Source organism: Kitasatospora purpeofusca (assembly GCF_034043715.1).
GTDB lineage: Bacteria > Actinomycetota > Actinomycetes > Streptomycetales > Streptomycetaceae > Kitasatospora > Kitasatospora purpeofusca_A.
In genome coordinates, this window is record NZ_JAXCLC010000047.1 from 1 (window position 1) to 57,671 (window position 57,671).

The following is a 57,671-nucleotide window of genomic DNA, read 5'->3' on the forward strand; positions in this document are numbered from 1 at the left end:
TCCCTGGTGGCTGCGAGCGGACCGCGAGTCCAGCACGGCCGCCGAGGGCTGCGGGCCACGGCCGTCCGCCACCCGGACCCGATCGCGCAGCGTGTCGTGGACCCGGTCCCGGGTGCCGTCCGCCGACCATGAACGGAACCACCGGTAGGCCGCGTCCCCCGGGGCGAGGCCGCCGCCGGGGCGGGGCCGTGAGTGGATTGCACGGGGCGGGGGTGTGCGCCGGTGCTGTGTTCCGGCCGCTGACCGAACGGCAGGCGCGGGGGCGGGCCGGGGGCGCTGCTGGAATCGCTGCTCACGACCGCGGCCGGAGCGGCCCCGGCGACCGTGGGCGTGCTGGTGGGCGGACCGGTGACCCGACGAGGTCAGGACCGTCAGTGGTCGCGGGACGAGCAACTGCTCGCCTACCGGGAACTCCGGATCGCACGCCGACCCGGGAGACCACGGAGCGCTCTGGTCCCGGACGGCTGTTGTCCCGGACCGGGTCAGCCGGGGGCGCCGTCGACCACGCCCAACGGGCGGGTCAGCTGGGTCCCGGAGTCGAAGCTGCGGGCGGCCGTGAAGGTTCCGGTGAGGTCCGGGTGGCGGCCGAGGGCGGTGTGGGCGAGGGACACGTCCTCCGGGGTGAGGCGGCGGGTGAGGCCGAGGTGCGGGGACCAGCGGCCGGGGATGTAGTGGGGGGACGGTTCCCCGGCGCCGTCCAGGACCTCCCAGACGCGTTGGTGGAACTGCACCAGTTCGACCGTGGGGACGACGGCCCAGCTGAGCACCCGGCGCCGGCTGCGGGCCGCGAAGGACAGCAGGCCGGTCAGTCGGACGGTCAACGGCAGGGCTTCGGCGAGGAGCTCGTCGAGCCGCTCGGGGGCGCCGGTGGGCATCCGGGCGCAGGCGGCCAGGGTGAGATGCGGGCGGTGGCCCGGATGGGGGTTGTCGGCGAGGCTGTCCACCCCGGCGTCCGCCAGCCGCTGCCACACGGTGCGCACGGCGCGGTCGAACGGCGGGTCGCAGAGCAGCTCAACCGTCTGCACGGCCCCCGCCCGGCCGCTGCTGCGGTGCGAGGTCCTTGCCGTACCAGACCTCGGCGTACGGGCTGTTGCCGTAGGCCGGGATCTCGCGGTAGCCGTGCCGGGTGTAGAGCGCGCGGGCCTCGACCAGGTCGAGCCGGGTGTCCAGGACGATCCGCCGGGCGCCGAGGGAGCGTGCCGCCTCCTCGACGGCGGCGAGCAGCCGGGTGCCGCCGCCGGTGCCGCGTCGGGACGGCCGGACGTAGACCCGGGTCAGTTCGACGGTCGTGGCGTCGAGCACCCGCAGGCCGGCGCAGGAGTCGGCCCCGCCCGCGTACCGGCCGAGCAGGAAGACCCCGGCGGGCGGGGCGAGGTGGTCGCTGGGAGTGTCGGCGAGGCCGGTCTCGATCTCCTCAGCCGTGCCGTCCCGGTCGAAGTGGAGCCGGTAGTAGCGGTTGGCGACGTCGATGAAGTACTCGCGCAGCAGCGCCAGGGACTCGGCGGATCCGACATCGGCGGGCGCGACCGCCCAGGCGTCTCCGGTGCTGTGCCGCGTACTCGTCGTGCTCGTCGTCATGGGCGCATTATCGGGCGCCCTCCGCGCCCCGCGCCAACCCTTTTCGATCGTCGACCGGACCGTAGCCGCAGGTCGGGGACGTGGTCCGGGGTGGGCCGGGCGGGTGACGGGGGGATTGGGTGCCCGGCGTGGCGGGGGAGCAGTGGGGTTATGCACAGACCATCAGATAATCGCATTAATTGGGGTTTAGCTGGACCCCGGCGCAGGCGGGGGCGGGGCGGGCTGGTCGCGGCGGTGTGCCTGGTGGCCGCCGTCGCGGGGTGCGGCGGCGGCTCGGCCGGCGGCGGCGCGGTGCCGTCGACGGCGCGGGCCGGGGCGAGTGCGGCGACCGACCGCAGCGGACCCCGACCCCCGGCCGCCCCGGCTGCCCTGGCCGTTCCGGCGGTGCTCCCGGGGCCGGCCAGGGCGGAGGAGGAGACCAGCGGCGAGGCGGTGGCCCGTCGGGCCGAGGCCGCCCGCGCGGCGCTGGAGACCGCCCGGCGCTGGGGCCTGGCCCGGCTGCCGCTGCCGGCCCCGCAGCCCCCGGCGGGCCGGCCCGAGCTGCGCGCCGCGCAGGGCGTCAAGCTCGCGGACGGGCTGCCGCCGGTGGTCTACCGGGTGCCCACCGAGCAGCCGATCGTCTTCCTGACGGTGGACGACGGCGCCGAGAAGGACCCGGAGTTCAGCCGGATGGCGGCCGAGCTCGGCATCCCGCTGTCCACCTTCGTCGCCGACTACCTGGCCCGCTCCGACTACGGCTACTTCCGCGGGCTGGCCGGGCAGGGCGACGCGGTGAACAACCACACCATCAACCACCGCAACCTCAAGGTCCTCGACTACGCGACCCAGCGCGACGAGATCTGCCGCCAGCAGGACCAGCTGGAGGGCCAGATCGGCAGCCGCCCCCGGCTCTTCCGGCCGCCCTACGGCGAGTACAACGAGGACACCCTGCGGGCCGCCGGCTCCTGCGGCATCGAGGCGGTGCCGCTGTGGAACGAGGAGGCGTTCCCGGACCGGATGGAGTACCGCTACGAGGACCAGCGGCTCCACCCGGGCGACATCATCCTGACCCACTTCCGCGGCACCGACCTGTGGCCGGGGACCATGCCCGACCTGCTGCGCAAGGTGGTCGACGAGGTCACCGCCCAGGGCTTCGCCCTGGCCCGGCTGGACGACTACCTGTAGTCGGGTGCACGGGTGCACGGGTGCACGAATGCACAGGTGACGGTGCACGCGCGGGCGGTCCTCCGGGGCCGCCCGCCCCCGCCCGCCCCGGGCCCCCGGGCCCCCGGGCCCCCGGGCCGAGCGGCCCGCCTCAGTCGAGCGAGAGCGCGTCCAGGTACACCCAGGCACCCTCGTGCCGCACGAACCGACTGTGCTCGGTGAGGACGCCGTCCTCCCGCCCCTCCGTGAAGTGCGCGCGGAACGCCACCGTGCCCTCGCCGTGGAACGCCCCGCCCTCGGCACTGGAGAGCACCTCCAGCCGCACCCAGCGCAGCCCCGGGTCGAAGTCCACGCTCTCCGGCCGGGTGCTCGGGTGCCAGGTGCGCAGCAGATAGGCCTCGTCGCGGGCGGCGAAGGCGCTGTAGCGCGAGCGCATCAGCGCCTCGGCGGTGGCCGCGGCGACCTGGCCCCGGTGCAGTCGGCCGCAGCACTCGGCGTAGCTGCCGGGCAGGCCGCAGGGACAGGGGGAGGAGGGGAGCAGGCGCGGCGCGGGCGTACTGGCGCCGGGCGCGGAACGACGTCGGGACATGCGGTCCATTCTGGCCCCTCCGGCGCGGCGCCCGCGGCGCGGACCCGGCGATCGGGCGCGGACCCGGCGTTCGTGGGCGGACCGCTGATCGGGCGCGGAACCGGGCAAAGTCCGCGATATCGCCTCTGACCTGTACCGATGCGGAGAACGAAGTGGCGGGTCGGCCCGACGGGGCCCTAGAGTCGGCCCGCTCGCGGCCGGCCCGTGGCGGCGGCGGGGCGGGCGAGGGCCGGTCCCGGTGCGATCTTCTTGTCTGGGGAGCGGTTCCAGTGGTGTGTGTGGTCTGCGGGGCTCGGCCGGTGCTGGGGAACGGCGGGCGCTGCTACGCCTGTGCGGAGGCCGCCCCGCACTGGCCGAGGGACTTCCGATCGCCCAAGGCCGCCGCGGTGGTGGCCGTCGTGCTGCTGGTGCTGAGCGGTCTGCTGGCGTTGGCCGTGCTGGTGAGCGACCTCTTCGGGGTGCGGGCGATCGGCCTGGTGCTGGCGGACGCGGACGACGCGGAGGGGCTCGACCTGCTGGACTCGCTGGCCGCGCTGGAGAGCGCGGTGAACGGTCTGTCGGCGTTCGCGGTGGTGGCGACGGCCGTGTCCTTCGTCGTCTGGTTCCATCGGATCCGGGTGAACGCCGAGCTGTTCGTGCCGAACGGGCACCGGCTCGCGTCCGGCTGGGCGATCGGGGCGTGGTTCACGCCCGTGGTCGGGCTCTGGTTCCCGTGGCAGCTGGTGGTGGACTGCTGGCAGGCCAGTGCCCCGGTCGATCCGGACGGCCGGAGGCGGATCGTGCCGCAGTGGCTGGTGTCGGCTTGGTGGACGGCCTGGATCGGCTCGCTCGTGGCCCCGCGGATCGCCCGCGCCCTGGTCCGGGCGGATTCGGGGATCGGGGCGGAGGGCGAGCAGCTCGAAGGAATGCGGACCGCGTTGCAGGTCGAGGTCGCCGGGAACGCGCTGCGGGTGGCGGCGGCCGTGCTGGCGGTCCTGGTGGTCCGGCGGCTGACGGAGATGCAGATCGCGAGGGCGGCCGTGGCGCTGCGCCCGGCGGCCCGGCCCGGTCCGCCCCAGGGCCCGTTCGGACCGCAGGCCGTGCCGGGCCCGCAGGCCGTGCCGGGTGCGCAGGCCGTGCCGGGCCCGTGGCCCGTGCCGGGTGCGCAGGCCGTTCCCGGTTCGCAGGGCCGGACCGCGTCCGCCGCGGTGGGGGATTCGGCGGCGTCGGGCGCCGCGACCTGATCGTTTCGTCCTCCTCTTCGTGCGCCGGGTCCGGAGGTGTCCACCGACACCTCCGGACCCGGCGTTCGTGCGTCCCGGTGTGCCTTTCGGCGGGTCCTGCGGCTGGGGCCGGGGTGTGACCGGGGGCCCGGGCGTCCGGGGCGGCGGGTGGCGGGGCGGGGGTGGGAGCCCGGTGCGGGCCGGGTGGTCGAGGCTTTCGTGGAGCGCCCGGAGTCCGCCGTGAATGCACACCGTTTGCACACAGATCTGTGGTCGGTCCGGCCGCGTCCGCCGCCTCCGGGGTTGCTGTCCGGGCGGGCCGGGGGGTCGTGTCGGACAGGTGGGTGGCGGTGGGGGCGAGGGTCGTACTATCGGCCAGATCTTGACTGCCCTCGGACAATATTGAGTCCGGAAATCTGCTTGCGGTGCCAGTAGGACACAAGTGTGCGCCAACTGACGAACCGTCGGGCAAACGCTATCGGTACGGACCGGCGCTGCCAAGGGGGTTGCCAATCCGGGTGAAATCGCCGACGAACCGTCAGATCGGCGCGCCGCTGACCAGGGCGGGAGAGGTGATCTTTCCGGCATATCGAACGAGTGACGGAAATGTGCTGGTGATTCGTAGATCTTTACCCCACCATCTCCCAGGGCACACCGCCCATTTCTCGCCGACCACAAGTCGATGCAGCAACACCTCGGGAGAGAGCGATGAGTTCGACGGGACTTACTCCACTGGATCCGGCAGCACCGCTGGCCGAACTGGTGGCCGCGCAGGTCAGACGAACCCCGGACGCCACGGCCGTGATCGACGGCACACGCCGGCTGACCTACCGTGAACTGGACGCCGCGACCGCCGCGGTGGCGGGCCGGCTGGCCGCCGCCGGAGTCCGGGCCGAGACCCTGGTCGGCGTATGCCTGCCACGAACGGCCGACCTCGTGGTCGGCCTGCTGGCGGTGCTACGGGCCGGCGGAGCCTACGTGCCGCTCGATCCGGCCTATCCGCGTGACCGCCTCGAACTGGTCGTCGGTGACGCGCAGGCCCCCGTCGTGCTCACCGACAGCGCCCACGAGCACCTGCTGAACGGTTCGGGCGCCACCCTCCTGCACATCGACGGCGACGGCCCCGCCGCCCCGCTCGACCCCGCCGCCGCGCGCCCCAGCACCGGCGACGCGGCCACCGACGCCCTGGCCTACGTGCTCTACACCTCCGGCTCCACCGGCCGCCCCAAGGGCGTCTCGGTCACCCAGCGCGGCGTCAACGCGATGCTCCGCTGGGCCGCCGACACCTACACCGCCGCCGACCTCACCGGTGTGCTGTTCGGCACCTCCGTGTGCTTCGACATCTCGGTGTACGAGCTGTTCTTCCCGCTCTCCGTCGGCGGCACGATCGTGGTCGCCGAGAACGTCCTCGCCCTCCCCGAGCTGCCCGCCCGGGACGAGGTCACCCTGGTCAACACCGTGCCCAGCGCGATGGCCGCGCTGCTGCGCGCCGACGACCTCCCGGGCGACCACCCGCCCGGCGGCGGCGGACTGCCGGCCGGTGTGCGCGTGGTCAACCTGGCCGGCGAGGCGCTGCCCCGCCACCTCGCGGACAAGGTCCACGCCCGGACCGGCGTCCAGCGCCTCTACAACCTGTACGGGCCCACCGAGGACACCGTCTACTCCACCTGGGCGCTGATCGCCCACGGCGGGACCGGCGAGCCGGTCATCGGCCGACCGCTCCCCGGCACCCTCGACCACATCCTCGACGAGCACCGGATACCCGTGCCGGACGGCGGCATCGGCGAGCTGTACCTCTCCGGCGAGGGCCTGGCCCGCGGCTACCACGGCCGCCCCGACCTCACCGAGGAGCGCTTCGTCCACGTCGACGGCCTGCGCTGCTACCGCACCGGGGACCTGGTCCGCCGGCTGCCCGACGGCGACCTGGAGTACCACGGGCGGGTCGACCACCAGGTGAAGGTCCGCGGCTTCCGGGTCGAACTCGGCGAGATCGAGGCGGTGCTCGCCACCCACCCCGCGGTCGAGGCCGCCGCCGCCGTCGTCCAGCGCGACGAGGCCGGCGACTACCTGGCCGCCTTCGTCCAGCCCGCCCCCGGCTCCGCCGAACCGACACCCGCCGAACTGCGCGCCCACTGCGCCGCCGCGCTGCCCGGCTACATGGTGCCGCTGGCCGTCGCCGTGCTGGCGGAACTGCCGCTCACCCCCAACGGCAAGACCGACCGCAAGGCGCTGCCCCCCGTCGCCCGCAGCCGGGGCGGGCACGAGCTGTTCGTCGCCCCCCGCACCCCCGCCGAGATTCGGATCGCCGAACTCTGGCAGTCCCTGCTCGGCGTCCCCGAGGTCGGCGTGCACGACGTCTTCCTCGACCTCGGCGGCCATTCCCTGCTCGCGGTCGGCCTGCTGGCCCGGGTCGAGCGCGAGTTCGGCACCCGGGTGCCGCTCGCCGAGTTCTTCGCCGCCCCGACCGTCGCCGCGCTGGCCGTCCGCGCCGCCAACGGCGGCGGTGGCCGGGCCTCCGTGGAGCCGCCGCGGCGGGAGGCCCACCTGCCCGCCCGCGCCACCGAGTTCCAGCGCGAACTCTGGCTGCACGAGGCCGTGCAGCCCGGCAGCCCGCTCTACAACGTGCCGGTGCGGATCCGCGCCGAGGGCACCCTCGACCGCGAGGCCCTCGGCCGCGCGCTCAGCGAGGTCGTCCGCCGCCACGAGTCGCTGCGCACCGCCCTGTACGGCGACCCGAACCCGAGCGAGCTCGACGACGCCGTCGCCGACGTCCGCCCGCCGTACCCGGTCGAGGTGCCGCTGCTCGACCTGGTCGGCCCCCACGGTCAGGTGGCCGACGAGGAGGCGATCGACGACGCGCTGCGCGCCGAGGCCGCCCGCCCGCTCGACCTCGCCGGCGGCCGGCTGCTGCGCGCCCTGGCCGTGCGGACCGGCACGGACCGGCACGAGCTGCTGCTCACCGTGCACCACGCCGCGGCCGACGGCTGGGCCGCCGGGCTGCTGCTCACCGAGGTCGCCCGCGCCCTGCGGGACGGTGAACTGCCCGAGCCCGAGGTCCAGCTGTCGGACGTCGCCCGCTGGGAGCTGCGCGACGTCGAGGCCGGCCGCGAGGGCGCCGAGCGCTGGGCCGAGTGGCTGCGCGGCGTCGAGGGCGACCAGCACCTGCCCGGCGACCGCACGCGCCCCAACCCGCAGGACGTCGCCGGCCGCCGGCTCGCCCGAAGGCTGGACGGCGGGTTCGTCGAGGGCATCGAGAAGTGGGCCGCGGGGGAGGGCGCCAGCCTCTACACGGTGGTGCTCGCCGCACTCGGCGGAGTGCTGCACCGCTACACCGGCCGGACCGACGTCGCCGTGATCAGCCCCTTCGCCGTCCGCCCGGTGCCCGAGCTGGAGACCGTGATCGGCTCCCTGATCAACACCGTCGCGCTGCGCTTCGACGTGGCCGGCGCCGACACCTTCCGCGAACTGGTCGCCCGGGTCCGCCCCGTCGTCCTGGCGGCCGCCGACCACAGCGGTCACCCCTTCGTCGACCACGCCCGGCGCTACGGCGGCTCTCCCGGCGTCACCGCCTCGCCGATCTCGCAGGTGCTGCTGGCCGTCCAGAACCACCCGGTGGCCGGCGTCGAACTGCCCGGACTGAAGCTCACCTTCGTCGCCGAGGTGTGCAACGGCACCGCCAAGACGGACCTCTCGCTGTTCCTGGAGTTCCCGGCCGACGGCCCGCTGCTGTCCGCCGAGTACCGCACCTCCCGCTACGAGGAGCGGTCCGTGCGCGCCGCGCTCGACCACCTGGTCGCGCTGCTCGCCGCCGCCGTCGCCGAACCCGACCGCCCGCTCGGCGAGCTGGCCATGCTCTCCGCCGCCGAACTCGCGGTGGAGGAGCCGGTCAACCGCACCGAGACGCCGATCCCCGACGCCCCGCTGCACCGGCTGGTCGCCGACCGGGCCGCCCGCACCCCGGACGCGCCCGCCGTGTCCGCCGCCGACGGCACCCTCGACTACGCCGGACTCCTCGACACCGCCGACCGGCTGGCCCACCTGCTGGGCGCCCGCGGCGTCGGCCCCGGCCACCTGGTCGCGGTCGCCGTCCGGCGCGGCCGGCTGCTGCCCGCCGCCCTGCTCGGCGTGCTCCGCAGCGGCGCCGCCTACCTGCCGCTCGACATCGACCAGCCGCTCGCCCGCAACCGGGCCGTGCTCGACGACGCCGGCGTCACCGTGGTGGTCGCCGAGGGCGCGACCGCCGGGGACGAACTGCTGCACGGCCGGGAGGCCGTCCTCGTGGACGGCCCCGAGCATGCCGCCGCCCCCGCCCAGGCGCCGGACGTCACGGTCGGCCCGGAGGACCCGGCCTACCTGATGTACACCTCCGGCTCCACCGGCAGCCCCAAGGGCGTCGCCGTGCCGCACCGGGCGATCGTCAACTTCCTCACCTCGATGGGCCGCGAACCCGGCCTCACCGCGCGGGACGTGATGGCCGCCGTCACCACCGTGACCTTCGACATCGCCGGCCTGGAACTGTGGCTGCCACTGGTCACCGGAGCCCGGGTGGAGATCGCCGACCGGGCCACCGCCACCGACGGGGCCGCCCTCGGCGCCTGGGTGGAGAAGCAGGGCGTCACCCACCTCCAGGCCACCCCCGCCACCTGGCGGATGCTGCTGGAGGCCGACTGGGCCGGCCGCCCGGGACTGACCGCGCTGTGCGGCGGCGAGGCGCTCACCGCCGACCTCGCCCGCGCCCTGCTCGGCCGGGTCGGCTCCCTGTGGAACCTCTACGGCCCGACCGAGACCACCGTCTGGTCCACCGTCCAGCGGGTCACCCCCGAACTCGCGGCCCTCGGCGGCGTGGTGGCCCTCGGCGCGCCCATCGCCAACACCCGGCTGCACCTGCTCGACAGCTCCGGCCAGCCGGTCCCGGTCAACGGCATCGGCGAGCTGTGCATCGCCGGCGCGGGCGTCGCGCTCGGCTACCACGGCCGGCCCGAGCTGACCGCCGAACGCTTCACCGCCGAACCGGGCCGCACCGACGGCGCGTTGATGTACCGCACCGGCGACCTCGCCAGCCGCCGCGCCGACGGCCGGCTGGAGTACCACGGCCGTGCCGACGCCCAGGTCAAGCTGCGCGGCTTCCGGATCGAGCTGGGCGAGATCGAGGCCGCGATCACCGCGCTCCCGGGGGTCGCCGCGGGCGCCGCCCGGCTCGTCGAGACCCCGGCCGGACCGGCCCTGGCCGGTTACGCCGTCGCCCCGGGCCTGACCGAGGACGCGTTGCGCACCGCGCTGACCGAGCGGCTGCCCGACTACATGGTGCCCGCCGGGCTCGTCCTGCTCGACGCGCTGCCGCTGACCGCCGGCGGCAAGGTCGACCGGGCCGCGCTGCCGGTGCCGCAGCTCGGCGGGGCCGGCGCCCCGCCCGAGGGCGACTGCGAGGAACTGCTCGCGGACCTGTGGATCGAGGTCCTCAAGGTCGAGCGGGTCTCCCGGCACGACGACTTCTTCTCCCTCGGCGGGCACTCGCTGCTCGCCACCCGGCTGCTGGCGCGGATCCGGGACACCTTCGAGACCGAACTGCCCCTGCGCGTGGTCTTCGAGGACCGCACCCTGGCCGCCCTGGCCCGCCGGGTCGAGGAGCGCCTGCTGGCGGAGATCGACGACCTCGAGGACCTCGGGGACCTGAACGACCTCGGGGACGTGAACGACCTGGGTGACCCGAACGACTTCGGGCACCTGAACGACCTCGGTGACCTGAACAGCCTCGACGACCTGAACCTGACGGGGGAGACCGCATGACCGAGCACAGCACCACCGGGCCGACCCCGGACCGGCAACCGGACCGGCAACCGGCCCAGCAGCCCGACCAGGCCGCCCGCCGGCAGGAACTCCTGCGCCGCCGCCTCGCCAAGGCCAAGGCCGCCAAGGCGGCCGCCGCGGCCGGCGGCGCCGAGCACCGCACCATCACCCCGCGCCCCGAGGGCACGGCGCCCCCGCTGTCCTCGGCCCAGCGCCGGATGTGGTTCCTCGCCCAGTACGAACCGGACAGCGCCGCCTACCACATCCCGCTCGCCCTGCACCTCGACGGCGAGCCCGACGAGGCCGCCCTCGCCGCCGCGCTCACCGACGTCCTCGCCCGGCACGAGGTGCTCCGCACCGTCTACCCGACCGTCGACGGCGAGGTGAGCCCCGTACCGAGACCCGCCGAGGGCTTCGCCCTCACCACCGCCGACGTCCCCGCCGACCGGATCGACGACTGGCTGGCGGCCGAGGCCCGCCGACCCTTCGACCTGGCCGCCGACCTGCCGCTGCGGGCCGCCCTGCTGCGCACCGACGAGGGCGCCGTCCTCAGCCTGGTGCTGCACCACATCGCGGCCGACGGCTGGTCGATCGGCGTCCTGTTCGGCGACCTCGCCACCGCCTACGGCGCCCGCCGCGCCGGGCGGGCCCCGGCCTTCGAGCCGCTGCCCGTCCAGTACGCGGACGTCGCGCACTGGCAGCGCACCGAACTCGCCGCCGAACTCGACCGGCAGCAGGCCTGGTGGCAGGAGCGCCTGCGCGGCGCCGCCACCACCGTCACCGTGCCCGCCGACCGGCCCCGGCCGGCCGTCGCCGGCACCGAGGGCGCCCGGTTCACCGAGGCGCTCGGCGACGGGCGCACCCGCCGGATCCGCGCCCTCGCCGAACAGACCGGCAGCACCGTCTACATGGTGCTGCTGGCCGCCCTGCAGACCGTCCTCGGCCGGTACACCGGCAGCGAGGACGTCACCGTCGGCACCCCGATCGCCGGGCGCACCCGCAGCGAGACCGAGCCGCTGGTCGGCTGCTTCGTCAACACCCTGGCGATGCGCACCGACCTCTCCGGCGACCCGACGGTCCGCGAACTCCTGGAACGGGTCAAGGACGCCACCCTCGGCGCCTACGGCCACCAGGACCTGCCGTTCGAGCGGCTGATCGACGCGCTCGGCCTGGAGCGCGAACTCGCCCACACCCCGCTGTTCCAGGTCCTGCTGAACGTCCACAACCAGGCCGAGGCCCGCCCCGAGCTGCCCGGCCACACCGTCCACTGGCGGCCGATCGGCACCGACACCGCCAAGTTCGACCTCTCGGTGGCCGTCGTCGACAACGGCGGCGAACTCGCCGCCGACCTGATCTGGCGCACCGAGCTGTACGACGAGCCCACCGTCCGCCGCTTCCTCGGCCACCTCACCACCACCCTCGACGCGATGGTCGCCGACCCCGACCGCCCGCTCGCCGGACTTCCCCTGCTCACCCCGTCCGAGCAGCGGCAACTGGCCGAGTGGGACGACGAGGCCCCGCGCGGCTGGGACCTCGGCGGCACCCTGCACGGCCTGGTCGAGGAGCAGGCCCGCCGCACCCCCGACGCGCCCGCCGTGCGCGGCGCCGACGGCGTCCTCGGCTACGCCGAACTCGACCGGCGCGCCAACGCGCTGGCCCACCGGCTGCGCGCCCAGGGCGTCGGCCCGGACCGCCCGGTCGGCCTGCTGGTCGAGCGCTCCGCCGCCCTGGTCGTCGGCATGCTCGCCATCCTCAAGGCCGGCGGCGCCTACCTGCCGCTCGACCCGGTCTACCCGGACGGCCGGATCAACGCCCTGCTCGACGCCGCCGGCGTCGCGGCCGTCGTCACCACCGAGGACCAGCGCGGACGCCTCACCGGCGGCCACCCGGTGGTCGTCCCGGACGGCGCCGAACGGCCCGACGCGCCCGAGGTGGACGTCCGCCCCGAGCACCTCTGCTACCTGCTCTTCACCTCCGGCTCCACCGGCACCCCGAAGGGCGTCGCGGTCGAGCACCGCAACTACCGCAACTACCTTCACGGCCTGCGCGAGCGCGTCGGTGGCGACCAGACGGGCTGGAACTGGGCCCTGGTCTCCACCTTCGCCGCCGACCTCGGCACCACCAACGTGTTCGGCGCGCTCACCGGCGGCGGCTGCCTGCACCTGCTGACCCGCGACCAGGCCACCGACCCGGAGGCGTTCGCCGCCTACACGGCCGAGCACCGGATCGACGCCGCCAAGCTCGTCCCCAGCCACCTGGAGGGCCTGGCCGCGCACGGCGCCGGCCTCGACGCCGTCCTCCCGGCCCGGCTGCTGATCTGCGCCGGCGAGGCGCTGCGGCCCGACCTGGTGGCCCGGATCCGCGCCGCCCGGCCCGACCTGGCGCTGCACAACCACTACGGGCCCACCGAGACCACTGTCTCGATGCTCGGCGCGCCCGTCCCCGCCGACCTCGGCGACGCGGTCACCGCACCGCTCGGCCGTCCGTTCGGCAACGTCACCGCGCACCTGCTGGACGCCCGCCGCCGCCCCGTCCCGGTCGGCGTCCCCGGCGAGCTGTACGTCTCCGGCGGCGGCGTCGCCCGCGGCTACCTCGGCCGCGAGGACCTCACCGCGGAACGCTTCCTGGAGGTGGACGGCCGCCGCTGCTACCGCACCGGCGACCTGGTCCGCCGCCGCCCCGGCGGCGCGATCGAGTTCCTCGGCCGGATCGACCAGCAGGTCAAGATCCGCGGCTTCCGGGTCGAGATCGGCGAGGTCGAGGCCGAGCTGACCGCCCGGCCCGAGGTCCGCGAGGCCGTGGTGGTCGCCCGGGGCGAGGGCGCCACCGGCTCCCTGGTCGGCTACCTGGTGCCCGCCGACCCGGCCGCCGCGCCCGACCCGGGCGAGCTGCGCGCCGCGCTGCGCACCCGACTGCCCGACTACATGGTCCCGGCCGCCCTGGTCGTCCTGGACGCCCTGCCGCTGAACGCCAACGGCAAGGTCGACCGGGCCGCCCTGCCCGAGCCGGCCGCCGTCCAGCCCGCCGCCGGCGGCGGCGAACTCACCACGGAGACCGAGCACGCCGTGGCCGCCGCCTACCTCAAGGTCCTGGCGACCGAGGAGATCGGCGCCGCCGACGACTTCTTCGCCCTCGGCGGCGACTCCTTCTCCGCCGTGCACGCCGTCCGGCTGATCGGCAACGGCCTGTCGGTGATCGACCTGTTCCAGCACCCCACCGTCCGCGAACTCGCCGCGCTGATCGACGCCCGGGCCGGCGGCACCGCCGACGAGGGACCGCGCACGCTGCTGCACAAGCTCACCCGGGGCAACACGCCGGCCCGGATGAACGTCGTCTGCGTCCCCTACGGCGGCGGCAGCCCGATCACCTTCCAGCCGCTCGCCGACGCGCTGCCGCCCGACCACCGGCTCTACGCCGTCGAGCTGCCCGGCCACGACCCGAGCCGCCCCGACGACGAACTCGCCGAACTCGACACCCTCGCCGACACCCTGACCGCCCAGGTGCTGGAGCGGATCGACGGCCCGGTGCTGCTCTACGGCCACTGCCTCGGCGGGGCGCTCGCCACCGCCCTCGGCTCCCGGCTGGAGGCGGCCGGTGTCGACCTGCGCGGCCTCGCCCTCGGCGGCACCTTCCCCGCCGCCCGGCTGCCCGGCCGCTTCGCCGAGTGGATGGCCCGGCGGATGCCCGGCGACCGGGCGCTGTCCAACCGCGGCTACCTCGAGTTCCTGCGCGCGATGGGCGGCTTCACCGACGTCTACGACCAGGCCGAACAGGACTTCCTGGTCCGGGCGCTGCGCCACGACGTCCGGCAGGCCGAGGAGTTCTACACCCGCGCCTACGGCGACGAACGGCCGGAGCGGATCGACGCCCCGATTCTCTGCGTGGTCGGCGAGAAGGACCGCGCCACCCTGCTCTACCAGGAGCGGTACACCGAGTGGGAGCACTTCGGGGACACCGTGGACCTCGCGGTCGTCCCGCGCGCCGGGCACTACTTCCTCAAGCACCAGGCCGGTGAACTCGCCCGGGTGCTGGCCGGGTTCGCCGCCACCGGCGAGGTGACCGAGCAGGTCGCCGAGAAGCGCCCGGCCGCCAGGGCCGAACTGGGCACCTTCGCCAAGGTCGCGATCGGCCAGTTCGTGTCGATGATCGGCACCAGCCTCTCCACCTTCGCCCTCGGCGTCTGGGTCTACCAGCAGACCGGCTCGGCCTTCGACTTCGCGATGATCTCGTTCATCGCGGTGCTGCCGGCCGTCCTGCTGCTGCCGATCGCCGGCGCGATCGCCGACCGGGTCGACCGGCGCAAGATCATGATCGTCACGGACACCGTGGCCGCCGCCGGCATGCTCGGCCTCGGCGTACTGCTCTGGACCGACCTCCTGGAGGTCTGGCACATCTACATCGTGGCCTGTGTCGGCTCCACCTGCGGAGCCTTCCAACGGCCCGCCTACCTCGCCGCGATCACCCAGCTGGTGCCCAAGCGCTACCTCGGCCAGGCCAACGGGCTCGCCCAACTCGGCACCGGCGCAGGCGACATGATGGCCATCCTGGCCGGCGGCGTGCTGGTCTCCCTGGTCGGTCTGCACGGCGTCGTGCTGTTCGACATGGCGACCTTCCTCACCGGGGTCACCTGCCTGCTGCTGGTCCGCTTCCCGAACGCGATGTTCGACAAGCAGGAGGAGCCGCTCTGGCGGGAGGTCGTCACCGGCTGGCGGTACATCGCGCGCCGGCACAGCCTGGTCGCCATGGTGGTCTTCTTCGTGGTGTTCAACTACCTGTTCGCCGTCGCCACCGTGCTGATCACCCCGATGGTGCTGGCCACCGGCACGCCCTTCCAGCTCAGCGTGGTCACCGCCCTCGGCGGCCTCGGCGCGATGGTCGGCGCCCTGGTCATGGGGCTCTGGGGCGGCACCCGCCGCCGCTCCGTCGGCATGATCGGCTTCACCTCGGTGGTCGGCCTCGCCGCCGTCCTCACCGGCAGCCGCCCCGAGACCGCCTTCACCGCCTGCGGGCTCTTCCTGCTCTGGGGATCGATGATGATCCTCAACTCGCACTGGATGTCGCTGATCCAGACCAAGGTCGGGATGGAGCTCCAGGGCCGGGTGCTGGCCACCAACCAGATGCTCGCCATGTCGATGATGCCGCTCGGCTTCCTCACCGCGGGCCCGCTCTCCGACCACGTCTTCGAGCCGCTGATGCGCCCCGGCGGCGCGCTCGCCGACTCCGTCGGCCTGGTCATCGGCACCGGACCGGGCCGCGGCGCCGGACTGCTGCTCGTCGTCGTCGGACTGCTGCTCGGGGTCTGGGGCCTGCTCGGCCTCGCCTACCGGCCGCTGCGCCTGCTGGAGGACATCCTCCCGGACGCGCTGCCGGACGCCGAGATCGGCGACAAGGACGCCATCCAGGCCGAGGCCGACCGGCAGCTCGCCCTCGCCGAGGCGGCCCGCGCCGCCGGCCGGCGCGGACGCGGCGCCCGGGCCGGGGACGCGGACCGGCCGCCGTCCGGCACCGTCCGGGTGCCAGGCCCGGCCGGCACCCCGGAACCGGTCGAGGACGACCCGGCCGACCGGGTGCACGCCGCCACCGGCCGCCGGTAGCCGGCGACCGCACGAAGACGCGCCCCCGTCCCCCTCGGTAGGGGGCGGGGGCGCGTCCGTGCCGGTTGCTCCAGCCCGGGGCTACTTCGCGCGCTTGAAGGAGTAGTTGAACTCCGCCGTGCCGAAGGCCCGCATCAGCCGGATCCAGAACGGCATCATCATCTCCATCGCCCGGGCGCCCGTGATGTCGCCCAGGTCGATCACCGACTCCGCCGGCCAGCCGAAGGTGCCCAGCAGCGCCACCGTCCGCGCCTTGGCCTCCTCGTCGTCGCCGGCCAGGAACACGTTGTGCTCGCCGTCGAGCCGGGACGGGTCCACCATCACCGGGGCGGTCACCGTGTTGAGCGTCTTCACCACCAGCGCCCGCGGGAACTCCCGCTGGATCCGCTCACCGACACTGTCGGTGTTCACCGGGTCGAGGGTCAGCTCGCCCTCGGGCGAGAAGACCAGCGGGTTGGAGAGGTCGATCAGGAGCTTGCCCGCCAGCCGCTCCGGGCCCGCCGCCCGCAGCGCGTCCAGGGCGACCGTCCCCGGGGTGGCGTTCAGGACGACCTCGGCGAACTCCGCCGCCTCCGCGAAGGTGCCGTGGTGGCCGGTCGGCCCGGCCTGCTCGGCCCAGGCCGCCGCCGTCTCGTTGTCCTTGCTGCGCGACCCCAGGGTCACGTCGTGTCCGAGTGCCACCAGCTTGTCCGCGATCGTCCGCGCGACTCCACCCGTGCCGATGATTCCGTACCGCACCGCTGTTCTCCCCGTTCGTCGTTCGACCTGCCGGGACGACGATAGATCAACTTCGGGCCGGCGTCCGCCGAACGCCGCGAACGGGCGCCCGCCGACTGGACCACCTCCGCTGGTGGACCCGCCCGGCCCGCCGAACCATGGCGCCATGAACCGCACCACCCCCGGCCCCCGCCCGGCCGCCCGGACCCGCCCGAGCCGCCGCCTGCCGCGCGCCGCCGCGCTCCTCACCGGCCTCGCCCTGCTCGCCCCGCTCGCCGCCGGCACCGCCCGCGCCGACGTCACCACCATCTCCTTCGGCAACGACCGCACCGCCTGGGACCGCGACGAACCGCTGCTCGGCCCCACCGAGGTCGACCGGTCCGACTTCGGCGTCCGCTTCGCCACCCAGCTCGACGGCCAGGTCTTCGCCCAGCCCCTGGTGATCGGCGACACCGTCGTCGTCGCCACCGAGACCAACCACGTCTACGGCGTGAACGCCAGGACCGGGAAGATCACCTGGCACCGCCAGACCGGCCCGGCCTGGGCCTCCGCCGCCATCGGCTGCTCCGACCCCGGCCCCAACGTCGGCACCACCTCCACCCCGGTCTACGACCCCGCCACCGGCACCGTCTACCTCACCAGCAAGGTCGACGACGGCCCCGACGACCACCACCCGCACCACTACGTGCACGCGCTCGACGCCCGGACCGGCGCCGAACGCAGCGGCTGGCCCGTCACCGTCCAGGGCGACCCGGTGAACGCGCCCGGCAAGCCGTTCAACGCCTACCGCTCGCTCCAGCGCCCCGGGCTGCTGCTGCTCGACGGCCGGCTCTACTTCGGCTTCGGCTCGCTCTGCGGCATCGGCGACTACATCGGCACGGTGGCCGGCCTCGACACCCGCACCCGCCGGCTCACCCTGTTCTCCACCGTCGCCGGCTCCGACACCCAGCGCGCCTCCGTCTGGATGTCCGGCAGCGGCCTGGTCTCCGACGGCCCCGGCCGGTTCTTCCTCACCACCGCCAACGGCCAGGGCGCCGGCGCCTCGCCCGCCCCCGGCCCCGGCAACCGCCCGCCCGGCGGCCTCGGCGAGTCCGTGATCCGCTTCGCCGTCGACGCGAACGGCGGCTTCGCCCCCGCCGACTTCTTCAGCCCGACCAACAACGCCACCCTCGACAAGAAGGACACCGACCTCGGCTCCGGCGGCCCGGTCGCCCTCCCGTCCGGCTTCGGCACCGCCGCCCACCCCCACCTCATGGTCCAGGTCGGCAAGGACGGCCGGATCTTCCTGCTCGACCGCGACGACCTCGGCGGCACGGGCCAGGGCCCGAACGGCACCGACAAGGTCGTCGGCCTCACCGGGCCCTACGGCGGCGTGTGGGGCCACCCCGCGGTCTGGGGCGGTGACGGCGGCTACGTCTACACCGTGGAGAACTACGGCAAGCTGCGCGCCCTCAAGTACGGGGTGACCGCCGCCGGCGTCCCGAAGCTGAGCAACGCCGGCACCAGCGCCGAGGACTTCCTCAAGATGTCCGGCTCACCCGTCGTCACCTCCGACGGCACCCGCACCGGTTCCGCCCTGGTCTGGGTGGTCTGGTCCGGCACCGGGAAGTACGGCGAGGGCGGCGAACTGCGGGCGTACGACCCCGTACCGGTCGACGGCACGCTCAAGCTGCGCCGTTCCGTCCCGATCGGCACGGTGAGCAAGTTCTCGGTGCCCGCCACCGACAAGGGGCGCATCTTCATCGGGACCAAGGACCACCGCCTGGTCGCCCTCGGCCGCCCCGGCGCCTTCGCCTGAGCCACCCCGGTCCTCGGCCCCGACGGGCCGCCCGCGTGCGGGCGGCCCGTCGCGCGCGCCGGGGCTCAGCCGCCGTCACCGAGGCGGGCGGTCACCGTCTTGGGGCGCTGGTACTCGTGCAGGGCGAGGGTGGACAGGTCGACGCCCTGGCCGGAGGCGCCCCGGCCGCTGTGCGGGAGTTCGGCGCTCTGGGCGAGGTGGCAGTTGATCCAGGTCTCGCCCGCGTCCAGCCGGGCGGTCAGGTCGAGGGCGGTCGACAGGTCGGCGGTCCAGACGCTGGCGGCGAGGGCCTGCGGCACCCCGTTGGCGAGCGCGAGCGCGGCCTCGACGGTGGGGGCGTGCTGGACGGTCAGCAGCGGGCCGAACACCTCCTCCAGCACCGCCGGGTCGTCGTCCGGCAGGTCGGCGAGCAGCCGGGCGGGACGCCAGAGGCCGTCGCCGCGGCCGGGCCCGGGCAGTGAGCGCCCGGCCGTGGAGGCGGCGAGCAGCCGGTCGTACCGGGCGGCCTGGTCGGGGTTGTTGAGCGGGCCGAAGTCGCGGCCCGCCGCCCGGGCGCCGAGGGCGGCGGCGAGGGCGGTGACGGTCCGCTCGTAGTTCCCGGTGAGGGTGATCACCCGGGCGGGCGCGGCGCAGCTCTGGCCGGCGTTGTAGGTGCACGCGGCGGCGAGCGCGGACCAGGTGTGGCCGGGCGCGTCGGGCAGGACGAGGACCGGGCTGTTGCCGCCGAGTTCCAGGCTGACCCGGCGGTGGCCGGCCCGGGCGGCGATGTCGGCGCCGGCGGCCGCGCTGCCGGTGAAGGCGATCAGGTCCACCTCGGCGGCGACCAGCAGCCGGCCGCTCTCGCGGTCGCCGGCCAGGGTGCTGAGCACGTCCTCGCCGAGTGCCTCGGCGGCGTGGGCGGCGAGCAGTGCCGCCGAGTCGGGGGTGGTCTCGGCGGGCTTGACCACCACGGTGTTCCCGGCGGCGAGGGCCGGGGCGCAGCGCCAGGCCGCCATCAGCAGCGGGTAGTTCCACGGGACGACGGCCGCGACCACGCCGACTGGCTCCCAGCGCACCCAGCTCTCGTGCCCCGGCAGGTAGCGGCCGGCGGCGGGGGCGGTGCCGGTCCGGGCGGCCCCCGCGTAGAAGCGGAACAGGTCGGCGACCTCGCGGACTTCGGCGGCGGCCTCGGCCTCGGGCTTCCCGGTGCCCGCCTGCTCCAGCACCGTGTACTCGGTGAGGTGCCGCTCGATCAGGTCGGCCAGCGCGTCGAGGCGGCGTTCGCGCTCGCGCGGGGTGAGCGCGCGCCAGCGCGGTCCGGCGGCCCGGGCCCGGGCCACGGTCTCGGCGACCTGCGCGGAGCGCGCCGGGACGAGGGTGCCCCGGGTGTGGCCGGTGCGCGGGTCGGTCAGGTGGAGTTCGGGGGCGGCGGGAACGGTGGACGGTGCCATGACGGGGCCTCCGGGCCGGGTCAGTGGGAAAAGGGGACAGCTCGGGGACAGTGGGCAGTTCGGGGCAAGTGGGCAGCTCGGGAGAAGGGGGGCAGCTCGGGAGAGCGGACAGTTCGGGGAGAGGGGTCGACCGGGGTCACAGGTCGTAGGCGCGCAGCCAGAGTTCGAGGGTGAGCAGCAGCCAGAGCTTCCCGCCCTGGCGCGGCAGCAGGCTGCCCTCCCGGCGCATCCAGGTGCGTACGGTGTCCGGCCGCACCAGGCCGCGCTCGCGCGCGGTGCGCCCGAGCAGCAGTTCGGCGGACAGGTCGCGCAGCGGCCCGTGCAGCCACTGCTGGACCGGCACCCGCATGCCGCTCTTCGGCCGGTCCACGACCGCGCCCGGCAGCAGGTCGCGGACGGCCTCCTTGAGGATCCACTTCTCCACCGTGCCGCGCAGCTTGAGGGTCGGCGGGGTGGCGAAGGCGTGGTCGACGACCCGCCGGTCGAACAGCGGCGAGCGGCCCTGCACCCCGCGCGAGGCGGTGAGCCGCTCGACCTTGGTGAGGATGTGGTGGGCGCCCTTGGTCCGCAGGTTGCAGTGCAGCAGCTGGTTGAGCAGTGAGTGCATCGGCCCGGGGGAGAGGTACGGGGCGACGAAGCGGCGCGGCTGCGGCTCGTCGGCCAGCGCGCGCAGGGTCCCGCCGGTGAGCAGCAGGGGCAGGTCCTCGTAGCACTTTCGGTAGGAGCGCAGATAGGCCTCGGCCCGCACCTCGGGGGAGGGGTCGTCGCGGTGCATCTCGTGGACCAGCATCGGCAGGTTCTTCGGGCCGCCGAACACCGGGTCGCCGCCCTCGCCGTTGAGCGAGACCGTGATCCCGTCGGCGGCGACGGCCTCGGCGAGCATCAGGTTGGGCACGGTCAGCGGGTCGCCGACCGGGCTGTCGAGCAGGGCGACGGTGTCGGCGAGCCGGGCGGCGACCTCCTCGCCGGAGACGGTGAGGATCCGGTGCCGGGTGCCGCAGTGGTCGGCGACCAGTCCCGAGTACCCCAGCTCGTTGGGCAGCCGGTCGCCGAAGCTGATCGAGTAGGTGTGCACCGGCTGGTCGTGCAGCCGGGCGGCGAGCGCGGTGACCAGCGAGCTGTCGACACCGCCGGACAGCAGCACCCCGACCGGAGCGCCGGCCGGCAGCCTCCGCGCGGTGGCCCCTTCGAGCAGGGCGCGCAGCTCCCGGGCGTACTCCTCGGCGGGCGGGGCCTCGCCCTCGGGCAGGCGCTCGGCGGGTTCCCAGAACGGTTCCTGGTGGGTGCTGCCGTCGGCGGCGAGCCGCAGCACGCGGCCGGGCAGCGCCTCGTGCACGCCCCGCAGCAGGGTCTCCTCGCCGGGCAGGTAGGCGAAGGTGAGGAAGGAGCGGACGGCGGCGAGGTTGAGGCCGGTGCCGAGCGCGGGCCAGTGGCGCAGGGCGCGGAGCGAGGTGGACGCGGCCCAGCAGCCGTCGGCGCGGGCGTGGAACAGGGTGCGGGCGCCGGCGTGGTCGCGGATCAGGACCAGGTCGGCGCCGTCGACGACGGCGAGCGCGAACATCCCGTCGGCCCGCCGCAGTCCGTCGGTGCCGAGCCGCAGCCAGAGCCGGAGCAGCAGTTCGCCGTCCGGCAGGTCGGCGGGCACGGGGGAGCCGGCCGCGGCGAGGGCGGCGAGCAGCTGGGGCCGGTTGTGCAGGGTCACCTCGCCGACGGCGGTGCGGCCGTCGACGGTGAACGGGCCGGTGGCGAAGCCGGGTTCGGCGGGGAGGAGGGCGGCCGGGGCGCCGTTGGGCGCGGTGCCGCCGGTGAGTGCGGCGAGGTGGGCGCGGGCCCGGTCGGCGTCGGGGCCGGCGAGGGCGCAGCAGCGGGGCATGGTGGAGCGGTGCCTTTCGTCGGACGGCGGCCCGCGGGTGGCCGGGCGTGGCTGGCGGGAGTGGGCCGGGAGTGGGTCGGGAGTGGCGGCTCAGCCGAAGTCGTCGCCGTCCCAGCCGTCGTCGGAGTCGCCCCAGTCGCCGAAGTCCTCGGTGGAGCTGGGGGAGTCCTGGCCCCCGTGGTGTTCTCCGGAGCCGTCGTCGTCCGCCGACATATCGCCGCTTCCGTTGCTGCTGCCGCCGCCGTCACCGCCGCCGGAGGAGGTCTGCTGGCGGGCCTGCTGGCGCAGTTCCTCCTCCTCGGCCTCGGACAGGGCCGTCGGCGGCAGCTGGGCGGCGGTGATCGCGGCGACACCGGCCACCCCGAGGGCGCCGACCACCACCCCGAGGCGTCCGCCGAAGGAGCTGCGGTTGAGGGTGACCAGTCCGCCGCCCCAGACGGTGCGGCCGTAGCCGAGGTCGCGGCCGTACTCGGCGGTGCCGTCCGCGTACCGCCGTTTGACCAGGTCGCGGCCGAGCGGCTCGTCGGTGCCGGAGCGGCCGAGGCTGTCGTGCCAGTGGATCTGCCGGTCGGTGCCGCGCCGGCGCCACTCGCTGCGGCCGTCCTCGTACCGACGGTGGACTTGGCCGTCCGCCAGCAGTTCGTCGCGGTAGCCGAGATGGCGTGCGTTGCTCATGGGTGCGGGGTCCTCACAGACTCGGGCAGGTCGGGCAATGCGTACGGGTCGCGGCGCGGCGCGGAGCGGAGCGGGTTCAGCCGGCCGGCCAGCTGAGGAAGCCGCTGCCGCGCACGGTGCGGACCCGCCGGTGCAGCGGGGTGCGGCGCGGACCGGCCGTCCCTCCGCCGCGCAGTTGGCGGATCACGGTGTGCAGCAGCCGGGCGGGGGCGACGGCGGCCAGTTCGATGGTCCGGCCGCTGCCGAGCCAGGCCCGCTCCTCGGGGCGCAGCCCGGCGGGCAGCGGTCCCCGGTGGCCGTGCGGGCCGCGTCCGGAGGTCAGGTGCAGGGTGCCGGCGTGCCGGGGCACCAGGCCCATCGAGCGCACCCGGACGCCCGTCGGCCCGGCCTCCGCCGCTCCGGCCGCCGCCGGTCCGTAGGCGGCCCTGACCTGTTCGAAGCAGGCGAGCCCGGAGGGGCTGGCGTCGTGCAGCACGTGCACCACGGCGCCCCCGGCCCGCTCCAGCGCGGCCACCAGCCGCTCGTCCAGCGGCAGTTCGTCGGCCGGAAGCACCGGGCAGGCGGCCTCCAGGTGGAGGTCGTTGGCGATCAGCATCGCGGTGATCTCCCGGCTCTGGCAGACCAGCAGTCGGGGCAGCCCGTAGTCGTAGAGGTCGGACTCCTCGGCGACGGCCGCGCGGGGGCCGGCCGGCCGGGGCGCGGCGGGCGGCAGCAGGCCGGGCAGCTCGTCCCGGCGCGCGGCCAGCGCGGCGGCGAACCGGGCGTACCGGACGGGCGGCGCCAGGGTGTACGGGATCCGGCGCGGCCCGGCGTGCAGCGGCTGGAGCACCCGGCACAGCTCGTAGTAGAGCTGCCGCTCGGTGTACCGCAGCCCGCCGGGCGCCCCGGCCCGGCCGGCGGCGACGGTCAGCGCGCCGTCCAGGAGCGGACGCAGCGTCATGGGGTTCCTGCCTTTCGTCGTCCCCGCGCTCACGCGGGGCCCTTGCCGAGGTCCGGGCCGTCGGGCCGGGCCCCGCCGGCGCCCCCGGGCGTGCCGTCCGCCGCGGGTTCGGGCCAGCTCATGAAGCCGACGGCGAGCGCCCGGCGGCGGGTCTCCAGCGGGGTCTCCGGCCGTCCCGCCGCCGGGGAGCGCACCGGTCCGGTCCGCAGGGCGCCCGGGGTCCTCGGCGCAGGTGGCGCGGTGATCCGCTCGGCGGCCCGGTCGGCGAGCGCCAGCAGCCGCTTCGGGGCCAGCGCGGCGAGCGGGGTCCACCAGCCCTCGGCGAACCACGCCTGCTGGCTGCCGGTCAGCTCGGGCACCGCCCGCCGCAACCGGACGTAGAGCTCCTCCGGGCGGTACAGGTCGCGCAGCAGCGTGTACCTGGTCTCGTCGACCAGCACGGTGCGCACCGACAGCCCGGCGTCCAGCACCCGTGGGCCGGGCCGGGCGGCGCGCGCGTCGGCGGCCAGCAGGTGGCCCTGGGGCGAGGCGTCGTGCAGCACCACCAGCGGCAGTCCGGCCGGGACCTCGCGCAGGTCGTGCACCAGCAGCGCGCGGTGCCGCTCGGCGTACCCGTTGGCCCGCAGGAAGGCGGTGATCGTCCGGTCCGGGCAGAGCAGGGCGAGGGCCGGGGCGGCGGGCGGCGGCCCGGCCGGGACCAGCCGGCCGTCCACCAGCCCCGGCGGTAGGGCGCCGTAGGTGGCCCGCCACCGGTCCAGCACGGTGTCGCGGAAGTCGTCCTCGGTCCAGCGGGAGTGCACCGAGGTGTCGGGCGCGGGGACTTCGGCCAGCATGAACTGCCTGATCGAGAGGCCGATCAGGAGCAGGGCGACCAGGAGGACCCACGGGCCGAAGCCGGTGTCGAGTGTGGCGAGGGAGACGAGGAGCCCGATCAGCCCGGGCACGAGCAGCCCGGTCGCCTTGTTCCGGTCCCCCCGGAACCGCTGCGGCGGGCGCCCCCGGTGCTGCAGGGCGTAGGCCAACTGCCCGTCGGTGACGGTCAGCCGGCCCTGGTCGGACAGCTTCTCGGTGACCTTGCGGATCCGGACGTCGTGCAGCCCGGGCCCGTCGAGCTTGGGGTCGAGGGCGAACTCCTTGCGGCAGAAAGAGCAGCGGCGCTTGGTGCGCTCGCGCTGGAGGAGGTTCTTCGAGCAGTGCGGGCAGATCATCGCGGTACCTCCGGCACCGGCCAGCTGAGGAATCCGACGTTTCCGTGCAGCGCCCGCTCGGCGGCCCGTTCGGCCATCGCCAGCAGCCGTTTGGGCGGCACCGCCACCAGGGGGCTCCACAGTCCTTTCGCGAGCCAGGCGTGCTCCCGCTCGGACAGTCCCGGCAGCCGCGCCAGCAGCTGTTCCAAGGGCTCCCGTTCCTGGTGCTCGTACACTTGGACGGCCCGGTCCCAGGCCGCCACGGTGGTGCGGATCGACAGTCCGGCGTCCACCACCGGGACGGCCGGCCGCGCGGCCCTGGCCTCGCGCGCCAGCAGGAGGCCCTGCGGGGAGGCGTCGTGCAGCACGATCACGGGCAGGTCGTCCGGCAGCTCCGCCGTCGCGGCGACGAGGACCGCCCGGTAGCGCTCGGTGAAGGTGTTGGCGTGCAGGAAGGCGGTGATCGTCCGGTCCGGGCAGAGCACCGCGAGCACCGGCGGCCCGTTCGGCACCGGGGGCCGGACGGCGGCGTCCTCGACCACCCCGTCCGGGAGCCCGCCGTAGACCTCGGCCCAGGGGTTCAGGACCTTGGTCCGGAACTCCGCGTCGGTCCAGCCGGGGCGGTTCTCCAGCTGCGTGGTCCAGGCCGCCTCGTGCCGCCGCTGCTTTTCGCGCCGCAGCTGCCACTGCCGCTCGTCCTGCTCCCACCGGGCCCTGATCCGCCCGCGCCGCAGCAGTCGGACCGCGTCCCGCCCCATCGCCCCGAGCATGGCCAGGCCGAAGAAGCCGAGAACGGCCGCCAGGATGATCGTGGCGGGCAGCCGGGTGACCAGTAAGTAGGCGACGGTGACCAGCCCGGCGCCCATGCCGAGGCAGAAGGCGATCACGCCGACGCCCTCGAACCGGGGCTCGACCGGCCGACCGGGCGGGTCCCTGCGGGGCCGGATCGGCGGTCGCCCGCGTTCGTGGTGCGCCCAGCGGAGCTGCTGGACCGTCAGGACGACCCGGCCGCCGTCGCCCAGCCGTTCGACGGTGCGCCGCAACCGCAGGTCGTGCAGCCCCCGGGTGTACTTCGGCTCCAGCGCGAACCGCTGCTGACACCTCCAGCAGGTGCGGTTGGTGCGGATTCTGCCGGGCAGCTCGGTCTCGCAGCGCGGGCACTTCATCGGGTGGACTCCTCCAGCGCGGCCGCCAACCGCCGCAGCCCGGCGGCCAGCCGCTCCCGCCGGCCGACCGTGCCGATCCGCTGCCCGCGCTGCACCGCCCGCAGCGCCTCGGCGAGTTCGGTGTCCGCCCGGCGCTCGGCCTCGGCCGAGGTGATCGCGTAGTCCTCGTGGTCGATGCCGTACCCGGTGTTGGCGGCCAGGATGTTGAGCGGCTCGCGGCCCCGGTTGGCGAAGGAGTGCGGCATCAGCTCGGGTATCCGTATCAGCAGCCCCGGCGTCAGCGGCACCTCCACCACCCGGCGCCGTTCGGCGTCGTACAGCCCGCAGGCGGCGTGGCCGAGGCTGAGCACCAGGTGCTCGCCACCGTGCGCGTGGGGGGTGAACGCGCTGCGCGGGGCGACGATGCCCAGCTTGTAGGTGGCGTTCGAGGGCCGTTCCGGTGAGGTCTTGGCGTCACCCACCAGGTAGTGGGCGAACTGGCCCTCGTCGATGAACCGCAGCAGTTCCTCGCCGGCCGGCCCGTGCGCGGCCTGCGGCCCCAACTCCCTTGCGCCGTCCCGGTCCGCGAGCAGGACCCGGCCGTCCGGGCGCAGCCGGTACAGCTCCGCCCCGGCCGGCAGCCGCCCGGCGAGCCTCTCGAGTCCCCGCAGCCCCGATCGTACGGACATCGGCCACCCACCCCCACCTCGACCCGTGCGACGTCACCCCCGGTGACGCGGGGCGTCGCGCGGCCGGTTCCCGCCGTCCGGGACCGACGTTCCGGATCTTACGCACAGGGGGTGACACGGCCCAGGGGCGAACGGGCCCGGCGGGCCGGGTTGGCCAGCGGGTGGCGGCCGGCGGCGGGTGGCGAACGGGTGGTCGGTGAACGGGGGTCGGGGAACGGGTCAGCGGCCGCGGGCCACCACGAAGTCGGGCAGCGCCAGCAGGAACGCGCGGGCCTCCTCGGCCTCCTCGGCGTCCTCGCCCCCGCCGCTCCGGCCGTCCCCCGCCGCGGGGGCCCCGGCCAGCACGGCCTCGATCTCCCGCGCGGCGGCCGCGACCAGCCCGGCCGCAGCCTCCTGTGCGTGCGCGACGCAGTCGTAGGCCGCCATCCGGTCGAGCAGCCAGGCCACGTCCTCGGCCGCCCCGGGGCCGCGCTGCGACCGGGTGACGCTCAGATGCCGCACCACACGGGCGCGTTCGGCCGGCGCGGCGCGCTCCAGCAGCTGGATGAGCATCAGCGTCCGCTTGCCCTCCCAGAGGTCCCCGGCGATCTCCTTGCCGTACTCCTCGGCCGCCCCGACCAGGTTGAGCACATCGTCCTGGATCTGGAAGGCGGCGCCCAGGTACCAGCCGAACCGGTCCAGCCGGGCGGCGTCCGCACCGGCCCCCTCGGCGACCAGCAGGCCGGAGCGGCACGGGTAGAGGAAGGTGTACCAGGACGTCTTCTTCAGGCACATCCGGTAGTAGTCGGCGCTGGTCAGCCCGCAGGCGTTGTCCCGGATCCAGGCGATCTCCATGGCCTGCCCCTCCAGGGACTGGCGGCACATCAGCTCGGTCTCCTCGAACAGCCGCCAGGCCAGTTCCCCGCCGAGCGCCCGCCGGTTGGCCATCACCCGCCGCAGGCCGAGCAGGTGGGTCGCGTTGCCGACGTTCAGCGCGACCTCCACGCCGTACCGGGCGGGCAGCGTGGGTGCGCCCCGGCGCAGCTCGCTGCCGTCCTGGATGTCGTCGTGGACGAGGAAGGCGTTGTGGAACAGCTCCACGGTGACGGCCGGGTTGAGGGCCCGCTCGGGCCGGCCGCCGAACGCGGCGCAGGTGACCAGGCAGAGCGCGGCCCGCAGGCCCTTGCAGGGGCGCGTCGGGTAGTCGGCGGCCAGGTCGTAGAGGTAGGGCGGGCTCTGCCGGGGGATGTGGCGCAGGAGTTCGGCGAGGGTGCGCTCGCGGTACCGGGCCAGGACGCGCTCGACCAGCGGCGCGCCGACGGCGGGGCGTCCGGCCGGGGTGGTCACCCCCGGGGCCGCTCGTCCGGTCCCGCGCCGTCGGCGGACCGCGGGTCGCCCTGCGCTCCGAAGGCGTTCCGCAGGCCCTGGTTGGCGAGGCCGGGGGCGAGCGAGGTCAGGCCGAGCAGCAGGTCGAGGACGTCGTGGGCGTTGGCCGCGAGCCGTTGGGCCTGATCGGACACCTCGCCGGTGGTGTTGGCGAGGACCCGCTCGCTCACCGCGTCGATCAACTGGTGGGTGTTCTCCGAGACCCGGCCCAACAGCCGGTCGAACTCCTCCTGGTCGACCCGGTGTTCGCCGGTCAGCCGGTCGGTCGCCGCCTTGGCGTCGGCGAGCCCGGCGGACAGCTCCCGTTCCAGGACGGCCGCGGCCTCCATCACCGCGCGCGAGCCCTGCTCGCCCAGTTCGCTGAATCGACCGGCATCGGGCATGGCTGACCTCCTGGTTCACCCCCCGGCCGGGGCCGGGGCGGTTCCGGGTCGGCGCGCGGCAGGGCGCCGTACCGATCGCCGATGGTACACGGATGCATGCGGAGCGTGTCCATGGCGTCACGGTGGTGATGCCGGGAGCGCGCACGTTCCGTAGTGCGCCGCGATGCGCCCGGCGCGCGGGCGCCCCCGTGCGCCGGGTGTGGTCCAGGCGGCCCGGCGAGTCGGGGCTGCCCGTCCGTCCGGTCACTGATAGTGATTGCCTGATCGCGGAGCGATCCGCCAGGGGGTGGAGGACGGCAGTACCGGTCAGCAGCGGGACAGCACGGGAGAAGGAGCGGTCATGGGTGGCAGAGAGCGTCCGCCGAAGGCGCGTGGCGCCCGGCCGGAGGCGAAGCGGCGCACCGGGCGCCCGCCCGGCCCGCGCGCGGACCGTCCGGCGGTGGACCGTCCGGTGGACCTCGGCGCGGCCCGTCCGGCGGTGGACCCCGGCCTGGAGATCGCCCGGCTGGAGGGCTACCTCGCCTGGGAGGCGGAGGTCGCGGCGGCCCGGCGCGACGCCCGGGCCTTCGCCGACCGCTTCCCCTGGCTCGGGCCGGACGACCGGGAGGCCCTCGAACAGGCGTACACCGACGACCGCCTCCGGTACGCGGAGGAGGTGGTCGACCGAGCGGTGGGCCGCTGCCGCGCGCTGGCCGCCCGCTACCGCGCCGAATGCCGCCGGATCTGCGCCCGCTGGGCGGCCGTGTGCCTCTCGGTGGCGTTCGCTGTGGCCCTGCTCGCCGTCGTCCCGGTCGCCCTGCACGGCTGACCGGCCGCCGTCCCGCTCGCGCTGCGCGGTCGCCCTGACCGGTCGCGCTGCGCGGCCGGCCGACCGGCGGCACGACCGGGCCCGCCGTACACCTGGGGTGTGCGGCGGGCCCGGTCGTACGGTCCGCGGACGGCGGGGCGGACGGGATCAGTGGTGGCCGTGGCCGCTGCTGATCTCCTGGTGCTCCTCGGCCGTCGGCTTGGTGATCTGGCCGCCCTCGCCGTAGAAGCCGCGGGCCAGCTTGGCCCGGGTGCGGGCCAGCAGCCCGGCCCTGCGGGCCACGCCGTTCTCGTCCACCTCGGCCGGCAGCTCGAACGGCTGCGGCTGCTCGTGCGCGGTGAGCGTGTACAGCCGCTCCGGCGGGAGCGCCGCGTGCACCTCGACGAACTCGCCGTGCGGCAGGCGCTTGATGACGCCGCTCTCCCGCCCGTGCAGCACCTTTTCCCTGTCACGGCGCTGGAGACCCAGGCACCAGCGCTTGGTGATCACGAAGACGATCACCGGCCCCACGAAGAAGCCGATCCGCGCCGCGTTGGTGATCGCGTTGATGGACAGGTGGAAGTGGGTGGCGAGCAGGTCGTTGCCGCCGGCGGCGAGCAGGATCAGGTAGAGGCTGATCCAGGCCGCGCCGAACGCGGTGCGCACCGGCGCGTTGCGGGGCCGGTCGGCGATGTGGTGCTCGCCCCGGTCCCCGGTGATCCACGCCTCCAGGAACGGGTAGGCCCAGATCGCCACCAGCACCAGCGGGAAGACCATCAGCGGGACGAACACGCCCAGGTTGAGGGTGTGGCCCCACAGGCCGATCTCCCAGCCCGGCATGATCCGGATCAGGCCCTCCGAGAAGCCCATGTACCAGTCCGGCTGCGCGTCCGTGGACACCTGGTCCGGGCGGTACGGCCCGTACAGCCAGATCGGGTTGACGGTGGCGACCGCGGACATCGCGGCCACCATGCCGAACACCAGGAAGAAGAAGCCGCCCGCCTTGGCCATGTAGACCGGCATCAGCGGCATGCCGACCACGTTGTCGTTGGTCCGGCCGGCCCCGGCGAACTGGGTGTGCTTGTGGTAGAAGACCAGGATCAGGTGAGCCACCAGCAGGCCGAGCATGATGCCCGGGATCAGCAGCACGTGCACGGTGAACAGGCGCGGCACGATGGCGGTGCCGGGGAACTGGCCGCCGAAGAGGAAGAACATGAGGTAGGTGCCGACGAGCGGCACCGCGAGGATCGCGCCCTCCATGAACCGGATGCCGGTGCCGGAGAGCAGGTCGTCGGGCAGTGAGTAGCCCATGAATCCGTCGAACATGCCGAGGATCAGCAGGCCCGCGCCGAACAGCCAGTTGATCTCGCGCGGCTTGCGGAACGCGCCGGTGAAGAAGACGCGCATCATGTGCACGAACATCGCGGCCACGAAGACGATCGCGGCCCAGTGGTGGATCTGGCGGATCAGCAGACCGCCCCGGATGTCGAAGCTGATCCGCACCGTCGAGGCGAAGGCCTCCGACATCTGGATGCCCTGGAGCGGGACGTACGAGCCCTCGTAGGTCACCTCGCCCATGGACGGGATGAAGAAGAGCGTCAGCCAGACCCCGGTCAGGATGATGATGATGAAGGTGTAGAGGCAGACCTCGCCCAGCATGAAGGACCAGTGGTCCGGGAAGATCTTGCGCAGATTGGACTTGGACAGGCCGTAGAGGCCGAGCCGTCCGTCGGCCCAGTCGACGAGCGCCTCCGCCTTGTTGGCCGGTGCCGCTCGCGTGCTGGTGGCGGGCCCCGGGCTCGACTGCCGGTCGGCTCTCACGACGGGCTCCCCGGTGTCCGCCGCGGCATGTCCTGGACGCCCGGCCGCGTCACGGCCGGCCGGTGGAGTGATGTGATCATCGGACCTCTCGATACGGGGATGCCGGGAAACCCGGCGCGCGGATCCGGCGACCCGCCGCCCCCGTTGCTCAAAGTGATGGAGCGCTTACTCTGTCATGCTGTCGGGAGCGCGCCGACTGTGCACGTCCATCGGCCCGTCCGGCCGCTCGTGTCGGCCCGTCCGGGGGGTCCCGGGGCGGTGACAGGGTGGTGACAGGGCCTCGGCGCGGCGGTGACGGGGCGTCCGCGGGCTTTCTCCGCTCCGCTTCGATGCTGCGCTCGGGTGCTTGACGACGCGCCGGGACGTCCCGGCGCGCGCCGCGCCCGGGGAGGGCGCGGGACCGGGCCTACGCTGCGCCAATGGTGGATCACCGGGAACTCTTCGAGGACGTGACAGCCGACCTGGCCCGGGCCGGCTTCGACATCGACCGCGGGCCCTCCGGGCTGCGGATCGGCCATGGCCCGCAGGGGGTGCTGATCGACTGGCCGCCCGCCGAGCAGGCGTCGGCCGAGCAGCCGCCGCCCGCCGAGGGCATCCGGGCCGCGGTGACGAACGCGGTCGCCGCCGTGCTGCGCGAGTCCGGCTACCGGGTCGCGACGGCCGGCCCGGACGGACTGCTCGTCACCGCCGCCCGACCGGTCCGGGTCGCCGCTCCCGACGCCCCGGGCGAGGGCGGGCGGGAGCCGGCCGGGGTCCCCGAGCAGTGGTGGGGGTGAGGGGGCGGACCGCCGGAGGTCCGCTCCTCCTGCGGCCAGGAGGCCGCACCCGCCGGTGACGGCGCCGAGGCGCCCGGGGACCGTTTCCGACGGTCCCCGGGCGCCTCCGGCCGCAGGGTCGGGGGGTGCTCCCGGTCCCGCTCCCGGCCGCCCTCGCCCGCTCGCGGCCCCGAGCCGGTTTCAGGCCCCGAGCCCGCTCCCGACCGTGGCCGCGGCGATCGCGGCCGCCAGTTCGTCCACGCCCTGCTCCCTCAGCACGCCGTAGTGGTCCCCGCCCAGCCGGACCGTGGCCGGAGCGGCGGCCGACCAGCCGGAGCTGCCCTCGATGAACGAGTAGTCGTCACCGGTGGCCTTGAACACGGTCACCGGGGCCGACAGCCGCCGCTCGGCCAGCTCGCGGAAGGTGTACTCGAACTCGTAGGTCTCCCCGACGATCCGGGCCACCCGGCGGATCAGCTCCTCGTCGAGCTCCGGCAGCGTCCGGTGGACGAAGGCCGCGAAGCCGTCCTCGTCCCGCACCTCGGCGAGGCACTCGGCCAGGCCGGGCCCGCCGACGGAGCCCGCGAACACCGAGTGCAGGATCGTCAGATACGCCGGGTTGCGGTAGGAGGACTCGCGTCCGTACCGCTCCCCGTCCGCCTGTCGCAGCTCCGGGTTGCCGGGGCAGATCAGCATCAGGGCGGCCACCCGCTCCCCGGCCCGCTCCAGCTGCCAGGCCGCCTCGAAGGCCACCCGGGCGCCGAAGGAGTACCCCCACAGGGTGTACGGACCCTTCGGCCGGACCGCCCGGATCTGCGCCAGATCGGCCGCCGCCATCTCCCGGATGGTCGGGTACGGCGTCTCCCCGGGGTTGATGCCGTACGCCTGGACGCCGTAGAACGGCCGGCCCGAACGCCCGGCGAGCGGACGCAGGTTCATCGGGTAGCCGCCCAGCCCGGGCCAGCAGAACACCGGGTCGCCGGTGCCGCTCCGGTGCAGCGGCACCAGCCGGGAGACCGTGTCCCCGCCGTTCGGGGCGCCGTCCGTACGGGCGCCCCCGTTCGCCGCGCCGTCGGTCCCGGCCGCGCCGGTCCCGTCCGTGCAGGTCGCGGCAGCGTCGGTCCTGGCCGTTTCGGTCCCGGCCGCGCCGGTCCTGGTCGTGTCGATCCTGGCCGCCAGATCGGCGAGCCGGGGGCACTCGAACAGCACCTGGAGCGGGAGCCAGGTGCCGAACTCCCGGTTCACCCGGTTGACCAGCGCCACCGCGATCAGCGAGTTCCCGCCCGCCGCGAAGAACTCGTCCGCCGTGGAGACGGTCCCGTAGCTCAGCGCGGCGGCCCAGATCCCGGCCAGCCGCCGCTCGGTCGCCGTCGCCGGCGCCACGAACGGCGCGCCGGTGGCGGCGTCCCTGACCTGCTCGGCGGCGGCCAGCGCCTTGGCGTCCACCTTGCCGTTGGCGGTCAGCGGCAGCTCGTCCAGCACCAGCACCCGGTTGGGCACCATGTAGTCCGGCAGCAGGGCGACCAGCTCGTCCCTGATCAGCTCCGCGGGGCCGCGCATGTGCACGGCGTCCTCCCGCATGCCCTCGCTGCGGATCTGCTCCTCGCTCACCCGGCCGCCGAGGAAGAAGTACGACGGCCCGCCGGCGATGCCGCACCCGGCCAGCAGCGCGTCGATCCGCCGGGCGGCGGGCAGCGGGTGGCCGCTCTTCGAGCTGTAGCCCGAGGACATGAACCCGAAGCCGAGCCCGTTGCGCTGCAGCCGGTGCAGCCGCAGGCCCAGGCCGATGTACTCCAGCCACGGTTCGGCGGCCCGGCTCACCGCGGTGATGCCGAAGCCCGCCCGCCGGTAGACCTGCTGGTTGATGGCGATGACGTGCCGGGACTCCACCACCTCGTCGGAGATCCTGGTCAGTTCGCCGCCCTCGTGGCGGTACAGACCGGCCGGCAGCCCGTCGACCCCGCCCGGGTGGGCCTGGACGAACAGCTCGGTGTCCTCCCGGCGCGGCCGTCCGTCCTCCGGGACGATCGCGAAGCTGCCCAGGTAGTGGTCCTCCCCGGCGACGTCCAGCCGCCGCTGGACGGAGGGCTCGTGGCCCAGTGGACGCACCGCCAGCCCGTACTCCGGCAGGGCCTCCTCCAGCACGCCCAGCATGTGGCCGGCCTCGAACTCCAGCACCTCCTGGATGTTGTCGCGGTACACCGGCTCGATGGCGCCGCGCCGGCCGAGGAAGTGCAGCGCGAGCGGCGGGCCCCCGGCGGCCCGGTCGCCGACCCGGACCAGGGCGTGGTCGACCGGGTGGTAGTAGTGCACGCCCGCGGCGAGGCCGTGCGAGCCGTCCGTCTCCAGGTACAGCTGGGTGGCGTACAGGGCGCCGGGGGAGGCGTAGGCGTACTTCGGCAGCAGCCGCTCCGGGCTGTGGAACTGGCCGAACCACCTCAGGACCGGGCCGAGTTCGGCGAGGGTGACGGCCGCAGCCGGCCGGCCCGGCGGGTCGGCCGGGCGCGGCGGGGCGAGCAGTGCCAGCAGGTCGTCCCGGGTGACCGGGCCGCCCTCGAAGAAGCGGTAGGTCTTGCGGGCGAAGGTCTCCCGCCGCTGGCGGCCGGTCTCCCGGCGCCCCGGCAGTTCGACCACCGGCCGGCCGGCCAGCTCGGCCGGGCCGCGCAGCCCCGGGTTGGACAGCTGGGCCCGGACCTGGAGCTTGCTCGCCTTGGACCGGTGGTGGCCGCCGTGGTTGCCCTGGTCCATCAGGGCGGCCTCCTTGGGGTTCAGCTCCACGCAGGCCACCAGGTCGCGGTGGCCCGTCCGCGGGTCGTCGGTGACCACCGCGGCGGCCCGGCGCACCCAGGTGTGGCCCTCGACGGCGAGCGCGATCTCGTCCAGCTCGACCCGGTAGCCGCGCAGCTTGACCTGGTTGTCCACCCGGCCGGCGCACCGCAGGGTGCCGTCCGGGTTCCACTCGGCGAGGTCGCCGGTGCGGTACAGCCGCTCGCCCGGCAGATACGGCGAGGCGACGAATCGCTCCGCCGTCAGGTCCGGCCGGCCGAGGTAGCCGCGGGCCAGCTGGACGCCGCCGATGTACAGCTCGCCGGTCGCGCCGACCTCCACCGGCGCCAGCTCCTCGTCCAGGACGAAGCAGCGGGTGCGGTCCACCGGCACGCCGATCGGTACCGAACCGGCGTCGTCGCCGAGGGCCGCCGGGTCGATCCGGTGGGCGGTCGCGTTGATGGTGCACTCGGTCGGGCCGTACAGGTTGACCAGCTCCGCGCCCGGCAGCGCCGCCGTCAGCGCCCGGGCCAGCCGGACCGAGAGCGCCTCGCCGCCCGAGTACAGGCCGCGCAGACCGGTGCAGTAGGCGAACCGCTCGGTGTCGAGCAGGGCCTGCAGCAGGGTCGGTACGCACTGGAGGGTGGTCACGCCGTGCGCGAGGACGGTGTCGATCAGGGCCTCCGGGTCCCGGTAGACGCCGGGCGCGCCCATCACCACCCGCGCGCCGGCGGCGGGCGCGAGGATCTCCCACTGCGCCGCGTCGAAGCTCATCGGCGTCTTCTGCAGCACGGTGGTGTCCGGGCCCAGATGGCCGGCGTCGGCCAGCCAGCGCAGCTGCGACACGATGCTGCGGTGCTCGATCATCACGCCCTTGGGGCGGCCGGTGCTGCCGGAGGTATGGATGACGTACGCCAGCGACTCGGGGGCGGGGCCGGCCGGGGCCTGGGCCTGGTGCGGGATGTGGTCGGCGGTGCGGGCGGTGCGGGCGGTGCGGGGCTGGGCGGCGCCCTCGCCCGGATCCGGCGGCGCGTCCCGGTCCGGGAGGTCGGCGGCGGTGACGATCCGGGTGCCGGCCGGGACCAGCTCGGCCAGCCGGGACCGCAGGTGCTCCTGGGCGACGACCACCCTGGTCCCGCTGGACTCGATCATCCAGCGGAGCCGCTCCTCCGGGTACTCGGGGGAGAGCGGCAGGTACGCGGCGCCCGCGTGCAGGATGCCCCAGGCGCCGGTCATCAGCGCCAGGGACGGCTCGGTGTACAGGCCGACGCAGTCGTCGGTGGCCACGCCCAGCCGGTGCAGGTGCGCGGCGAGCGTGTCGGCGGCGGCGGCGAGCTCGCGGAAGCTCAGCCGGGCGCCGGTGCCGGTGCCTGCGGCGGTCTCCGCCGGAGCGGTGACGGCCGTGGCGTCGGGGCGGGCGGCCGCCTGGGCGCGCAGCAGGTCGGGCAGGCAGACGGCGCGGCGGGCGTCGGGATGGGTGGCGAACAGGACGGGCTGTGCGGTCATGACGTGGTTCCCCTGGGCTCGGGCCGATAGGGCCGCCCGGCGCGTGGACCGGGCGTGACTTCCAAGGTCGGCCGCCCGCTGTCCCGAACACCTGGGGCGGTGGCCGTCTCCCGGCCCCCCTTCGGGCCCGGGCCGGTCCTGCCCGCGTCCTGGGCCGGGCCCGGTTGTCCCGGGCGTGGTCCCGGTCCGGCCCGGGCGCCGTCCCGGCCCCGCTCGTGGTGCTCCGCCGCCGGAGCCGGACAGGGATGACCGTGGCGTCCGGGGTGGAGGCCGGTCGGGACCGGCCGGCGCGGGGGGCGCAGGAGGTCGAGGGCCCGGCCGAGGTCGCGCGGGCCGTGCCCCGGTGGCCGTCACCAGGGGCCGGACGTCAGAGGTCTTCCGGTGCAGAGCGGCGAGGAACTCCGGGGCCTGTCGGAGGCGTTCGCGCAGGCCCGAGCCGGGAGGGCCGTGCCGGCCGGAGCGGAGGGCCCGTCAGCCTGCTGCGGACCCACACGGCGACGCTGTCCGTCCTGCTGACCGGGAGCCGCCCGGACCCGGTCGACCTTCCGGCGGGGCCGGGGCGGCGGGGCCGGTCGTGACGGGCGCCGATCGGGGGCGGGGCCGGTCGTGACGGGCGCCGGTCGGGGGCGGGGCCGGTCGTGACGGGCGCCGGTCGTGCCGGTGCCGCAGATCGTGGCGGCGGGTACCGGGTCGGGCCGTTTGCGTCGGGCCGGAGTCAGGCCCGGGACGGTACGGCCGCCGCCGCCGCGCGGGCGAGGTGGGGGAGGAAGGCGGTGACGGCGGGTGGTGCGGAGTGGGCGCGGAGGGTGGCGGTACGGACGAGGCGGACCGGGGTGTCGTCGGGGTGGAGCGGGACGAGCGCGATGTCCGGACGGGTGGCGCGGGCGGCCAGGGCGGGGATCAAGGTGGCGCCGAACCCGGCGGCGACCAGGCCGAGTTTCGCCGTCCAGGCGCCGACCTCGTAGGCGATCCGGGGCTGGAAGCCGCTGCGGACACAGGCGGCCAGCAGGGTGGACTCGGCCCGGCTGCTGGCGGCGATCCAGGGCTCGTCGGCGAGTTCGACGAGCCGCAGCCGCTCCCGGCCGGCCAGCGGGTGGTCCGGCGGGAGGGCCACCAGTACCGGGTCCTCGGCCAGCGGGCGGAGGTCGAACACCCCGGCCGCCGCCGTCAGCCGGCCCAGCGGGTGACGGTGAAGCCGGACCCCTCGCGCCGCACCTCGGCCGCGCCCGTCCCGGCGAAGTGCGCCGGGACGACCAACTCAAGCTGGTCGGCGGCGCGTTCGAGGACACTGCGACGGGTGGTCGCGGCCTGGACCGGGTCCTCGCAGAAGCAGCTGTTGCACTCGGGGCGGGTCAGCTGGAGCGGGCTGTGCAGCAGGTCGCCGACGAACACCGCCCGTTCTCCGCGCGAGTCGAGCCGCAGCACCGAGGAGCCGGGGCTGTGGCCGGGCGCGGGTTCCAGGGTGAGGGCCTCGTCGAGCCGGACGCCCTCCGTCCAGAGCACCGCCCGGCCCGAGCGGATCACCGGCTCGATGCTGTCGGCGTAGAGCAGCTGCCGCTCCTCCTCGCGGGTCGCCGGACCGGCGCGTCCGGGCCCGTCCGGGGCGAAGGAGGCGTGGTCCGCGGCCGGCAGGTAGTAGACGGCGTTGGGGAAGGCGGGCACCCAATCACCCTCCCGCTCCACGGTGTTCCATCCGACGTGGTCGGCGTGCAGATGGGTGTTGACCACCACGTCGACGTCCTCGGGCCGCACGCCGGCGGCCGTGAGCAGGTCGAGGAAGTCGCTGTCCCGCTCGTGGAACAGCCGGTTGTGCGGGCGCTGCCGACGGTGCCCGACCCCCGTGTCGACCAGGACGGTGCGGCCCCCGTGGCGGATCACCCAGCTCTGCAGGGCGCCGAGATGGGTGTCGTCGGCGCGGTTCCAGTGGTCGGGCGCGAGCAGGTCCGCGTTCCGCGCCCAGTCCTCGGGCGTCGCCGCGGGCACGATGTCGGCGGAGGGCATGAACGCCCCCTCCCACTCCCTGACCCTCAGTACCTCGGCCTCGCCGAGCACGATCCGTTCCATGGCCCCTCCCGTGGTGGTGCGCGATGTCGTTCCGTCGACGATCCCGATCCTAAGAGCGCCCTACTGAGCGGTTCAATGCGTGGATGGCGCGATGCGATACGAGATCGGCTCACAGCTGTGCCGCTGTGGCTATTCTGCGGTCATGGACGTGGTGAGCGACGCGATCGCGGCGGTACGGATCGGACGACCCTCCTCCAACCGGCTGCGGGTCGGCGGGGCCTGGTCGGCCCGCATCCCCGCCTACGAGGGCGCCGGCTTCCATGTGGTGCTGGAGGGCGGTTGCTGGCTGCTGCCGGACGGTGGTGAGCCGGTCCGGCTCGGGGTGGGCGACGCCGTGCTGCTGCCACAGGGGACGGGCCATGTGCTCTCCTCCGCGCCGCTCGACCGGGACGCGGCGGCGTCGGCGGTGCCGATCGAGCGGCTGCTCGCGGCGGCCCGGCCGACGGCGTGGCTCGCCCCGGAGAGACCGCTCGACGGTGCTCCCGCCCCGGAGGGCCCGCTCCAGGGCCTGCTCGGGGGTCCGCTCGGGGGCCCGCTCGAGGGCCCGCTCGACGGTGCCCCCGGATCGCTGCCGGTGCTCGGCGCCGCGAGCGGGCCGATCGCCGAACTGCTCTGCGGGAAGTACCGCCTGGAGCACAGCAGGTCCCACCCGCTGATGCTGGAGCTGCCGGATGTGGTGCATCTGCCGAACCGGATCGGAGTCCACCCCCAACTCCGTGCGGCGGTCGACCTGTTGGGCGGCGAACTGGCCGCCGACGGGGCGGGCGGGGCGCTCGCCGTACCGAGCCTGATCGATCTGTTGCTGGTGTACATGCTGCGGGCCTGGCTGGCCTCGCCCCCGGCCGGGGCCGGACCCGGGGCCGAGGGTGGGGCCGGGGCGGATGTGCCGGGGGCGGAACTCGGCGCCGGCGGTCGCTGGCCCGCCGCGTTGGGGGACCGGGTGGTGGCGGGCGCGCTGCGCGCCATGCACGGGGATCCGGCGCGAGGGTGGAGCGTCGAGGAACTGGCCGCGAGCGCGGGCGTCTCCCGGGCGACGCTGACCCGGCGGTTCACCGCCCTGGTCGGCCGGGCGCCGATGGCCTACCTGGCGTGGTGGCGGATGACCCGGGCGGCCGCGCTGCTCCAGCAGACCGCCGATCCGCTGGAGGTGATCGCCCGGCGGGTCGGTTATGCGACGCCGTACGCGCTCTCGCACGCCTTCAGTCGGCAGTTCGGGACGACGCCGGGCCGCTACCGGGACCGGATGGCGGCCCAATTCGCTGACGGATGATCAAACTCTTGAACGTTTGAGTTTGCCGGACCTGTCCCTGTCAAGAGCGCCTCGACGTGCCGCCCGGGCGCTGGTAGGTGCAGCGAACGATCGTTTGCCTATCAGGTGCGTACCAGGTCACACCTATTGATCGTGGGCGATTCGTCCTTCTCTGTCATGTCCTGTCAGGTCTTGACTCGGAGGATCCTCCAAGTTTCAACCCCTGGTTGGCGTTCACAAAGATAACGAAAGAGCAGGGATTCGCAGGAGCTTGAATTTACTTATTGACGACACGGGTGGGCGCCGGGTTAACTCCTGCCACCTCGCCGCAGAGTTGCGGCCCCTGTCACGGAGGCATTCCCCCATGAACGCAACGATGCGTCGCGTCCTCGTCGGCACCGCCGCGGTCTCGATGGCCCTCTCGTTGGCCGCCTGCGGCAAGGCCGGCGCCGACAAGAAGGACAGCGCGAGCTCCGGGGACTCCAAGTCCATCGGCCTGCTGCTGCCGGAGAACGCCTCCTCCACCCGGTACGAGTCCTTCGACCGTCCGTTCATCGAGGCCAAGGTCACCGCCCTCTGCCCGGACTGCAAGGTCCGCTACAGCAACGCGGAAGGCAGCGCGGCCAAGCAGAAGCAGCAGTTCGACACGCTGATCGCCGAGGGCGTCAGGGTGATCGTCCTCGACGCCTTCGATGCCAAGTCCACCCAGGCGTGGGTCAAGGAGGCAGCCGGGAAGGGCGTCAAGGTCGTCGCCTACGACCGCCTCGCCACCGGCCCGGTCTCCGCCTACGTCTCGTTCGACAACGAGAAGGTCGGCGAACTCCAGGGCCAGGCCCTGCTGGACGCCCTCGGCGCCAAGGCCGCGGACGCCAACATCGTGATGATCAACGGCGACGAGGCCGACCCGAACGCGGCGCTCTTCAAGTCCGGTGCCCACAAGGTGCTGGACGGCAAGATCAAGAAGGTGGTGTACGAGCAGTCCGGCGAGTGGAAGCCCACCGTCGCGGGCCAGAAGACCGGCGCCGCCATCACCGAGCTGGGCAAGGACGGCTTCCAGGCCGTCTACTCCGCCAACGACGGCATGGCCGGCGCGATCATCACCCAGCTCAAGGCGGCCGGCGTCAACGTCCCGGTCGGCGGCCAGGACGCCGGCCTCGACGCGATCCAGCGGATCGTCGCCGGGGACCAGGCCTACACCATCTACAAGGCGTACAAGCCGCTCGCCGACAGCGCCGCCGAACTCGCCGTCAGCCTGCTCCAGGGCAAGGACGTCAAGGCCGTCGCCTCCACCACCGTGGACAGCGACACCGACAAGGGCATTCCGGCCAAGCTGCTGGACCCCAAGATCGTCACCAAGGCCAACATCTCCGCCACCGTCATCGCCGACGGGCTCTACAAGGCCGCCGACATCTGCACCGCCGACTACGCCGCCGCCTGCGCCGCCGCCGGCCTGAAGTGACCCCCGGTCACTGACTCCGGGCCCCGACGCCCGGCCGACGGCCGGCCGACGCCCGTCCGGCGCCCTCGCCCGGCGCCGGACGGCGGCCCGCCCCGCCGTCGCCCCCCGCTCCCACCCCTCCCCGCCACGCACACCCCCGCAGGAGATGGTTCACGTGACAGGCGCACCCGTACTGGCGCTGCGCGCGGTCTCCAAGCGCTTCGGCGCTGTCCAGGCACTCACCGACGTCGACCTCGACGTCCACGCAGGTGAGGTCGTCGCCCTGGTCGGCGACAACGGTGCCGGAAAGTCCACGCTGGTCAAGACGATCGCCGGGGTCCACCCCATCGACGAGGGCACCATCACCTGGGAGGGCCGCCCGGTGCGGATCGGCCGCCCCCAGGACGCCCAGGCCCTCGGCATCGCGACCGTCTACCAGGACCTCGCGCTCTGCGACAACCTCGACGTCGTCGCCAACCTCTTCCTCGGCCGCGAGTTGCGCCGCCACGGCACCCTGGACGAGGTCGCCATGGAGCGGCGCGCCAAGGAACTCCTGGACACCCTGTCGATCCGCATCCCGAGCGTGCGGATCCCGATCGCCGCGCTCTCCGGCGGCCAGCGCCAAGTGGTCGCCATCGCCCGCGCCCTGGTCGGCGACCCCCGGATCGTCATCCTCGACGAACCGACGGCCGCCCTCGGCGTCGAGCAGACCGCCCAGGTCCTGGACCTCGTCGAGCGGCTGCGCCAGCGCGGCCTCGGCGTCATCCTGATCAGCCACAACATGGCGGACGTCCGCGCGGTCGCCGACACCGTCGCCGTACTGCGGCTCGGCCGCAACAACGGCGCCTTCCCGGTCGCCGGGACCACGCCCGAGGAGATCATCTCCGCCATCACCGGCGCCACCGACAATGCCGTCACCCGGCGCCAGGCACGCATCGCGGAGGAAGCGAAGTGAGCACCAGCCAGACCACCCCCGCCGCCGACACCCCGGCCCCGGCCGCCGACCCCCGCCTGCTGGTACGCCAGGGCGGCGTCGCCGGCTACGCCGAGGAGTTCCGCCGCAAGATCCGCAGCGGCGAACTCGGGGCCCTGCCCGTCGTCCTGGGCCTGATCCTGATCGCGATCATCTTCCAGAGCGTCACCGGCCATTTCCTCCAGGCCGACAACCTGACCAACATCACCAAGTGGATCGCCGGCTACGGCCTGATCTCGGTCGGTGTCGTCTTCGTCCTGCTGCTCGGCGAGATCGACCTCTCGCTCGGCTCGGTCGCCGGCGCCTGCGCCGCCGTCACCTCCGTGCTCGCGGTGCGCCAGGGCCTGAACGAGTGGCTGGCGATCCTTCTCGCCCTGCTCACCGCCGGTGCGATGGGCGCCCTCCACGGCTTCTTCTTCGCCCGGATCGGCGTCCCCGCGTTCGTCGTCACCCTGGCCGGCATGCTCGCCTGGAGCGGCCTCCAGGACTACGTGCTCGGCAAGCTCGGCACCGTCAACAACATCAACGACGGTGTCGTCGCCCACCTGGACAACTACTTCCTCGGTGACGGCGACATCCTCTTCGCCTGGCTGCTCGCCGTCCTCTCCGTCGCCGGGTACGGCGCCGCCCAGGTGCTCACCGCCCGCCGTCGCACCGCGGCCGGCCTGCCCGCCAGGCCGCTCGGCGAGATCGCGCTGCGCACCGGCGCGCTGGCCGTGGTCGCCCTGGTCAGCGCCTGGACGCTCAACCAGGACAGCGGTCTGCCGCTGCCCCTGGTGGTGCTCGTCGGCGTGGTCGCGCTCACCGACTTCGTGCTCCGCCGCACCTCCTACGGCCGGCAGATCTTCGCGGTCGGCGGCGGCATCGAGGCGGCCCGCCGGGCCGGCATCAACGTGGCCCGGGTGCGGATCTCGGTCTTCATGATCTCCGCGATGCTGGCCGGCCTCGGCGGCCTGTTCATCGCCTCCCAGCAGGGTTCGGCGGACAAGCTGCTCGGCAGCGGCAATGTGCTGATGAGCGCCATCGCCGCCGCCGTCATCGGCGGGACCAGCCTCTTCGGCGGCCGGGGCAGCACCTGGTCGGCGCTGCTCGGCATGCTGGTGATCCAGTCGATCACCACCGGACTGGACATGGTGCACGCGGCCCAGGCCATCCAGTACATGATCACCGGCGCGGTGCTGCTGGCCGCGGTGGTGCTCGACTCGGTCTCCCGGCGCACCCAGAAGTCCGCCGGCCGGGGCTGAGCCCGGCGGCGCGCCCAGAACGGCCCGGTCCCCACCCCCACGGGGACCGGGCCTCCGGCGTGCTCCCGCTGGTCCGGTATCGCCCCGGCACCGGACCGGTGCAGGACCGGTGCCGGACCGGCGGCGCGCCCGGAGGGAGCCCGGTCGGGACGTTGGTCCCTGCCGCCCGGCCCGTCCGCCCCCGCACCCTGGACTACGGGCCGCCGACCCACGAAGTCCGGCGGCCCCGACGAACCCGGGACCCCGTGAGTGAGGACGTACCGCCGCCCATGCCCGCCGAGACAATCGTGCACCGTCTGGTCGACGCCTTCTTCACCCACTGCCAGGAGTGCGGCGAACCCCGTGACAGCAACTGCCACCCCCGCGCCCACTGGCGCCTCTACCGAGACCTCGACGCGGACACCCTGACCCGGATGCGCCACTGGGCGCTCGACCCGGACAGCCCCGTCGGCACCGAGACCGAGCGCACCGTGCTGCTGCACTGGCTGGACGCCCAGGAAGTCTGACCGCACCCGGACTTCCGCGACAAGCCTCAGTCGTCGCGGCTCCGGGCGAGTTCCAGGGCCGCGCGCAGGTGGCCGTCCGCCGCGGTGAGCAGGCGGGCGGCGGCCGGGGCGTCCACCCCGGCGAGGACGACCAGGACGGCTGCCTTCGCCTCGCCGCCGGTGGCCGCCAGCGCGCGCCGCGCCGTCTCCTCGTCCGCGCCGGTGATGTCGACCACGATCCGCCGCGCCCGCTCGCGGAGCTTGGCGTTGCCGGCCCGCACGTCGACCATCAGATTCCCGTACGTCCGGCCGAGCCGGACCATGACCGCCGTGGAGAGCAGGTTCAGCACCAGCTTCTGCGCCGTCCCCGCCTTGAGCCGGGTGGACCCGGCCAGGACCTCGGGCCCGGTCTCCACCTCGATCCCCAGCTCGGCGGCCGCGACCAGCGGCGACCCGGCCACCCCCGCCAGCCCCACACCCAGGGCCCCGGCCCGGCGCGCGGCGCGGACCGCCGCCACCGTGTACGGGGTGCGCCCCGAGGCGGAGACGCCGACCACCGTGTCCTCGGGCGCCAGCGCGAGCGCGGCCAGGTCGGCCGCCGCCAGCTCCGGCCGGTCCTCCGCCCCCTCCACCGCACGCACCAGCGCCGCCGGACCGCCCGCGATCACCCCGACCACCCGGCCGGGGTCGGTGCCGAAGGTCGGCGGGCACTCGCTCGCGTCCAGCACCCCCAGCCGCCCGGCCGTCCCGGCACCCGCGTAGACCAGCCGCCCGCCCCGCCCCATCCGGGCGGCGACGGCGTCCACCACGACGGCGATCCTCGGCAGCTCCCGGGCCACCGCCCCGGCCACCGTGCGGTCCTCGGCGTTCAGCAGCCGCAGCAGCTCGGGCGTGCCCAGCCGGTCGATCCCGGCCCACTCCGGTCGGGCCGCCTCGGTGGCCGGCCGGTCGGTGTTCTCCATACGATGCCCCTCCCCGCACGGGCCCGCCGCCAACCGGGCGCTACGGCCCGCCCGCCGCCCGGACGTGCCGCCGACGGGGCCTGCCGGGCAACTCCACGAAACCCCCGACGCCCTTGCAGGCGTCGCGCCAGGAACCCTGGCAGTCGGACTTCGCAGAGGCGGGACAACGGGTGACTACCGGGCCATCGTCCGGCGCGGTCGTCCCGTCCCGGGCGATCTGGCCCCTGTCTCAGATGATCTGGCCAGTTGGCACTGCTTGCGGTCCGTTCTCCTCTGATCCGGCTGGTCCCAACGGACGTGTGTGGGTTGTTCTACGAACCCTCCCGGTGCCTGTCGGGTCGGTCCGGTCGGCCCCGCCCCGCGAACCGCGCCGTCAGGCATCGGCGTCGGCGTGCATACTTACCGGACGATCAGTAGGAGGTCGAGGTGATGACGCGGTGAAACTGGCTGAAGCGCTCGCGCAGCGCGCGGCTGCGGTGCGGCGGGTGGAGCAGTTGCGGGTGCGCGTCGTCGGCAGCGCCCGCTACCAGGAGGGCGAGGAACCGGCCGAGAAAGCGGCGGAGGTCCTGGCCCAGGCCGGAGAGGTGCTGGACGAGTTGGAGCGGCTGATCCGTCAGATCAACCGGACCAACTCCACCGTTCTCATTGAGGGCGGCGGCACTCTTACCGACGCCCTCGCTCGCCGGGACGTCCTGCGGCTGCGCCACTCGGTGACCACCGCGGCCGCCGATGCCGCCTCCGGACGCGACCAGCGCGGAGCCGTGCGGCAGTTGCGGTCCGAACTCAGGATCCTCTCCGCCCTGCCGGTGGCCGAGCTTCGCGCCCAGGCGGACGTGTTGGCCAAGGAGATCCGCGAGGTGGACACCCTGATCCAGCGCACCAACTGGGAGATCGACCTGATCGAGGACTGACCCCACGAGCTGGGTGTGGGAAGCAGGTAGTCGTCACGGAGGCGTGCACACACCGCGGGTCGGCGGTTCATCCGGCCCCTGGCGCGTGAAGAGCAACGCAGGGGTTCGATTCCTCACCAACAGTGCAGCTCAGCATCGCGTACAGGTGACAGAGCACACCGCACGGCTCACCACCATGTGCAGATCCTGACGACGAGGGCGGGAACGGGGCGCCCACACCCGGTGCGAGGGCCGTGGTGCACACCACCACGGCCCTCGCATCTACTCCCAGGGCCACTCAGGGAGCGCCATCAGGGTTCGTTACTGATGATCTCTGCGGCCGCCGTCCCCCGGCCGGGGTGTCAGGCCATCCAGAAGAAGACCGCCGTCATCCGCCGCTCCTCCAGGGTCAGACCGTGGTAGGCGGTGGCGCTGTGGATCAGGTTGGCGTGGTAGACGAGCAGGCGGTTGTAGCGGTTGGGGACGCGGACGTCCTCGGTGAAGGCGTCGGCCGGGACGCGGCGGGTGCCGAGCGCCTCGACCAGGTTGTTGTGCGGGGCCGTGACCAGGTTGCCGCCGAGCCGGCCGCCGGGGAACTGCTGGCGGTAGAAGCCGGTGCCGGCGTCCTTCGGCGCGCCGGGGCTGAGGTAGAGGACGGCCGCGAACCGGCACAGCGCCCGGGAGTCGGTGTGCGGACGCGGCTCCGACTCCGCATTGCCCACCAACTGGACGCAGTTGTGGTTCAGGGTGCCGCCGCCGGGGGTGCTCTGGACCCAGAGCCGCGACGCCCCGGTGGCCTTGCGGACGAGCGCCTCCACCCGGGCCAGCTCCTCGGGTTCCAGACCGGGCATGGTGCGCAGTCCGGGCCAGGCTTCCGGCCGGTAGGGGTAGCCCTCGGTCCAGTCGTCGCGGTCGAGGCAGCGGCGGCGGACGGCGTCCGGGTCCGGCAGGACGTCGTCGAACACCCAGTAGTCGCGGCCGGGGGTGGGCTTGCGGTAGGGCAGTACGGGCAGCGCGGTGGTTCGTCCGGGGGGCAGTGGAGGCATGGGCCGACCATAGGAGTGAGGGTCCCCAACGTTCTGCCGTGAGCAGGTCAACCTTTCGTCAAGGCGGCGCTCGGGGTCGGCCCAGGTCGGCCCCGGTCGGCCGTGGTGTTCGATGCGGGACCGCTCAGCAGGAGCCGTCGGCGAGGACGTAGTAGCCGGGGCCGGTCCGGCGCAGGGTGTGGACGGTGAAGGTGTTCCACAGCCCCATCGCCTGTCCGGAACCGAGCGCGTACACCAGGCCGCCGCTCTGCGTCGCCCGGCCGGCCGCCACCTGGTGGTAGTTGTCGGTGGTGTAGCACGGCGCCGGGCCGCCCGGCGTGGTGACGGTGACGGTGGTGGAGCGGGCGCCCGTGGTGCCGTCGGCGGCGACCGAGGCCACCGCGTAGCCGTAGGCCGTACCGGCGCTCAGACCGCCGTCGGTCCAGGCGGTGCCGGTCGGGGCCGCGACGGGGGCGCCGTCCCGGAAGATCCGGTAGGAGACGGCTCCGGTGACGGGCTGCCAGCCGAGCGCGACGGTGTCGCCCCCGGTCGCGGTGGCGGTCAGACCGCTCGGCGCGGGCAGCCCGGGGTCCGTCGGCCCGCCGCTGTCCAGGCCCCAGAAGAGTGCGGTGTGGTAGCCGGAGCAGATCGCGTCCAGGAAGTACGCGCCGGTGGCCCCGCACCTGTCGGCTCCCGAGCCCGGGGCGACGGCCAGCCCGTGCCCCATGCCCGCGATCGAGTACAGCGCGACGGCGGGTCGGCCCCCGGCGTCGTCGTAGCGGGTCTCGGTGGTGCCGCCGGGCAGGCTCCGGGTGCCGGACGGGCTCTGGCCGATGCCCCACACCTCCGTCCACTGGTCGCGCAGTTCGGTGGCGTTCACCGGCCGGACGGTGGTGTCCGCCGTGCCCTGCCAGATCGCCACCCGGGGCCACGGCCCGGAGTGGCCGGGGTCGGCTCGGCGGACCTTCTCCGCCCACTGGGCGGGGGTGAGCCGCTGGTCGTTGTTCTGGCAGGACGAGGCCGCGGACAGGGTGGCGGCGCAGTGCGCGGGCGGACCGGCGTCGACGGCCCCGCCGGCGAACACGTCCGGATAGTCGGCCAGCAGGTCGGCGGCCATGCCGCCCCCTGCGGACAGGCCGGTGACGAACACCCGGTTCCGGTCTGCGCCGAACAGCTCCCCGGCCCTGGTGACCATCTGCAGCACGGAGGCCGCCTCGCCGACGCCGCGGGCGTTCTGCGCGGCGTCGAACCAGCGGAAGCAGGAGAGCGGGTTGTTGGCGGTGCCGGTCTGCGGGAAGACCACGGCGAAGCCGTAGCGGTCGGCGAGTTCGGGCCAGCCGGAGTGCCGGTAGTAGTCGTCGGCGGTCTGGGTGCAGCCGTGCAGGGCGATCACCAGGGGCGCGCCGCCGGGCAGTCCGGCCGGGGCGTAGGTGTACATCGAGAGGTTGCCGGGGTTGCTGCCGAACCCGGTGACCTGCTGGAAGATGCCGCCCGCGCCGCCCGCGCCGCCCGTGCCGGCGAGCACGGGCGCGGGCGCGGGCATGGCCGTCGAGACGGTGGTGGAGAGGAGGAGCGCCGCCGCGGTGAGCAGCGCGGCGAGGGCGGCGAGCGCGGCGCGGCCGGTGCGGCGGACGTGGTCGGCCTGGTGGACGCGGCGGGCGGGAGTTGGGGCGGTGGGGGACACGGCCATCGGGGACTCCGGGGTGGGGAGGAGTACGGGACCTTGCCGTGCAGAGTGCCGCTCCCGCCCAGGGGTCGCCATATGGCGGGCGGCCGTCCCCGGAGGCCCGGTCATGGGTGGTGCCGCCATGGCGGCACCACCGGCACTGCGCGCGACCGGCGGCACCGCGGTGCGGTCAGGCGCCGGGGCTCACTGCCGCGGCGACGAGTCCGCACACGGCGAGGAAGCCGCAGATCCCGAAGTTGACCAGCTTGTGCGAGAGGAAGACGGCGGCGAACTCGCGGATCGTCGCGCTCGGCCAGTAGTACCGGGCGGTGGGCGAGCCGCAGACCTGGCCGTTGACCCCGGTCGTGCGGGCCGTCAGGGCGGCCCGGAAGGCATGGAAGTTGTTGGTGACGACCACACAGCGGTAGTCGGGCTTCTCCCGCTCCATGATCTCCTTGCTGAACAGCAGGTTCTCCTCGGTGGTGCGGGAACGGTCCTCGCGCTCCAGGTGCTCGGCGGGGAAGCCGCGCTCGACCAGGTAGTCCGCCATGGCGTGGGACTCCGGCAGCTTCTCGTCCGGACCCTGACCGCCCGAGGTGATCAGCACCGGAGGGTTGCCCCGCGCCGCCTGCTTCTCGTAGAGCGCGCGACCGCGTTCGAGCCGACTGGCGAGCAGCGGCGGCACCCGGTCGCCGCCGATCAGTCCGGAGCCCAGCACCACCACGAAGTCCACGTCGCCGCGCGGCAGATGACGCTGGTAGAGGAAGGCGTAGCCGACGAAGCAGACGAAGAGGAAGGAGACATAGCCGACCACCAGGAGCGCCGTGGCGGCGAGGACGCCGAGCCGCGGGGAGTCGGTGACGACGGCCGCCCCGAGCAGACCGATCAGCGCGAGGATGCCGAGGCCGGCGAGCAGCGACAGCAGGTTCGCCGGCCGCCGGCCCTCCTTGCGGATCATCGTCACCCCGTTGGAGAGGAGGAACCAGACCAGTGCCACCGTGCCCACCGTCGGCAGCAGGGCGATGACGGCCACGGTCAGCTCGGCCACCAGGGTCGGCGCCCGGCGCACCTCCGCGATCAGCGCCAGGGCCAGCAGGGAGACCCCGATGCCGAGCAGCACGGCGTTGCTGAACTTGCGTCGGTCGCGCAGGACTCCGATTCCGCAGAGGAGGAAGAAGAAGGCCGCTGGGGCATAGGCGATCATGTTCGTATCGTAGGGTCCCGCCGCGCCGCCCCGACCGTGGCCTCCGGGGCTGCGGAAGGCGCCCCGGTGACACCGGGGACGGTTGTCCCCGGGCCCTTTCCCGGGGAGTGGCGGCCGTCCTTCGAACCGTCCGTCGGACCGCCCGTCAGGCCGCCCGTCGGACTGTCCGTCAGGCCGTCAGCGTCCGCAGTGCGCCCGACCCGGCGGACACCCGGGACGACGGCCGCCCCGCCGCAGGCCAGCGCGACCAGGGCGGCCGTGACGAGCAGCGGCCCGGTGCTCCCCCAGGCGTCGGCGGCCAGCGGTGCGAGCGTGTACCCCAGCGGGGCGGCGGCGAGCGACAGCAGCCAGTCGTAGGAGGTGACCCGGGCCAGCACCTGCGGCGGGAACTCCTGCTGGACCACGGTCTGCCACACCGGATTGAGGAAGCCAAGCCCGGTCATCGCCAGGGCGTACGAGGCGACCGTGACCGGTGCGGGCGCCGTCACCGCCAGGGCGACCAGCGGCAGGGCGTAGAGGGCGAGGCCGAGGGAGGCGACCAGCAGCGGGCGCCGGGGCCGGAACCGCCCGGCGAGCAGCGAACCGGCCAGCACACCGAAGGCGGCGGCCTGGGTCATCGCGATCCAGACGCCCTCCCCGCCCATCCGTTGGGAGGCGATCAGCGGGCCGAGGGTGAGCAGCACGGCGGCGGCGCCGTTCCACACGGCGTGGCCGATCAGGCTGGTCCAGTACCAGTCGCGCGAGCGCACCTCGCTCCAGCCCCGGACCAGGTCGGCGCGCAGCGACCTGCGCTCGGTAGGGGTGTGGCTCACCTTCAGCCGCGTCAGCAGTGCCGCGCTGACCAGGAAGGAGGCGCCGTCCAGCAGGAACGCCCAGCCGGGACCCGCGGTCAGGACGAGGACGCCGGCCAGCGCCGGGCCGCCGAGCCGGGCGCCGCTGATGGCCGAGGCCAGCAGGGCGTTGGCGCGCATCCGCTGCGGCCCGGCCACGGCGGCCGCGACCAGCGGGCTGGCGGTCGGCATGGCGAACGCCGAGGCGATGCCGCCGACCGCCTCGGCGGCCGCTATGGCGGCCAGGCTGGGCCGGCCGCCGAGGAGTTCCAGGCCGACCGCGATCTGGGCGGCGGCCCGGACCAGGTCGGTGACGAGCGCGACCAGCCTGGGGTCGACCCGGTCCCCGACGACGCCGCCCAGGGGGAGCAGCAGCAGGCGGGGGACCATCGCACAGCCCAGGACCAGGGCCAGCGCGGAGGCGGAGCCGGTCGCCCGGGTGACGGCGATGGCGAGGGCGGCGGGGACGACGGCGTCCCCCAGGGTGGAGATCGTCCGGCCGAGGAAGAGCAGCCGGAAGGCGGGCAGGCGCAGCGGGTGCGGGTGGTGGGTCGAAGTCACGGCAGCACTGTATTTCGTTACCGAAATTTCGGCAACGAAATATTTGGAACCGGAAAAGCCCTGGTGCGGGGCCGCCTAGACTCGGGGACATGACACCCGCGACGCACCGGGCGGCGGCCGACCGGCCCCGCGACTGGACCGACGGCCACGTCGAACGCTGGCGGCCGGTGCTGCCGCACCTGGACCCGGACGTCGAGGGCGCCGTCACCCGGATGAGCAAGCTCACCCGGCACCTCGGCCGGGTCCGTGAGCAGGGGGTGGCCGACTACGGACTGCAGAAGCACGAGTTCGACACCCTGCACGGGCTGGCCGGCCGCGGCGGCCGGGCCACCCCGTCCGAGCTGCGCGGTGACCTCGGCCTGGCGCCCGCCTCGGTGACCGGGCGTCTGGAAGCACTGGAACGGCGCGGATTCATCGTCCGCACGCCCTCCAGCGACGACCGCCGCCGGGTCGACGTCGAACTGACCGAGCAGGGCCGGCTGGCCTGGGCACAGGCGCTGGACGTGGTCGGCCGGGAGGAGCACCGCCTGCTCGGAGTGCTCTCCCCGGCCGAGCGGCGCCAACTCGCCGATCTGCTGCGCCGGGTGCTGCTGGTCGCCGAGGGGCCGCCGCCGGAGCCCGGATCGCGGACCGGCCCGCAGCCCGGTGCCGACCCCCGGCTCGGCCCGGCGGCCGCGGCCTGGACCGACTCCGGCGCCGAGCCCAGGACCGACCCCCCGGCGGCCGACTGGCACGGCTAGGGCCGGGGTCAGGGGCAGGGGCAGGGTCAGAGCCAGGGCCCAGGCCGGGGTCGGGGCGGGTGGTCAGGTCAGGGGGGTTCAGCTCCAGGGGCCGACCGTGAGCCGGAGCCGGGCGTCGGGGCCGAGGATCGGGCGGGTGGTGGCCGGCAGCGGGATGTGGGCGAGCCAGGCGTCGGCCCGCGGATCCTCGTCCGGCAGCGGCGGCCCGGTCGGGTGGAGGTCCCGGATCGCGCCGTCCACCTCGGAGTTCCAGTGCGCCCAGGCCGCCGGGCGCGGGGAGTCGGTGTCCACGTCGACGATCAGGGTGTCCGCGAAGTCGGCGGTCTGCTCCAGATGGTCGCCGAACCCGAAGAACCCGTTGTGCTCCTTGAGTCCGAGCACCCGCAGGTCGAGCGCGAACCGCACCGGTTCGCTCGCGCCCGGCCGGGGCGCGTCCACCGCCGTGCGCGCCGCGTCCACCGCCGCGCGTTCCGCGTCGTCCCGGTGCGGGAGCAGCTTGCTGGAGAGGAAGGTGGTCGCCAACTGGACGGCGCCGTCCCTGGTGGCGCGGGCCTGACGGGTGGCCGAGGTGGGGTCGGAGAGCTGGACCGGGCACCAGTGGGTGGCGGAGCGTTCGTGCAGCAGCACCGGCAGCCCGCGGACCTGGAGCCGTACCTCGGCCTGCCAGGTGACGTCCGGGTCGCGGTCGGACAGCGTCACGTCGACCAGGTCGACGCGGGCCCTGAGGTCGCCGAACAGGAACCGGCGCAGGTTCTGGTACCCCTCCTCGGAGTTGACCAGTCCGTACCGGCCGCTGTGGCTGCGGTGCGTGAACGCCCGGTTGGCGCCGGTGACCTGGGCGTTCTCGATCTGCACCAGGCCGTCGCTGCGCGGGCCGACGGCCGAGGCCGAGACGCCGTGGGCGACGTCGTAGTCGTCGGAGTCGGTGCCGATCATGCAGAAGACCCGGTCGAGCGGGAACCCGCCCGCGGCCTCCCGGGGCGTCCCGCGGCCGTCGTCGTCCGGCATGTCGACGGCCCGCCAGTCCTCCGGCCGCCCGTCCGGACCGGGATTGGGCGTCAGGTACTCGTACATCCGGTCGGGTCCGAAGACGTCCGAGCCGTTCAGGGCGAAGGTGTCGCGGAGGGCCTCGGGAACGCCGAAGCCGACGGCGAAGGTGATGCCGCCGTGTGGCGTTCCGTAGGTGAACAGTTTCGACACGTAGTCGGTGGCGCGCTTCCCCTCGCGCTGCTCGGGGATGACCTTCTGGAGCAGGCAGCGGCAGATCAGGCCGCCCATCGAGTGGGCGACCAGGTGGACCCGCGGCGCGCCGGTGCGCTCCTGGAGGTCCTCGATCAGTCGGAGGAGGTCCTCGGCGGCGCGCTCCAGGCTGAACGCCTCGGGTTCGCCGCCCCAGGTGCCGGAGCAGCGGTCGTAGAAGCGGTGGATCCAGATGCTGTCGGCCGGGATGTCCTTGGGGTGGTTCGCCAGATAGGCTTCCTGGCCGCCTTCGACGAAGACCCGGTAGCCCTCGTCGGTGAGCAGGCGTACTAACGGGCTTTCGAACTGGTAGAAGACGGGGGAGTCCTGGCGCCCGACGCGGATGTGCGTCGAGCCTTCGTTGAATCCGTAGAACGGATCCGTCACGGCCTTCTCGATCCCGGGGGTGCCACCGGCGTATCCCCGGACGTAGACGATCGGGATTCTGGAGGACGGCGTACTCATGGCCGGCCTGCCCTCTCGGCGGCCAGTACCGGCCGGTACCGGCCGACCCATTGACGTGGGAGCTTCTTCCTCCCAGTGTCGGCCGCCGGGGCGGCCCTGTCACCCCCCGTGTGCGGAACGTTGATGGGTCGTCACTGCCCGTTCCGCCCGGGGGAGGTCGGACCGGCGGAAGCCGGGTGGGCGGCGGCCGGTCGGCCGGTCGGGTCGCAGCCGGTCGGGCGGTGGGCGGGCGGCAGGTCGGACGGCCGGGCGGGTCAGCGGCGGTCGGGCGGCAGCAGTGCGGCGAGTCCGTCGAGGATGCGCTCGAGGCCGAAGTCGAACCGGGTGTCCAGGTCGGGGCCGGTGAGGTCGTCGGCCATCGCGACGAGGTTGGGGAACTCCGCGGCGGGCAGCGCGCGGAAGCGCTCGGCGGCGCCGGCAGCGACCTCGCGCCGCCCGGCGCCGGCGGTCTCGGCGGCCGCCATCGGGGACTGCTCCTGGAGGACGAAACCCTGGACGTACGCGCCGAGCAGGTAGGAGATCATCGCGCTGTCGGCGGGGGAGAAGCCGGCCTCCCGCAGCCGGTCGAGCTGGTCCTCCATCAGCCGCAGCAGGTGGGGCCCCGGGGCGAGCCGGCCCGCCACCACCTTGGCCGCGTCCCGCTTGCCCAGCAGGTGGGCACGGTAGCGCCGGCAGTAGCCGCGCAGTTGGGTGCGCCAGTCGCCGGTGCGCGGCGGGGCCTCGGCGTCGGCCATCAGCGCGTCGTTGAGCAGGTCGAGCAGTTCTTCCTTGTCGCGGACGTGCCAGTACAGCGAGGCGGCCTTGACCCCGACCTCGGCGGCGACCTTGCGCATCGAGAGTCCGGCCAGGCCCTCGCGTTCCAGCACCCGCAGGGCGGCCCCGGCGAGGGCGTCGCGGGTGAGTCCGGGGTGGGCGGGTCCGGGCTGGATAGCTCCGGGCTTGGTGGCCCCGGGCTGGCCGGCTCCGGGCTGGGTGGCGTCGTCCTCGTCGGCCGGCATGAGGTCCTCGCTGCATCGTCGGGTTCGTCGGGTTCGTCGGGCGGGGTGGGCCGCAGCCCCGGGCCCCGATATTCCAGTTGCAATCTAACACCGTTAGGTAGACGCTGTCCCTCGTCGAAGCCGCCCCTAACGCCGTTAGGGGATCTGGGAGCCAATCGAGAGGAACACCCGATGGGGGAGAGCGGGGCGCCGGACGTCCGGCGTCGCCAGCGGCTCGCGCTCGCGACGCTGTGCACCACCATGTTCATGTCCATGCTGGACAACGTCATCGTCAACAACGCCCTGCCGCGCATCGGCCAGGACCTCGACGCGGGCATCACCGGCCTCCAGTGGGTCGCCGAGGGCTACAGCCTGGTCTTCGCCGCGCTGCTGCTCACCGGCGGCGCGCTCGGCGACCGCTACGGCCGCACCGCCGTCTTCCGGCTCGGCCTGGCGCTGTTCACACTGGGATCGGCCGCCGCGGCCCTGGCCGGCACGGTCGGGGCCCTGGTCGCCGCGCGGATGCTCCAGGGCGTCGGCGCGGCCCTGCTCACCCCCGGCAGCCTCGCCATCCTGCGGCACGTGTTCACCGACGAACGGGAACGCACCCGCGCCATCGGCCAGTGGTCCGGCGTCTCCGCCCTCGGCCTCTCGGTCGGCCCGGTGGTCGGCGGCCCGATGGTCGAGGCATTCGGCTGGGCGAGCGTCTTCTGGATCAACGTCCCGATCGGCGTCGCCGCACTCGTCCTGTCGGCGCGGGTGCTCCCGGTCGTCCCGGGCCGGGCCCGGCGGATCGACCTCGGCGGGCTCGTGCTCTCGGCACTCGGCCTCGGCGCGGCCGTCCACACCCTGGTCGAGGGTCCTGACCGGGGCTGGACGGACGGCCGGGTGCCCACCACGGCGGCGCTGGCGGTGCTGCTGCTGACGGCGTTCCTGCTGCTCGAACTGCGGATCGCCGAGCCGATGCTCGACCTCCGACTGTTCCGCGACGGCGTGCTCGGCGGCGCTCTGCTGGGCGGATTCGCCGTGAGCTTCGGAATGTTCGGCGCGCTGTTCTTCCTGCCGCTGCTGATGCAGGGCGTCCTGGACTGGTCCCCGACGGCCGCCGGCCTCGCCGGGCTGCCGATGACGGCCATGATCGTCGTCGCCGGTCCGCTCTCGGCACGGCTGACCGGCCGGTACGGCCCGCGGCTCCCGCTGGTCCTGGGCATCGCCCTGTGCGCGTTCGGCCTCGCCGGCCTGTCCGGGTACGGCGAGAACGCCCACTACGCGGAGTACGTGTGGACGCTGTTCGTTCTCGGCCTGGGCCTGGGGATGACCTTCACCCCGGTCTCGATCGCCGTCCTGCAGCGGGTCGCCCCGGAGCGGATCGGCACCGCCTCGGCGACCGTCAACACCCTGCGCGAACTCGGCGGCGTGCTCGGCATCGCCGTCCTCGGCGCCGTCCTGACCCACCGCCTGACCGACTCCCTGTCCGGCCTCGGTCTCCCGCCCGACGCCCTGACCGCCGCCACCGCGCCGGGCCCGGGCACCGCCGCGCTGCCCGCACCGGTCCGGTCGGCCGTCGAGGCCGCCTTCACCGACGGCATCCAGCTCGCCCTGCGCTGCGGCTCCGCCGCCCTGGCCCTGGCCGCCGTCCTGGTCGCCCTGCTCCTGCGCCGCTCCGGGCCGCGCCCGGAGGGTCCGCAGGGCCCGGCCGCCGCCCGGCCCCGCCCGGATGAGGCCCCGGCTCACCGGCCGGTCGGTCGGCGGTAGAGCGCGGCAGCGGGCGGACGGGCGACGGGTGGCGGGCGGTCAGCGGAAGACGGCGATCGCGTGGACCTCCAGCACCGCCTCGGCGGCGTCCCAGCCGTGGACCGTGCCGAGGCAGTACCCGCGCGGGTCTGCCCGCCCGCCTCGGAGTCGCTCAACCCCGGGCGGTCGCAGGTCACCCGCACCCGCCCCGTCCGGGACAGGTCGCCGTGCGGGGCGTACCGAGCCATGAAGACCTGTAGTACAGCGGTTCGTCGCCGCGGTCGGGGCGGTACCGCGGGGTGGCGATCTCCTTGTCCTCCGGCGTCCGGGCGTAGTCCGGTAGGTCGCCAGCACGAGCGGGCTGACGAAAAGGTTGTACGCCTTGGAGCACCCGCCGGGGCCGGGGCCGGGCTCAGTCGATGCCCTCCACCGAGGTCTGGGCGGTGTGGGCGAGTTCCTTCCGCGCCGCCCAGCGGCGGGCCGGGTCGGCCGCCGGAGCCGGGACGGGCGGGCGGAAGGTCAGTTCGGCCACCAGGCCGCGAACGGCGACCACCCGGGCCAGCGAGGTGAGCAGGTCGTCCTCGCCGACGAAGGCGGGGGTGCTGGTGGCGCGCCCGTCGGCCAGCCGGTAGCGGATCGAGACGGGCTGGACGGCGGCGCCGGACCGGACGGCGGCCTCGAAGAACGCCGGGCGGAACCGCCCGCTCTCCCGCCCGCACCAGGTGGACCCCTCCGGAAACACGATCACCGGATGGCCGGACCGCAGCCGGTCGGCCACCGCGGCGACGGCCGCCGGCAGGTCGCGCAGCCGGTCGCGGTCCAGGAACACGGCCCCGCCCCGGGCGACCAGCCGCCCCAGCACCGGCCAGTCCCGCACCTCGGTCTTGGCGACCGCCCGGCCCGGCCTGACGGCGGCGATCAGCGGGATGTCCAGCCAGGAGACGTGGTTGGCCACCAGTAGGACCCCGCCCCGGCCGGCCGGGGCCGGACCGGGCACGATCCGCACCGCGACGCCCAGCGCGCCGAGCAGCCCGCGCGCCCAGGACCGGGCCAGCGCGCCGCGAGGGCCGTGCGGCAGCAGCCGTGCCGGCGGCATCAGTGCCAGCCCCGCGGCCAGCAGCACCAGGAAGCCGGCCAGTCTCAGCACCCGGCGGGGGAGGGCGACGGTCGGCGCCGGGTCGGTCAGGCAGGTCTCCGGGGTGCAGGAGGCCGTCGGCATCCAGACGCTCATGAGGCCGGTCCCGCCTCCGCCGCCTCCGGGACCGAGCCCGCACCCGCACCCGTGCCCGCGCCCGGCGAGGCCGCCGCGCCCACGCCGCCGACGCCGGACAGGAAGTGCCGCAGGTAGCGCGGGTCGGTGCGCTCCAGCGACAGCAGGACGTACAGGTCGGCGCAGTCGAAGTCCGGGTCGTGCGCCGGCGGGCCGCAGACCCAGGCGCCCAGCCGGAGGTAGCCGCGGAGCAGGGGCGGCAGCGGTGCCCGGTCGGCCCGCGTCACGCCGGTGGCGTCCCAGGGGCGGTGCGGGGCGACCCGGTACTGCTCGGGGGCGAGGTGCTTGGCGGCCACGGTGTCCCAGACCCGGGCGGCGGTGGCGCCGCCGTCCTCCAGGGGGATCGAGCAGCAGCCGCCCACCCAGGTGTTGCCGGTGTCGGCGAGGTAGCGGGCGATGCCGCCCCACATGAGGTTGATGACGGCGCCGTTGCCCCGGTGCTCGGCGGCGATGCAGGAGCGGCCGAGCTCGACCAGCCCGTCGCGCAGCGGTGCGAGGTTGCCGAGGTCGAACTCGCCGTCCGAGTAGAGCCGGCCGGCCCGGCGGGCGGCCTCGGGGCGCAGCAGCCGGTAGGTGCCGACGACGGCGCCGTCCTCGCCCTCGCGGACGAGCAGGTGGTCGCAGAAGTCGTCGAACGGGTCGACGTCCAGCCCCGGGACGGTGCTCCGCAGGGTGGCGCCGAGCTCGTCGGCGAAGACCTGGTGGCGCAGCCGCTGGGCGGCGCGGACGTCGGCCTCGTCGCGGGCCAGCGAGACGGTGTAGACGGCGGAGGCGGCGGAGGCGGCGGAGGCGGAGCCGGGTGCGGCGGCCGGGCGCGCGGCGGGCACCGGGGCGGTCCGGGTGGGGGTGACTGCGGTCGGAGCGTACGTGGGGACGGTGGTCATGGCAGACCCTCCAGGGCAGCACGGACGACGGCGGCCACGGC

General features: G+C 74.7%; 40 protein-coding genes and 2 pseudogenes. 15 read left to right on the top strand and 27 right to left on the bottom strand.

Annotation, left to right across the window (positions count from 1 at the left end):
- The 3 genes and pseudogenes from SM793_RS23150 to SM793_RS23160 form a co-directional block, all read right to left on the bottom strand.
- Positions 1–168, bottom strand: a pseudogene (locus tag SM793_RS23150) (IS5/IS1182 family transposase); the annotation flags it as partial.
- Positions 169–482: 314 nt separating this feature from the next.
- Positions 483–1,025 carry a 2'-5' RNA ligase family protein gene (locus SM793_RS23155; RefSeq protein ID WP_320440188.1) on the bottom strand — a complete coding sequence of 181 codons (543 nt, stop codon included), beginning with the start codon at positions 1,023–1,025 and terminating at the stop codon, positions 483–485.
- Positions 1,012–1,578 carry a GNAT family N-acetyltransferase gene (locus SM793_RS23160; RefSeq protein WP_320440189.1) on the bottom strand — a complete coding sequence of 189 codons (567 nt, stop codon included), beginning with the start codon at positions 1,576–1,578 and terminating at the stop codon, positions 1,012–1,014. The genes SM793_RS23155 and SM793_RS23160 overlap by 14 nt, the downstream gene beginning before the upstream one ends.
- 243 nt (positions 1,579–1,821) lie before the next feature.
- On the opposite strand from SM793_RS23160, the gene SM793_RS23165 reads away from it, so the two are divergent.
- The gene (locus tag SM793_RS23165; RefSeq protein WP_320440190.1) at positions 1,822–2,742 is read left to right on the top strand and encodes a polysaccharide deacetylase family protein; all 921 of its coding nucleotides are present in this window, start codon (positions 1,822–1,824) and stop codon (positions 2,740–2,742) included.
- Between the two features lie 130 nt (positions 2,743–2,872).
- Here SM793_RS23165 and SM793_RS23170 read toward each other — a convergent pair whose 3' ends face one another.
- The gene (locus tag SM793_RS23170; RefSeq protein ID WP_320440191.1) at positions 2,873–3,310 is read right to left on the bottom strand and encodes a YchJ family protein; all 438 of its coding nucleotides are present in this window, start codon (positions 3,308–3,310) and stop codon (positions 2,873–2,875) included.
- Between the two features lie 299 nt (positions 3,311–3,609).
- Between SM793_RS23170 and SM793_RS23175 the strand changes: the two genes are divergently transcribed.
- The 3 genes from SM793_RS23175 (at position 3,610) to SM793_RS23185 (ending at position 15,893) form a co-directional block, all read left to right on the top strand.
- Entirely contained in the window at positions 3,610–4,533 is a 924-nt protein-coding gene (locus tag SM793_RS23175; RefSeq protein WP_320440192.1) for a DUF4328 domain-containing protein, read from the top strand.
- Positions 4,534–5,220: 687 nt separating this feature from the next.
- Positions 5,221–10,299, top strand: coding sequence for a non-ribosomal peptide synthetase (locus SM793_RS23180; protein WP_320440193.1), 5,079 nt, complete (start codon positions 5,221–5,223; stop codon positions 10,297–10,299).
- The gene (locus SM793_RS23185) at positions 10,296–15,893 is read left to right on the top strand and encodes a non-ribosomal peptide synthetase (RefSeq protein WP_320440194.1); all 5,598 of its coding nucleotides are present in this window, start codon (positions 10,296–10,298) and stop codon (positions 15,891–15,893) included. Before SM793_RS23180 ends, SM793_RS23185 begins: the two co-directional genes overlap by 4 nt.
- Before the next feature lie 81 nt (positions 15,894–15,974).
- On the opposite strand, the gene SM793_RS23190 is transcribed toward SM793_RS23185, so the two are convergent.
- Positions 15,975–16,631 carry an NADPH-dependent F420 reductase gene (locus tag SM793_RS23190; protein WP_320440195.1) on the bottom strand — a complete coding sequence of 219 codons (657 nt, stop codon included), beginning with the start codon at positions 16,629–16,631 and terminating at the stop codon, positions 15,975–15,977.
- Between the two features lie 145 nt (positions 16,632–16,776).
- On the opposite strand from SM793_RS23190, the gene SM793_RS23195 reads away from it, so the two are divergent.
- On the top strand, positions 16,777–18,408 hold the full coding sequence (locus SM793_RS23195; RefSeq protein WP_320440196.1) for a PQQ-binding-like beta-propeller repeat protein: 1,632 nt from the start codon (positions 16,777–16,779) through the stop codon (positions 18,406–18,408).
- 65 nt (positions 18,409–18,473) lie between these two features.
- Here SM793_RS23195 and SM793_RS23200 read toward each other — a convergent pair whose 3' ends face one another.
- From SM793_RS23200 to SM793_RS23240, 9 genes are all read right to left on the bottom strand, one after another.
- On the bottom strand, positions 18,474–19,838 hold the full coding sequence (locus SM793_RS23200) for an aldehyde dehydrogenase family protein (RefSeq protein WP_320440197.1): 1,365 nt from the start codon (positions 19,836–19,838) through the stop codon (positions 18,474–18,476).
- A gap of 136 nt (positions 19,839–19,974) precedes the next feature.
- The gene (locus SM793_RS23205; RefSeq protein ID WP_320440198.1) at positions 19,975–21,711 is read right to left on the bottom strand and encodes an asparagine synthetase B family protein; all 1,737 of its coding nucleotides are present in this window, start codon (positions 21,709–21,711) and stop codon (positions 19,975–19,977) included.
- A gap of 90 nt (positions 21,712–21,801) precedes the next feature.
- Positions 21,802–22,386: a hypothetical protein gene (locus SM793_RS23210; RefSeq protein WP_320440199.1), complete on the bottom strand. Its 585-nt coding sequence runs from the start codon at positions 22,384–22,386 to the stop codon at positions 21,802–21,804.
- 76 nt (positions 22,387–22,462) lie between these two features.
- Positions 22,463–23,326 (bottom strand): hypothetical protein, encoded by an 864-nt coding sequence (locus SM793_RS23215; protein WP_320440200.1) that lies wholly within the window; start codon positions 23,324–23,326, stop codon positions 22,463–22,465.
- Positions 23,327–23,355: 29 nt separating this feature from the next.
- Positions 23,356–24,534: a hypothetical protein gene (locus tag SM793_RS23220; protein ID WP_320440201.1), complete on the bottom strand. Its 1,179-nt coding sequence runs from the start codon at positions 24,532–24,534 to the stop codon at positions 23,356–23,358.
- Positions 24,531–25,679, bottom strand: a complete 1,149-nt coding sequence (locus SM793_RS23225; protein ID WP_320440202.1) for a hypothetical protein — start codon at positions 25,677–25,679, stop codon at positions 24,531–24,533. The genes SM793_RS23220 and SM793_RS23225 overlap by 4 nt, the downstream gene beginning before the upstream one ends.
- Positions 25,676–26,347: a cupin domain-containing protein gene (locus SM793_RS23230; protein ID WP_320440203.1), complete on the bottom strand. Its 672-nt coding sequence runs from the start codon at positions 26,345–26,347 to the stop codon at positions 25,676–25,678. Before SM793_RS23230 ends, SM793_RS23225 begins: the two co-directional genes overlap by 4 nt.
- A gap of 219 nt (positions 26,348–26,566) precedes the next feature.
- The gene (locus SM793_RS23235; protein WP_320440204.1) at positions 26,567–27,673 is read right to left on the bottom strand and encodes a polyprenyl synthetase family protein; all 1,107 of its coding nucleotides are present in this window, start codon (positions 27,671–27,673) and stop codon (positions 26,567–26,569) included.
- Positions 27,670–28,095, bottom strand: coding sequence for a hypothetical protein (locus tag SM793_RS23240; protein WP_320440205.1), 426 nt, complete (start codon positions 28,093–28,095; stop codon positions 27,670–27,672). Before SM793_RS23240 ends, SM793_RS23235 begins: the two co-directional genes overlap by 4 nt.
- Positions 28,096–28,435: 340 nt before the next feature.
- Between SM793_RS23240 and SM793_RS23245 the strand changes: the two genes are divergently transcribed.
- Positions 28,436–28,903, top strand: coding sequence for a hypothetical protein (locus tag SM793_RS23245; RefSeq protein ID WP_320440206.1), 468 nt, complete (start codon positions 28,436–28,438; stop codon positions 28,901–28,903).
- Positions 28,904–29,050: 147 nt separating this feature from the next.
- On the opposite strand, the gene SM793_RS23250 is transcribed toward SM793_RS23245, so the two are convergent.
- Positions 29,051–30,703: a ubiquinol-cytochrome c reductase cytochrome b subunit gene (locus tag SM793_RS23250; RefSeq protein ID WP_320440207.1), complete on the bottom strand. Its 1,653-nt coding sequence runs from the start codon at positions 30,701–30,703 to the stop codon at positions 29,051–29,053.
- Between the two features lie 419 nt (positions 30,704–31,122).
- Here SM793_RS23250 and SM793_RS23255 point away from each other — a divergent pair, with 419 nt between their 5' ends.
- Positions 31,123–31,479, top strand: a complete 357-nt coding sequence (locus SM793_RS23255; protein WP_320440208.1) for a hypothetical protein — start codon at positions 31,123–31,125, stop codon at positions 31,477–31,479.
- Between the two features lie 180 nt (positions 31,480–31,659).
- Here SM793_RS23255 and SM793_RS23260 read toward each other — a convergent pair whose 3' ends face one another.
- The 3 genes from SM793_RS23260 to SM793_RS23270 form a co-directional block, all read right to left on the bottom strand.
- The gene (locus SM793_RS23260) at positions 31,660–35,730 is read right to left on the bottom strand and encodes an amino acid adenylation domain-containing protein (protein ID WP_320440209.1); all 4,071 of its coding nucleotides are present in this window, start codon (positions 35,728–35,730) and stop codon (positions 31,660–31,662) included.
- A gap of 715 nt (positions 35,731–36,445) precedes the next feature.
- Positions 36,446–36,883, bottom strand: a complete 438-nt coding sequence (locus SM793_RS23265) for a LysR substrate-binding domain-containing protein (protein WP_320440210.1) — start codon at positions 36,881–36,883, stop codon at positions 36,446–36,448.
- 14 nt (positions 36,884–36,897) lie between these two features.
- Positions 36,898–37,794 carry an MBL fold metallo-hydrolase gene (locus SM793_RS23270; RefSeq protein ID WP_320440211.1) on the bottom strand — a complete coding sequence of 299 codons (897 nt, stop codon included), beginning with the start codon at positions 37,792–37,794 and terminating at the stop codon, positions 36,898–36,900.
- A gap of 142 nt (positions 37,795–37,936) precedes the next feature.
- On the opposite strand from SM793_RS23270, the gene SM793_RS23275 reads away from it, so the two are divergent.
- The 5 genes from SM793_RS23275 to SM793_RS23295 all read left to right on the top strand — a co-directional run bounded on the left by SM793_RS23275 (position 37,937) and on the right by SM793_RS23295 (position 43,204).
- Entirely contained in the window at positions 37,937–39,064 is a 1,128-nt protein-coding gene (locus SM793_RS23275) for an AraC family transcriptional regulator (RefSeq protein ID WP_320440212.1), read from the top strand.
- A gap of 343 nt (positions 39,065–39,407) precedes the next feature.
- Positions 39,408–40,502 carry a sugar ABC transporter substrate-binding protein gene (locus SM793_RS23280; protein ID WP_320440213.1) on the top strand — a complete coding sequence of 365 codons (1,095 nt, stop codon included), beginning with the start codon at positions 39,408–39,410 and terminating at the stop codon, positions 40,500–40,502.
- Positions 40,503–40,647: 145 nt separating this feature from the next.
- A complete protein-coding gene (locus SM793_RS23285) occupies positions 40,648–41,436 on the top strand; it encodes an ATP-binding cassette domain-containing protein (RefSeq protein WP_320440214.1) in 789 nt (262 codons plus the stop codon).
- On the top strand, positions 41,433–42,698 hold the full coding sequence (locus tag SM793_RS23290; protein ID WP_320440215.1) for an ABC transporter permease subunit: 1,266 nt from the start codon (positions 41,433–41,435) through the stop codon (positions 42,696–42,698). Before SM793_RS23285 ends, SM793_RS23290 begins: the two co-directional genes overlap by 4 nt.
- A gap of 269 nt (positions 42,699–42,967) precedes the next feature.
- Positions 42,968–43,204, top strand: coding sequence for a hypothetical protein (locus SM793_RS23295; RefSeq protein ID WP_320440216.1), 237 nt, complete (start codon positions 42,968–42,970; stop codon positions 43,202–43,204).
- 26 nt (positions 43,205–43,230) lie between these two features.
- Here SM793_RS23295 and murQ read toward each other — a convergent pair whose 3' ends face one another.
- Positions 43,231–44,145 (bottom strand): N-acetylmuramic acid 6-phosphate etherase, encoded by a 915-nt coding sequence (gene murQ, locus SM793_RS23300; protein WP_320440217.1) that lies wholly within the window; start codon positions 44,143–44,145, stop codon positions 43,231–43,233.
- Positions 44,146–44,582: 437 nt separating this feature from the next.
- Here murQ and SM793_RS23305 point away from each other — a divergent pair, with 437 nt between their 5' ends.
- The gene (locus SM793_RS23305) at positions 44,583–45,056 is read left to right on the top strand and encodes a DIP1984 family protein (RefSeq protein WP_320440218.1); all 474 of its coding nucleotides are present in this window, start codon (positions 44,583–44,585) and stop codon (positions 45,054–45,056) included.
- A gap of 341 nt (positions 45,057–45,397) precedes the next feature.
- Here SM793_RS23305 and SM793_RS23310 read toward each other — a convergent pair whose 3' ends face one another.
- The 4 genes from SM793_RS23310 to SM793_RS23325 form a co-directional block, all read right to left on the bottom strand.
- Positions 45,398–46,081, bottom strand: coding sequence for a DUF6445 family protein (locus SM793_RS23310; protein ID WP_320440219.1), 684 nt, complete (start codon positions 46,079–46,081; stop codon positions 45,398–45,400).
- Between the two features lie 124 nt (positions 46,082–46,205).
- Complete coding sequence (locus SM793_RS23315; RefSeq protein ID WP_320440220.1) at positions 46,206–47,750, bottom strand: PHB depolymerase family esterase; 1,545 nt, start codon at positions 47,748–47,750, stop codon at positions 46,206–46,208.
- A 166-nt stretch (positions 47,751–47,916) separates the two neighbouring features.
- The gene (locus SM793_RS23320; RefSeq protein WP_320440221.1) at positions 47,917–48,930 is read right to left on the bottom strand and encodes a YdcF family protein; all 1,014 of its coding nucleotides are present in this window, start codon (positions 48,928–48,930) and stop codon (positions 47,917–47,919) included.
- Positions 48,927–50,321, bottom strand: a complete 1,395-nt coding sequence (locus SM793_RS23325) for an MFS transporter (RefSeq protein WP_320440222.1) — start codon at positions 50,319–50,321, stop codon at positions 48,927–48,929. The genes SM793_RS23320 and SM793_RS23325 overlap by 4 nt, the downstream gene beginning before the upstream one ends.
- 89 nt (positions 50,322–50,410) lie before the next feature.
- Here SM793_RS23325 and SM793_RS23330 point away from each other — a divergent pair.
- Positions 50,411–50,923, top strand: a pseudogene (locus SM793_RS23330) (MarR family winged helix-turn-helix transcriptional regulator); the annotation flags it as partial.
- 216 nt (positions 50,924–51,139) lie between these two features.
- On the opposite strand, the gene SM793_RS23335 reads toward SM793_RS23330, so the two are convergent.
- Both SM793_RS23335 and SM793_RS23340 read right to left on the bottom strand, forming a co-directional pair.
- Positions 51,140–52,765, bottom strand: coding sequence for an esterase/lipase family protein (locus SM793_RS23335; RefSeq protein WP_320440223.1), 1,626 nt, complete (start codon positions 52,763–52,765; stop codon positions 51,140–51,142).
- A gap of 254 nt (positions 52,766–53,019) precedes the next feature.
- Positions 53,020–53,763: a TetR/AcrR family transcriptional regulator gene (locus SM793_RS23340; RefSeq protein ID WP_320440224.1), complete on the bottom strand. Its 744-nt coding sequence runs from the start codon at positions 53,761–53,763 to the stop codon at positions 53,020–53,022.
- A 171-nt stretch (positions 53,764–53,934) separates the two neighbouring features.
- Here SM793_RS23340 and SM793_RS23345 point away from each other — a divergent pair, with 171 nt between their 5' ends.
- The gene (locus SM793_RS23345; protein WP_320440225.1) at positions 53,935–55,497 is read left to right on the top strand and encodes an MFS transporter; all 1,563 of its coding nucleotides are present in this window, start codon (positions 53,935–53,937) and stop codon (positions 55,495–55,497) included.
- A 391-nt stretch (positions 55,498–55,888) separates the two neighbouring features.
- On the opposite strand, the gene SM793_RS23350 is transcribed toward SM793_RS23345, so the two are convergent.
- The gene (locus SM793_RS23350; protein ID WP_320440226.1) at positions 55,889–56,707 is read right to left on the bottom strand and encodes a lysophospholipid acyltransferase family protein; all 819 of its coding nucleotides are present in this window, start codon (positions 56,705–56,707) and stop codon (positions 55,889–55,891) included.
- Positions 56,704–57,630, bottom strand: coding sequence for a GNAT family N-acetyltransferase (locus SM793_RS23355; protein ID WP_320440227.1), 927 nt, complete (start codon positions 57,628–57,630; stop codon positions 56,704–56,706). The genes SM793_RS23350 and SM793_RS23355 overlap by 4 nt, the downstream gene beginning before the upstream one ends.
- Positions 57,631–57,671: the final 41 nt, after the last annotated feature.

What these genes read in the sequence shown, in the direction of transcription:
- SM793_RS23270 (WP_320440211.1), bottom strand. Translation starts at nt 37,794, where the DNA reads ATGGAACGGATCGTGCTCGGCGAGGCCGAGGTACTGAGGGTCAGGGAG.
- SM793_RS23240 (WP_320440205.1), bottom strand. Translation starts at nt 28,095, where the DNA reads ATGCCCGATGCCGGTCGATTCAGCGAACTGGGCGAGCAGGGCTCGCGC.
- SM793_RS23230 (WP_320440203.1), bottom strand. Translation starts at nt 26,347, where the DNA reads ATGTCCGTACGATCGGGGCTGCGGGGACTCGAGAGGCTCGCCGGGCGG.
- SM793_RS23210 (WP_320440199.1), bottom strand. Translation starts at nt 22,386, where the DNA reads ATGAGCAACGCACGCCATCTCGGCTACCGCGACGAACTGCTGGCGGAC.
- murQ (WP_320440217.1), bottom strand. Translation starts at nt 44,145, where the DNA reads ATGGAGAACACCGACCGGCCGGCCACCGAGGCGGCCCGACCGGAGTGG.
- SM793_RS23340 (WP_320440224.1), bottom strand. Translation starts at nt 53,763, where the DNA reads ATGCCGGCCGACGAGGACGACGCCACCCAGCCCGGAGCCGGCCAGCCC.
- SM793_RS23245 (WP_320440206.1), top strand. Translation starts at nt 28,436, where the DNA reads ATGGGTGGCAGAGAGCGTCCGCCGAAGGCGCGTGGCGCCCGGCCGGAG.
- SM793_RS23295 (WP_320440216.1), top strand. Translation starts at nt 42,968, where the DNA reads ATGCCCGCCGAGACAATCGTGCACCGTCTGGTCGACGCCTTCTTCACC.
- SM793_RS23180 (WP_320440193.1), top strand. Translation starts at nt 5,221, where the DNA reads ATGAGTTCGACGGGACTTACTCCACTGGATCCGGCAGCACCGCTGGCC.
- SM793_RS23310 (WP_320440219.1), bottom strand. Translation starts at nt 46,081, where the DNA reads ATGCCTCCACTGCCCCCCGGACGAACCACCGCGCTGCCCGTACTGCCC.
- SM793_RS23200 (WP_320440197.1), bottom strand. Translation starts at nt 19,838, where the DNA reads ATGGCACCGTCCACCGTTCCCGCCGCCCCCGAACTCCACCTGACCGAC.
- SM793_RS23280 (WP_320440213.1), top strand. Translation starts at nt 39,408, where the DNA reads ATGAACGCAACGATGCGTCGCGTCCTCGTCGGCACCGCCGCGGTCTCG.
- SM793_RS23195 (WP_320440196.1), top strand. Translation starts at nt 16,777, where the DNA reads ATGAACCGCACCACCCCCGGCCCCCGCCCGGCCGCCCGGACCCGCCCG.
- SM793_RS23185 (WP_320440194.1), top strand. Translation starts at nt 10,296, where the DNA reads ATGACCGAGCACAGCACCACCGGGCCGACCCCGGACCGGCAACCGGAC.
- SM793_RS23205 (WP_320440198.1), bottom strand. Translation starts at nt 21,711, where the DNA reads ATGCCCCGCTGCTGCGCCCTCGCCGGCCCCGACGCCGACCGGGCCCGC.
- SM793_RS23315 (WP_320440220.1), bottom strand. Translation starts at nt 47,750, where the DNA reads ATGGCCGTGTCCCCCACCGCCCCAACTCCCGCCCGCCGCGTCCACCAG.
- SM793_RS23350 (WP_320440226.1), bottom strand. Translation starts at nt 56,707, where the DNA reads ATGAGCGTCTGGATGCCGACGGCCTCCTGCACCCCGGAGACCTGCCTG.
- SM793_RS23260 (WP_320440209.1), bottom strand. Translation starts at nt 35,730, where the DNA reads ATGACCGCACAGCCCGTCCTGTTCGCCACCCATCCCGACGCCCGCCGC.
- SM793_RS23160 (WP_320440189.1), bottom strand. Translation starts at nt 1,578, where the DNA reads ATGACGACGAGCACGACGAGTACGCGGCACAGCACCGGAGACGCCTGG.
- SM793_RS23170 (WP_320440191.1), bottom strand. Translation starts at nt 3,310, where the DNA reads ATGTCCCGACGTCGTTCCGCGCCCGGCGCCAGTACGCCCGCGCCGCGC.
- SM793_RS23355 (WP_320440227.1), bottom strand. Translation starts at nt 57,630, where the DNA reads ATGACCACCGTCCCCACGTACGCTCCGACCGCAGTCACCCCCACCCGG.
- SM793_RS23225 (WP_320440202.1), bottom strand. Translation starts at nt 25,679, where the DNA reads ATGAAGTGCCCGCGCTGCGAGACCGAGCTGCCCGGCAGAATCCGCACC.
- SM793_RS23335 (WP_320440223.1), bottom strand. Translation starts at nt 52,765, where the DNA reads ATGAGTACGCCGTCCTCCAGAATCCCGATCGTCTACGTCCGGGGATAC.
- SM793_RS23255 (WP_320440208.1), top strand. Translation starts at nt 31,123, where the DNA reads ATGGTGGATCACCGGGAACTCTTCGAGGACGTGACAGCCGACCTGGCC.
- SM793_RS23220 (WP_320440201.1), bottom strand. Translation starts at nt 24,534, where the DNA reads ATGATCTGCCCGCACTGCTCGAAGAACCTCCTCCAGCGCGAGCGCACC.
- SM793_RS23285 (WP_320440214.1), top strand. Translation starts at nt 40,648, where the DNA reads ATGGTTCACGTGACAGGCGCACCCGTACTGGCGCTGCGCGCGGTCTCC.
- SM793_RS23275 (WP_320440212.1), top strand. Translation starts at nt 37,937, where the DNA reads ATGGACGTGGTGAGCGACGCGATCGCGGCGGTACGGATCGGACGACCC.
- SM793_RS23215 (WP_320440200.1), bottom strand. Translation starts at nt 23,326, where the DNA reads ATGACGCTGCGTCCGCTCCTGGACGGCGCGCTGACCGTCGCCGCCGGC.
- SM793_RS23345 (WP_320440225.1), top strand. Translation starts at nt 53,935, where the DNA reads ATGGGGGAGAGCGGGGCGCCGGACGTCCGGCGTCGCCAGCGGCTCGCG.
- SM793_RS23320 (WP_320440221.1), bottom strand. Translation starts at nt 48,930, where the DNA reads ATGATCGCCTATGCCCCAGCGGCCTTCTTCTTCCTCCTCTGCGGAATC.